At 70.9% G+C, this 55,807-nt stretch carries 51 protein-coding genes and 3 pseudogenes (1 of these 54 cut by a window edge); 16 read left to right on the forward strand and 38 right to left on the reverse strand.

Annotated elements, in window-relative coordinates; translation table 11 throughout:
- Positions 1 to 96: 96 nt before the first annotated feature.
- The 5 genes from V9U70_RS18565 to V9U70_RS18585 all read right to left on the reverse strand — a co-directional run bounded on the left by V9U70_RS18565 (position 97) and on the right by V9U70_RS18585 (position 4,459).
- Positions 97 to 1,326 (reverse strand): damage-control phosphatase ARMT1 family protein, encoded by a 1,230-nt coding sequence (locus V9U70_RS18565; protein WP_336676634.1) that lies wholly within the window; start codon positions 1,324 to 1,326, stop codon positions 97 to 99.
- Positions 1,327 to 1,668: 342 nt separating this feature from the next.
- Positions 1,669 to 2,409: an SDR family oxidoreductase gene (locus V9U70_RS18570; RefSeq protein ID WP_336676635.1), complete on the reverse strand. Its 741-nt coding sequence runs from the start codon at positions 2,407 to 2,409 to the stop codon at positions 1,669 to 1,671.
- 314 nt (positions 2,410 to 2,723) lie between these two features.
- Positions 2,724 to 3,014: an Atu4866 domain-containing protein gene (locus V9U70_RS18575; protein WP_336676637.1), complete on the reverse strand. Its 291-nt coding sequence runs from the start codon at positions 3,012 to 3,014 to the stop codon at positions 2,724 to 2,726.
- 137 nt (positions 3,015 to 3,151) lie between these two features.
- Entirely contained in the window at positions 3,152 to 4,009 is an 858-nt protein-coding gene (locus V9U70_RS18580) for a helix-turn-helix transcriptional regulator (RefSeq protein WP_336676639.1), read from the reverse strand.
- Between the two features lie 9 nt (positions 4,010 to 4,018).
- Entirely contained in the window at positions 4,019 to 4,459 is a 441-nt protein-coding gene (locus V9U70_RS18585) for a peptidase dimerization domain-containing protein (RefSeq protein WP_336676862.1), read from the reverse strand.
- Positions 4,460 to 4,717: 258 nt separating this feature from the next.
- Between V9U70_RS18585 and V9U70_RS18590 the strand changes: the two genes are divergently transcribed.
- A complete protein-coding gene (locus V9U70_RS18590; protein WP_336676640.1) occupies positions 4,718 to 5,602 on the forward strand; it encodes a glycosyl hydrolase in 885 nt (294 codons plus the stop codon).
- Positions 5,603 to 5,708: 106 nt separating this feature from the next.
- On the opposite strand, the gene V9U70_RS18595 is transcribed toward V9U70_RS18590, so the two are convergent.
- From V9U70_RS18595 to V9U70_RS18625, 7 genes are all read right to left on the reverse strand, one after another.
- Entirely contained in the window at positions 5,709 to 6,386 is a 678-nt protein-coding gene (locus tag V9U70_RS18595) for an alpha/beta fold hydrolase (RefSeq protein WP_336676641.1), read from the reverse strand.
- Entirely contained in the window at positions 6,383 to 7,579 is a 1,197-nt protein-coding gene (gene manA, locus V9U70_RS18600) for a mannose-6-phosphate isomerase, class I (protein ID WP_336676643.1), read from the reverse strand. The genes V9U70_RS18595 and manA overlap by 4 nt, the downstream gene beginning before the upstream one ends.
- Before the next feature lie 107 nt (positions 7,580 to 7,686).
- Entirely contained in the window at positions 7,687 to 8,745 is a 1,059-nt protein-coding gene (locus V9U70_RS18605) for a LacI family DNA-binding transcriptional regulator (protein WP_336676645.1), read from the reverse strand.
- The gene (locus tag V9U70_RS18610; protein ID WP_336676647.1) at positions 8,738 to 11,209 is read right to left on the reverse strand and encodes a glycoside hydrolase family 2 protein; all 2,472 of its coding nucleotides are present in this window, start codon (positions 11,207 to 11,209) and stop codon (positions 8,738 to 8,740) included. Before V9U70_RS18610 ends, V9U70_RS18605 begins: the two co-directional genes overlap by 8 nt.
- Before the next feature lie 44 nt (positions 11,210 to 11,253).
- Positions 11,254 to 12,132 (reverse strand): carbohydrate ABC transporter permease, encoded by an 879-nt coding sequence (locus V9U70_RS18615; RefSeq protein ID WP_419723996.1) that lies wholly within the window; start codon positions 12,130 to 12,132, stop codon positions 11,254 to 11,256.
- Positions 12,129 to 13,091 (reverse strand): carbohydrate ABC transporter permease, encoded by a 963-nt coding sequence (locus tag V9U70_RS18620; RefSeq protein ID WP_336676648.1) that lies wholly within the window; start codon positions 13,089 to 13,091, stop codon positions 12,129 to 12,131. The genes V9U70_RS18615 and V9U70_RS18620 overlap by 4 nt, the downstream gene beginning before the upstream one ends.
- A gap of 152 nt (positions 13,092 to 13,243) precedes the next feature.
- A complete protein-coding gene (locus V9U70_RS18625) occupies positions 13,244 to 14,557 on the reverse strand; it encodes an ABC transporter substrate-binding protein (protein ID WP_336676650.1) in 1,314 nt (437 codons plus the stop codon).
- Between the two features lie 356 nt (positions 14,558 to 14,913).
- Here V9U70_RS18625 and V9U70_RS18630 point away from each other — a divergent pair, with 356 nt between their 5' ends.
- Complete coding sequence (locus V9U70_RS18630; RefSeq protein WP_336676652.1) at positions 14,914 to 15,867, forward strand: ROK family protein; 954 nt, start codon at positions 14,914 to 14,916, stop codon at positions 15,865 to 15,867.
- Between the two features lie 174 nt (positions 15,868 to 16,041).
- Here the strand turns inward: V9U70_RS18630 and V9U70_RS18635 are convergent.
- Positions 16,042 to 16,759 (reverse strand): annotated as a pseudogene (locus V9U70_RS18635) (glycogen debranching protein); the annotation flags it as partial.
- 105 nt (positions 16,760 to 16,864) lie between these two features.
- Positions 16,865 to 17,029 (reverse strand): annotated as a pseudogene (locus V9U70_RS18640) (carbohydrate ABC transporter permease); the annotation flags it as partial.
- Here V9U70_RS18640 and V9U70_RS18645 point away from each other — a divergent pair.
- Positions 17,019 to 17,165 carry a hypothetical protein gene (locus V9U70_RS18645; RefSeq protein ID WP_336676654.1) on the forward strand — a complete coding sequence of 49 codons (147 nt, stop codon included), beginning with the start codon at positions 17,019 to 17,021 and terminating at the stop codon, positions 17,163 to 17,165. The pseudogene V9U70_RS18640 and the gene V9U70_RS18645 sit on opposite strands and share 11 nt — an antisense overlap.
- A gap of 12 nt (positions 17,166 to 17,177) precedes the next feature.
- A pseudogene (locus V9U70_RS18650) lies at positions 17,178 to 17,640 on the forward strand (zinc-binding dehydrogenase); the annotation flags it as partial.
- 61 nt (positions 17,641 to 17,701) lie between these two features.
- Here V9U70_RS18650 and V9U70_RS18655 read toward each other — a convergent pair.
- Entirely contained in the window at positions 17,702 to 19,168 is a 1,467-nt protein-coding gene (locus V9U70_RS18655; RefSeq protein ID WP_336676656.1) for a non-reducing end alpha-L-arabinofuranosidase family hydrolase, read from the reverse strand.
- Positions 19,169 to 19,733: 565 nt separating this feature from the next.
- Here V9U70_RS18655 and V9U70_RS18660 point away from each other — a divergent pair.
- Together V9U70_RS18660 and V9U70_RS18665 are read left to right on the forward strand one after the other, a co-directional pair.
- Positions 19,734 to 21,167 carry an endo-1,4-beta-xylanase gene (locus V9U70_RS18660; RefSeq protein WP_336676657.1) on the forward strand — a complete coding sequence of 478 codons (1,434 nt, stop codon included), beginning with the start codon at positions 19,734 to 19,736 and terminating at the stop codon, positions 21,165 to 21,167.
- Positions 21,168 to 21,949: 782 nt separating this feature from the next.
- Complete coding sequence (locus tag V9U70_RS18665; protein WP_336676659.1) at positions 21,950 to 23,719, forward strand: RNase A-like domain-containing protein; 1,770 nt, start codon at positions 21,950 to 21,952, stop codon at positions 23,717 to 23,719.
- 17 nt (positions 23,720 to 23,736) lie between these two features.
- Here V9U70_RS18665 and V9U70_RS18670 read toward each other — a convergent pair.
- A protein-coding gene (locus tag V9U70_RS18670) for an IS5 family transposase (protein ID WP_419723997.1) occupies positions 23,737 to 24,587 on the reverse strand; the annotation gives its coding sequence in 2 pieces (ribosomal slippage) (positions 23,737 to 24,239 and positions 24,239 to 24,587; 852 coding nt in all).
- A gap of 71 nt (positions 24,588 to 24,658) precedes the next feature.
- Here V9U70_RS18670 and V9U70_RS18675 point away from each other — a divergent pair.
- Genes V9U70_RS18675 through V9U70_RS18685 form a run of 3 tightly spaced genes read left to right on the forward strand, consistent with a single transcriptional unit; the run spans position 24,659 to position 26,250 of the window.
- Positions 24,659 to 25,222: a hypothetical protein gene (locus V9U70_RS18675; protein WP_336676661.1), complete on the forward strand. Its 564-nt coding sequence runs from the start codon at positions 24,659 to 24,661 to the stop codon at positions 25,220 to 25,222.
- Positions 25,223 to 25,280: 58 nt separating this feature from the next.
- Complete coding sequence (locus V9U70_RS18680) at positions 25,281 to 25,580, forward strand: RNase A-like domain-containing protein (RefSeq protein ID WP_336676662.1); 300 nt, start codon at positions 25,281 to 25,283, stop codon at positions 25,578 to 25,580.
- 13 nt (positions 25,581 to 25,593) lie between these two features.
- A complete protein-coding gene (locus tag V9U70_RS18685; RefSeq protein ID WP_336676663.1) occupies positions 25,594 to 26,250 on the forward strand; it encodes a contact-dependent growth inhibition system immunity protein in 657 nt (218 codons plus the stop codon).
- A gap of 355 nt (positions 26,251 to 26,605) precedes the next feature.
- Here V9U70_RS18685 and V9U70_RS18690 read toward each other — a convergent pair whose 3' ends face one another.
- From V9U70_RS18690 to V9U70_RS18705, 4 genes are all read right to left on the reverse strand, one after another.
- Positions 26,606 to 26,947 (reverse strand): hypothetical protein, encoded by a 342-nt coding sequence (locus tag V9U70_RS18690; protein WP_336676664.1) that lies wholly within the window; start codon positions 26,945 to 26,947, stop codon positions 26,606 to 26,608.
- Positions 26,944 to 27,096 (reverse strand): hypothetical protein, encoded by a 153-nt coding sequence (locus V9U70_RS18695; protein ID WP_336676666.1) that lies wholly within the window; start codon positions 27,094 to 27,096, stop codon positions 26,944 to 26,946. The genes V9U70_RS18690 and V9U70_RS18695 overlap by 4 nt, the downstream gene beginning before the upstream one ends.
- A 460-nt stretch (positions 27,097 to 27,556) precedes the next feature.
- A complete protein-coding gene (locus tag V9U70_RS18700; RefSeq protein ID WP_336676667.1) occupies positions 27,557 to 28,885 on the reverse strand; it encodes a class I SAM-dependent RNA methyltransferase in 1,329 nt (442 codons plus the stop codon).
- A 229-nt stretch (positions 28,886 to 29,114) separates the two neighbouring features.
- Positions 29,115 to 31,163 carry an APC family permease gene (locus V9U70_RS18705; RefSeq protein WP_336676669.1) on the reverse strand — a complete coding sequence of 683 codons (2,049 nt, stop codon included), beginning with the start codon at positions 31,161 to 31,163 and terminating at the stop codon, positions 29,115 to 29,117.
- Positions 31,164 to 31,722: 559 nt separating this feature from the next.
- On the opposite strand from V9U70_RS18705, the gene V9U70_RS18710 reads away from it, so the two are divergent.
- Together V9U70_RS18710 and V9U70_RS18715 are read left to right on the forward strand one after the other, a co-directional pair.
- On the forward strand, positions 31,723 to 32,391 hold the full coding sequence (locus tag V9U70_RS18710) for a potassium channel family protein (RefSeq protein ID WP_336676670.1): 669 nt from the start codon (positions 31,723 to 31,725) through the stop codon (positions 32,389 to 32,391).
- Entirely contained in the window at positions 32,391 to 33,068 is a 678-nt protein-coding gene (locus tag V9U70_RS18715) for a potassium channel family protein (protein ID WP_336676672.1), read from the forward strand. The genes V9U70_RS18710 and V9U70_RS18715 overlap by 1 nt, the downstream gene beginning before the upstream one ends.
- 137 nt (positions 33,069 to 33,205) lie before the next feature.
- On the opposite strand, the gene V9U70_RS18720 is transcribed toward V9U70_RS18715, so the two are convergent.
- From V9U70_RS18720 to V9U70_RS18755, 8 genes are all read right to left on the reverse strand, one after another.
- Entirely contained in the window at positions 33,206 to 33,973 is a 768-nt protein-coding gene (locus V9U70_RS18720; protein ID WP_336676674.1) for a DUF3159 domain-containing protein, read from the reverse strand.
- 3 nt (positions 33,974 to 33,976) lie between these two features.
- Positions 33,977 to 34,402, reverse strand: coding sequence for an OB-fold nucleic acid binding domain-containing protein (locus tag V9U70_RS18725; RefSeq protein WP_336676676.1), 426 nt, complete (start codon positions 34,400 to 34,402; stop codon positions 33,977 to 33,979).
- Between the two features lie 114 nt (positions 34,403 to 34,516).
- Positions 34,517 to 35,209, reverse strand: coding sequence for a response regulator (locus V9U70_RS18730; RefSeq protein WP_336676678.1), 693 nt, complete (start codon positions 35,207 to 35,209; stop codon positions 34,517 to 34,519).
- A gap of 161 nt (positions 35,210 to 35,370) precedes the next feature.
- Positions 35,371 to 37,914, reverse strand: coding sequence for a sensor histidine kinase KdpD (locus tag V9U70_RS18735; RefSeq protein WP_336676680.1), 2,544 nt, complete (start codon positions 37,912 to 37,914; stop codon positions 35,371 to 35,373).
- Between the two features lie 75 nt (positions 37,915 to 37,989).
- Complete coding sequence (locus tag V9U70_RS18740) at positions 37,990 to 38,751, reverse strand: ABC transporter ATP-binding protein (RefSeq protein ID WP_336676682.1); 762 nt, start codon at positions 38,749 to 38,751, stop codon at positions 37,990 to 37,992.
- Between the two features lie 356 nt (positions 38,752 to 39,107).
- The gene (locus V9U70_RS18745) at positions 39,108 to 39,881 is read right to left on the reverse strand and encodes a DUF3710 domain-containing protein (RefSeq protein ID WP_336676683.1); all 774 of its coding nucleotides are present in this window, start codon (positions 39,879 to 39,881) and stop codon (positions 39,108 to 39,110) included.
- A 1-nt stretch (position 39,882) separates the two neighbouring features.
- Entirely contained in the window at positions 39,883 to 40,413 is a 531-nt protein-coding gene (gene dut, locus V9U70_RS18750; protein ID WP_336676685.1) for a dUTP diphosphatase, read from the reverse strand.
- The gene (locus V9U70_RS18755; RefSeq protein ID WP_336676687.1) at positions 40,410 to 40,994 is read right to left on the reverse strand and encodes a PaaI family thioesterase; all 585 of its coding nucleotides are present in this window, start codon (positions 40,992 to 40,994) and stop codon (positions 40,410 to 40,412) included. Before V9U70_RS18755 ends, dut begins: the two co-directional genes overlap by 4 nt.
- Positions 40,995 to 41,052: 58 nt before the next feature.
- Here V9U70_RS18755 and V9U70_RS18760 point away from each other — a divergent pair, with 58 nt between their 5' ends.
- Positions 41,053 to 41,511 (forward strand): DUF3093 domain-containing protein, encoded by a 459-nt coding sequence (locus tag V9U70_RS18760; RefSeq protein ID WP_336676688.1) that lies wholly within the window; start codon positions 41,053 to 41,055, stop codon positions 41,509 to 41,511.
- A gap of 61 nt (positions 41,512 to 41,572) precedes the next feature.
- On the opposite strand, the gene V9U70_RS18765 is transcribed toward V9U70_RS18760, so the two are convergent.
- The 4 genes from V9U70_RS18765 to V9U70_RS18780 form a co-directional block, all read right to left on the reverse strand.
- Positions 41,573 to 42,532, reverse strand: coding sequence for a hypothetical protein (locus V9U70_RS18765; protein WP_336676690.1), 960 nt, complete (start codon positions 42,530 to 42,532; stop codon positions 41,573 to 41,575).
- A gap of 13 nt (positions 42,533 to 42,545) precedes the next feature.
- Complete coding sequence (locus tag V9U70_RS18770) at positions 42,546 to 42,842, reverse strand: DUF4193 domain-containing protein (protein WP_003965732.1); 297 nt, start codon at positions 42,840 to 42,842, stop codon at positions 42,546 to 42,548.
- A gap of 405 nt (positions 42,843 to 43,247) precedes the next feature.
- Positions 43,248 to 44,480, reverse strand: coding sequence for a sensor histidine kinase (locus V9U70_RS18775; protein ID WP_336676691.1), 1,233 nt, complete (start codon positions 44,478 to 44,480; stop codon positions 43,248 to 43,250).
- A gap of 5 nt (positions 44,481 to 44,485) precedes the next feature.
- Entirely contained in the window at positions 44,486 to 45,139 is a 654-nt protein-coding gene (locus V9U70_RS18780; RefSeq protein WP_228921373.1) for a response regulator transcription factor, read from the reverse strand.
- Between the two features lie 383 nt (positions 45,140 to 45,522).
- Here V9U70_RS18780 and V9U70_RS18785 point away from each other — a divergent pair, with 383 nt between their 5' ends.
- Complete coding sequence (locus tag V9U70_RS18785) at positions 45,523 to 45,696, forward strand: hypothetical protein (protein ID WP_336676692.1); 174 nt, start codon at positions 45,523 to 45,525, stop codon at positions 45,694 to 45,696.
- A gap of 101 nt (positions 45,697 to 45,797) precedes the next feature.
- Here the strand turns inward: V9U70_RS18785 and V9U70_RS18790 are convergent, their stop codons facing one another.
- The 3 genes from V9U70_RS18790 to V9U70_RS18800 all read right to left on the reverse strand — a co-directional run bounded on the left by V9U70_RS18790 (position 45,798) and on the right by V9U70_RS18800 (position 48,269).
- Positions 45,798 to 46,598, reverse strand: coding sequence for an inositol monophosphatase family protein (locus V9U70_RS18790; RefSeq protein WP_336676693.1), 801 nt, complete (start codon positions 46,596 to 46,598; stop codon positions 45,798 to 45,800).
- Positions 46,599 to 46,712: 114 nt separating this feature from the next.
- Positions 46,713 to 47,840: a ferrochelatase gene (locus V9U70_RS18795; RefSeq protein WP_336676694.1), complete on the reverse strand. Its 1,128-nt coding sequence runs from the start codon at positions 47,838 to 47,840 to the stop codon at positions 46,713 to 46,715.
- Between the two features lie 120 nt (positions 47,841 to 47,960).
- Entirely contained in the window at positions 47,961 to 48,269 is a 309-nt protein-coding gene (locus V9U70_RS18800) for a hypothetical protein (protein WP_336676696.1), read from the reverse strand.
- 457 nt (positions 48,270 to 48,726) lie between these two features.
- On the opposite strand from V9U70_RS18800, the gene V9U70_RS18810 reads away from it, so the two are divergent.
- Complete coding sequence (locus tag V9U70_RS18810; RefSeq protein ID WP_336676698.1) at positions 48,727 to 50,049, forward strand: D-arabinono-1,4-lactone oxidase; 1,323 nt, start codon at positions 48,727 to 48,729, stop codon at positions 50,047 to 50,049.
- A 109-nt stretch (positions 50,050 to 50,158) separates the two neighbouring features.
- On the opposite strand, the gene V9U70_RS18815 is transcribed toward V9U70_RS18810, so the two are convergent.
- The gene (locus V9U70_RS18815; protein ID WP_419723998.1) at positions 50,159 to 51,304 is read right to left on the reverse strand and encodes a hypothetical protein; all 1,146 of its coding nucleotides are present in this window, start codon (positions 51,302 to 51,304) and stop codon (positions 50,159 to 50,161) included.
- A gap of 492 nt (positions 51,305 to 51,796) precedes the next feature.
- Here V9U70_RS18815 and sepH point away from each other — a divergent pair, with 492 nt between their 5' ends.
- Positions 51,797 to 52,855 (forward strand): septation protein SepH, encoded by a 1,059-nt coding sequence (gene sepH, locus V9U70_RS18820; protein WP_336676701.1) that lies wholly within the window; start codon positions 51,797 to 51,799, stop codon positions 52,853 to 52,855.
- 75 nt (positions 52,856 to 52,930) lie between these two features.
- On the opposite strand, the gene V9U70_RS18825 is transcribed toward sepH, so the two are convergent.
- Positions 52,931 to 53,761, reverse strand: coding sequence for a sulfurtransferase (locus V9U70_RS18825; RefSeq protein WP_336676703.1), 831 nt, complete (start codon positions 53,759 to 53,761; stop codon positions 52,931 to 52,933).
- A gap of 237 nt (positions 53,762 to 53,998) precedes the next feature.
- On the opposite strand from V9U70_RS18825, the gene V9U70_RS18830 reads away from it, so the two are divergent.
- Positions 53,999 to 54,775, forward strand: coding sequence for a VOC family protein (locus V9U70_RS18830; RefSeq protein WP_336676705.1), 777 nt, complete (start codon positions 53,999 to 54,001; stop codon positions 54,773 to 54,775).
- Positions 54,776 to 54,892: 117 nt separating this feature from the next.
- Here the strand turns inward: V9U70_RS18830 and V9U70_RS18835 are convergent, their stop codons facing one another.
- Positions 54,893 to 55,807 carry the 3' portion of a DUF4073 domain-containing protein gene (locus V9U70_RS18835; protein WP_336676707.1) on the reverse strand. 138 nt of this gene lie beyond the right edge of the window, so only the last 915 of its 1,053 coding nucleotides appear in the window; its start codon lies beyond the right edge, outside the window; its stop codon occupies positions 54,893 to 54,895.

Raw genomic sequence — 55,807 nt, forward strand, 5'->3', positions numbered from 1 at the left:
CGTCCCGCGGACCGCGTCGGCGGCGCGCCGCCGGGGAACGCGTCGCCTGCCGTCAGGCGGCGCGGTCCCGGGCAGCGCGCCCTCGGCGACGGCCGGTCATCCGCGCACCTGGATCAGCGCGTGCGTGCCGCTGGTACGCCAGGCGGCACCGGAGCTCTCCAGGGCTGCCGAGGTGCTCTGGTCGAGGCCGACGATCACGTCGGACTTCAGGGTGCGCAGCGCGGCGACGGAACCCGGGAAGTACGCGGTGCGGTCGGCGAAGGAGGCCGTGGCGTCCCACAGCCGGTCGCCCACCAGACGACGGTAGTTGAGGTCGCCCTTCAGGAGAGTGAGCGTGGCGCTCTCGAACGCGGCGCGAAGGTCCGCGGGCATCTCGCCGTACGGCAGCGGAGCGCAGAAGAACGGGTGGGTGCGGACCTCCAGGTCGTCTGCCGTCATGGCCTTCCACAGCCGGCCGCCGATCCTGCCGGCTTCGCCGGGCGCCTTGACGAGGCGACGGAGGCAGTCGACGACGTCAGCGGTCATCGCGTCGGAGACGTAATAGGGGGAGGGCTTGACGTGGAGCACCACGCGTTCGGCGTGCCGTTGTTCGAGGAGGTGGTCGATGAGGATCAGGTCGGGGACCAGTTCTCGTCCCGCGTTGTCCGCGACCACGGCGACGGTGGAGGGCGCTCCGGCGGGGAGGGCCTGCCACAGCGAGACGCTGTCGTCCGCGACCAGCATGGACGCGGCGGCGTCGCCGGTCTCCGGCTCCCCGGCCGAGGCGCGGAAGCCGAGGTCCGCGCGGTTGCCCCAGAGCGAGGCGTGGAGCAGGGCCGTGGCCCGCTCCTCGGCCGGCACGTTCGCGAGCGCGTCCAGGGCTCGCAGCTCCTGGGCCACCGCGTCGCCTTCCAGTTCGGCCTGCTTGAACGGGGCGAACGGATCGACTCCCTGCCAGGGGCCGGCGTCGAAGTAACCGACCGCGCCGAGGAGCCTGCGGTAGAAGTAGCTCTCCGCCCACAGGAACGGAACGTCATACCACGAGCGGCCGAAGTGCTCCCGCCCCCAGCCCGCCCAGTGGTCGTGGTCACGCTCCGTGGAGGCCAGCGGTTCGACGACACCGGTGGTGATCTCGTCCAGCAGGTCGTCGAGGGCCTCGTGCTGTCGCCGGCCGTACGGAAAAGCGTCCCGCACCTGCTGGATGAGGGCAGGATGGCGCTCGGCCAGAACTCCCCGGGCGAACGAACCGGGCTCGTTGCTCAGAATGACCGGAGCGTCCGACGCGGCGGCCGCCCCTGTGGCGCGCGCCGCCTCTTCACCCGGGTCGCCGGAGATCTTCTCTGTCATGGTGTACAAGCCCTTCGTGTCTCGCTCAGGCGTCCGTGGTCCACGGGGCGGCGACGCCGGCCGCACTCCCCACCGGCACGTCGTCCGTCCCGGGTGCGCGTGCCGCGCAACGAAGTGAGGCGTCCACCCTGACGGCGCCGATCTGGCACCGTTCACCGGACCTCCCCCAGCGTACGAACCCCGGCACCGCGACCGGGACCGCGACGCTCGTCGCTCCTGCGCCTCCCGGCCGGGGCCCGCCCCGTTCGCCGTCCTGCTCCGCGGGTGGGCCGTCGTGCCGGCCACAGGGCGGACGACGCCGCCCCTCCCCCGCCGTGGGCGGTGACGGGGCGGCTGACCGGCTCAGGCGTGGCTGGCGGTGGGGCGGACGATGATCTCGCTGACGTCGACATCGGCGGGCTGGTCGATGGCGAACGCGATGGCCGCGCCGATGGACGAGGCCGGGATGGCGACGCTGCGGAACGTACGCATCTCCTCACGGCCCACCGGGTCCGCGATGGACTCGGCCAGTTCGGATTCGGTGACGCCAGGGCAGACGGTGGTGACGCGGATGTCGCCGCCGACCTCCTGCCGCAGCCCCTCCGAGACGGCCCACACGGCGTACTTGGTGGCGCAGTAGACGGCCGCGGTCGGGGAGACCTGATGGGCGCCGATGGAGGCGACGTTGACGAACTGGCCGTGGCCCTGGGCCCGCATGACCGGCAGGGCGGCCGCGATGCCGTGCAGCACACCGCGGAGGTTCACGTCGATCATGCGGTTCCACTCGTTGATCCGGAGCGCCTCCAGCTTGGAGAGGGGCATCACACCGGCGTTGTTGACCAGGACGTCGACGCGGCCGTGCCTGCGGTGAGAGGCCTCGACGAACGTCCTTGCCTGTTCGGCTTCGGTCACGTCCAGAGGGTGGTGCTCGGCGCTGCCGCCGGCTGCCCGGATGGCCTCGGCGATCTCTTCGAGCCGTTCGGTGCGGCGGGCTCCCAGAACGACGTGGTGGCCTCGTTCGGCGAGCAGCTTGGCGGTCGCCTCTCCGATGCCGCTGCTGGCTCCGGTGATGAGGACGACTTTGGGGGTGGTGGCAGGGGTCATGGGCGGAGCTCTCCTTCAAAGGGGTGGCGGCCGATGGGGCGCGTCGTCTCTCGGACCGCGTCGGCCGGACGGAGCGGTGCGACGTCGTGTTGTCGCCCGCTGGGCTGTGCGAGGCGGCCGCGTCCGGTGGCCGGCTCCCGTCGGGGGGCAGGGCACCGGTGGGGCGGCGGGCATGCGCGGCGGGGCGGTGAAGGCTCAGCGGCCCGGGGCGGGGGGCGGCCTCGGCGGCCCGGCCGTCCGGCGGACCACCTCGTCCCGTACGCGCTCGCGGGCTGGACGGGCGGCTGCTCGCGTCGCCTGCGGCCGCGGCGCGGTCAGGGCCGGCGCCTCTGCCGGGCGCGCACCTCGTCCTCCCGGTGGAGCACGAGGTGCTCGTGGAAGAGAACGCCGTCGCGGACGTCGCCGGTGGCGGTGAAGCCGGTGTCGTCGACGTAGTCGAGGTGACTTCCGGTGACGGAGTAGCGGCCGGTGTAGGCGCTCCGGCGGTCGCCCCGGGCCTCGTCGTAGCGGCCGTCCGGCAGCAGTTCCTGGCGGATGAAGCCGTCCGCGGTCACCCACGTGCCGACGTACGGGTGGGGGTCGCGGGGCGTGTCGTCGCTGGTCATGGCTCCACCCTCGGCGGCGCCGGGGACCGGGGCCAGGCCGCGGTCCTCCTGGGTGCAGCGCACCCACGGTGCGCCGTCGGCTCTGGGGCCATGCCCTCGCAGGGCCCCGTCGCCGGCCGCGCCCGGGGAGCGGGCTCCTACGTGGTCCGCCTCCCCGGGGCGTCTTGGCGCCCGGTGCGGGTGGTCGCCTCCAGCGAGCCGAGGAGGCGGAGCGCGTCCGCGGTCCGGGTGCCCTCCTGTGCGTGGTAGACGACCAGCTGCTGCCCCGGGGCGGAGCGTACGTCGAAGGTCTGCATGCGCAGGGTGAGCTCACCCGCAGCGGGGTGCAGCAGGACCTTGGCGGCGTCGCTCTTGCCCCGTGCGTCCCGCCTCTGCCAGAGGTCGGCGAACTCCCGGCTGTTCTCCGAGGCCGTCCGCAGCACCTCGTGGATGCGCGGGTCGTTGGGCCGCGCGCCTTCCAGGAAGCGGAACCCCGCGACCGCGTTGGCCGCGGCCTTCTCCCAGTCCGCGTGGAACGAGCGGAGGGACGGGTCGAGGAACAGGGCGAGCAGGACGTTCGCGCCGGGTGGGTAGTGGGGGAAGACGGCCCGCCCCAGCGTGTTCGCCGCGAGAACGTCGTACGCCCGCCCCAGGAGCAGGGCCGGTGTGCGGTCCCACAGTTCGGTCAGGGCCAGCAGCTGGGGGTCCGCTCGCTCGACGGCGCCCTCCGGACGCGGAAGCGGGAGCAGGCCCCCGACCCGGTACAGGTGCAGCCGGCCGTCGTCGTCCAGCAGCAACGCGTCGCTCAGCGCGTCCAGGACCTGCGGCGACGGGTGCCTCTCACGGCCCTGTTCCAGCCTCAGGTAGTAGTCGACGCTGATACGGGCCAGCATCGCGACCTCCTCACGCCGCAGACCGGGGACGCGCCGCCGCCCGTCCTGCGGCAGACCGACATCGGGTGGCGTCACCCGCGCGCGCCGGCTCCGCAGATACTCTCCCAGCTTCGAAGTCGCCATTCGGCCAGGCTAAGGGCTGTCCCGTACCCCCAGGACGGGCTGCGGCCCCCCGGTGGGGAACTCCGGGGGGCCGGGCCGGTTCCGGCCCCGCGCCGTCCGCCGCCCGCAGCACGAGGCCGCGACCTCCGGCGGGGCCGGGCAGCCGGCGGTCCGGCACTCGCCCGCGACGATGCGGCGTACGGCTTCGAGGACGCGGTCCCGCACCTGCGTGTCCTGCGTGCGCAGGTTCAGGGAGAGCCGGGCCTCTGCGGGGATGATGTTGTGTTTCGTGCCTGCGGCCGCGCGCCTCACCCCGTACGCGGTGAACTGGACCTTCGCCGGACCCAGCGGGGAGTGACACCGTCCTGGCGGGGCCCAGCCGAGCGCGGCGCAAGGGGGGGCGGGCGTGCGGGTACGCGGTCCGGACCATGAGGCGGAGTGCGCATTGAGGACAAGCGGCGAAAAATGCATCACGTTTAGAAAAGGTTAAGTAAATAATGTCGCCCGTCGGCAACGGGGGGCGGTGCGGACCGTTGACGAGAACCGGGAATTCCGCCACCTTCATGGCGTGAAGCATTTCCGTTCCTTCGCGAAAGCAGGGATGCCGTGAGAAGAACACGACGCTTTGCGTCTTCCGCTCTGACTGCCGCAGCCGTTTTCACAGCGGCATTCGCCTGGCCGGCGACAGAATCCGCGCAAGCGTTCCCCGCGATCCCCCAGCAGAATGTGGTGAACTACCTGCGCTCCATCTCCGGGACCAGCATCGTTTCCGGGCAGCACAACAAGGAGCCCGCTTCGGCTCCCGGGCAGTACACGCAACAGGTCAAGGACGTCACCGGGCAGTATCCGGGCCTGTGGGGCGGCGACCTGATGTTCAACGCCGCGGACGTGGCCCATCGCCAGCGCGTGGTGGACCAGGCGAAGATCGAGTGGGCCAACGGGTCATTGGTGTCTTTGACCTGGCATGTCTGCCCGCCGACCGGTGGAAGCACCTGTGCGTTCGAGGGCGGCGTGAAGTCGAACATATCGAACACGCAGTTCTCGCAGATCCTCACCGACGGCAGCGCCCTGAACACCGCGTGGAAGCGGCGTCTCGACGAGGTCGTCCCCTACCTGCAGCAGCTGAAGAACGCGGGGGTCCCCGTTCTCTTCCGGCCGTTCCACGAGATGAACGAATCATGGAACTGGTGGGGCAACCGGCCGGGAGCCAACGGTAGTTCTCGGCTCTTCCAGATCACGCGCGACTACCTCGCAGGAACCAAGGGGCTCGACAACCTGATCTGGGTATGGAACGTGCAGGACAACCCGGCCGGCGGGTGGAGCAATTACTACCCCGGAAATCAGTACGCGGATATCGTGTCACTCGATGTCTGGTACAAGAGCCACCCCAGTTCCGCTGACTACCAGCAGATGAGGGAAATCGCCGGGACGAAGCCCATGGCCATCGGGGAGATCGGCAAGATGCCGACCGCGGCGATGCTGCAGAACCAGACGCGTTGGACCTGGTTCATGATGTGGTCCGAGCATCTGCGGGGGAACAACACCAACGCCGAGATCCAGGCTTCGTACTTCCACCCCCGCGTTCTCAACCAGGGCGAGGTCAACCTCCCCTGAGGCCCGCTGGAGCCGCCGCGGCCACAGACTCGCGGCTCCCTGGTCCGCGTCGGGCGGAGGACCGGCGGCTGGCCGGCCTCACCTGACGGCAGGAGGTCGGATGTGGTCACAGCCATCCGGAGAGCCCGAGGAGAAAGCCGGCCGGATCGTCGCGGTGGACGGTGTGCCCCGCGCCGTCCACCGTCCGCGTGTGCCAGCCTCGGCGCCGCAGCGTCGCGGCCACGGCCGGGGGAACCCGCTCGCTGGGATCGGCCAGCAGCACCAGAGAGGGGACGGCCGGGGCGGCGGGCAGGCCGGGCAGGTGCGCCAGGGCGGCGACCGAACCCGGGTCCCAGGCTGCCAGAGCGTCATGCTCTGCGGTGATGTCGTCGTCGTGCCAGCGCGGGTGCGCGGCCCGCAGCTCCTGCCGGGTGGCGTGCTTGACGGCGCGCAGGGCGGCCAGGTCCCGGGGGCGGCTGAGCCACGCGGGATCGCAGTGGACCGCACGTGCACAGCGCAATCGGGGCAGAGAGAGCAGCAGTGCGGCTGAGCCCAGGGAGTGGCCGATGGCGAGGTCCGGCGCCGGAGGCAGCGTGTCGAGCAGGTCGACGGCCAGGGCCGCGGGTGTGTAGGTCTCGCCGCGACCGCTCGCGCCGTGACCGCGCAGGTCGACGGCGATGACCCGGTAGCCGCGGTCGGCGACAGCCGGTGCGACACGATTCCACGTACGTGAGTCCGTCATGATGCCGTGTACCAGCACCGCCGTGCGGGGGCCGTCCCCCCAGACACGGGTCGCGAGTCTCATGAGGCGGTGTCCAGGGGGACCCGAGCGCGGTAGAGCACCGCTCCTGCGCCCTTCACCTCGCACGGGCTTCCGGCGGGCACGAACACGGCCCTGCCCCGGGAGAGGACCGGGCCGGGCGTCAGGCGCACAGGGCCGGCGAGGCAGAGCAGCACCTGTGGCCCGGGGTCGGTCACGTTCACGGCGTCGGCGCCTGTCTCCAGCCGCGAGAGAACGAACTCCTTCGCGGGAGAGCGGTATCGGGTCTCGCCGACGAGCCCGGTGTCCGTCGGTCGTACGACGGCCGGTCGCACGGGCGTGCAGTCCACGATGTCGGCCAGCAGCGCGCTGTCGACGTGCTTGTCGGTCAGACCGCACCGCAGCACGTTGTCCGAGTTGGCCATGACCTCCACGCCCAGTCCCCGTAGATAGGCGTGCGGTACTCCCGCTCCGAGGTAGAGGGCCTCCCCGGCGTCGAGACGGACATGGTTGAGCAGCAGTGCCGCGAGGAGCCCTGGGTCGCGGGGGTAGTCCGCCGCGACGGCGGCGTACGCGGTGCCGGTGCTGTCCCAGGGGCTCGGGGGCGCGGTCAGGCGGGGCAGGGCGGCGGACACGGCGCGCACGAGGTGCTCGGGGGCACAGAGGGCCGCACGGAGTGTGCGGCTGAGGGCCTCGTGCGCCGGCCGGGAGCGGAGGAGCGCCGACCAGTGGCGGAGCTCGGGCACCGCCAGGGCATCGAGCAGATCGGCCGTGCGGGCCGGCTCCCGGAAGCCGCAGAGCGCCTGGAAGGGGCCCAGCGCACAGAGCAGTTCCGGCTTGTGGTTGCGGTCCTTGAACGTGCGGTGCGGGGCGTCGAGCGGTACTCCGGCCGCCTCCTCCCGGTCGTGGCCGTCCCGCGCCTGCCGGCGCGTGGGGTGCACCTGCACCGACAGCGCCCGGTCTGCCGCCAACAGCTTGAGCAGGAAGGGCAGCTCGGGGCCGTGGACGGCCAGGCTCGCCTCCCCCAGCTCTCCGACCGGGTCGGCGGTGATGGCAGCCGCCAGGTCAGGGCTGCCGGGCCGGTCGGCGAGGATCGATGGCGCGGCGTGGTGCGCGCCGAACCACCACTCGGCCTGCGGTTCGCCGTCGGGGCGCTGCCCGAGAAGAGCGGGGATCGCGGTGCGGGAGCCCCAGGGGTAGGTGCGTACGACGGGGCTGAGGGAGGAGAGGGCGGCCATGGGCTGCTCCGAGAGGAGGGGCGGGAGGGGCGGCGGAGGGGGGCGGCAGCGGGCGGGCCCGGCCCCGGGCGCCTGTGCGGCCGGGCCCGCCGCTGCGGTCGTCGGCTTCAGTCGGCGGCCTCCCGCGGGGGTGCGCTGCTGCCGCGGGGCAGCAGTACGGGGGGCGCCGCCGGGCCGGACGACAGGTCACGGCGGTGGACGACATCGAACAGGCGGCGGGTCACCTCGGCGCCGAAGCCGAACACGTCATGACTCATGGCGGAGAGCGTCGGGTGCGTGAGCTGGCACAACTGGGAGTCGTCCCAGGCGATCAGGCTCACGTCCCTCGGGACGCTCAAGCCCATCTCCGCGGCGACGGAGAGGCCCGCGACGGCCATGACGTCGTTGTCGTAGACGATGGCCGTGGGGCGGTGCGGGGAGGCCAGCAGCGTCCGGGTCGCCCGGGCGCCCTGCTCCCCGGAGTAGTCGGTCGTGACGCTGCGGGCCGGCTCCAGCCCGAGTTCGGCCACGATGGTGTTCAGCGCGGCGGTCCGGATGATGGTGTGGCCGAGTGACGGGTGGCCGCCCACCCGTGCGATCCGTCGGTGCCCGAGGGCAGCGAGATAGCGCACCGCCTCGTGTACGGCAGCCTCGTCATCGGTCCACACCGAGGTGAACCCGCCGGTCAGTGAGGGGTGGCCGACGGCGACGGCCGGCAGCCCGATCGCGGCCAGCTCCGTGACCCGGGGGTCGTTCTGCTGGATGTCGACCAGGATGGACCCGGCGATCCGGCGCGACTGCCACCACGCGCGGTGGACGGCTATCTCCTGCGTGGCGTCGCGCACCAAGTGCAGGAGCAGGGAGCACCGGTGTTCTTCCAGGACGGACTCGACGCCGGAGATGAACTCCATGTAGAACGGTTCGAGCCCGAGCTGCCGTGCGGGCCGGGCGATGACCAGGCCGACGGTGTCCGCGGCTCCGGTCGCGGAGCCGGACAGCTTGATGGCGGTCTGGCTCGGCACCCAGCCCAGCTCGGCGACGGCCGCCATGATGCGTGCACGGGTGGCTTCCGAGACCCCGGGCCGGTTGTTGAACGCCAGGGACACAGCCCCTCGGGACACCCCGGCCCGGGCGGCCACATCGTTGATGGTGACGCGCCCGGACCGGCGTGCGGGGGCCTCACTCACGGACGGGCGCCCCGTTGACGCAGAAGAGAGCGGCTTCCGCGGCGTGCGCGGTGGGACGAGCCCAGCCGGTCACCCGCCAGGTGCAGCTCTCGCCGGGCAGCAACGTGACCCGCCCGCGGTCGGCGCGGGCGTCCGGAGCCAGCCGGTCGGCCTGCAACAGGAGGTCCCGCACGAGACCGGAGGCGGTGACCGTGACCGCCGCGCCGCCCTCGCCGTCCTCCCTCACCCGGACCTCGTAGGAAGCGGCCGGGTAGGCGAACTCGCGGTCCGGGCAGCCGAAGTGCACCGCACGCAAGCCGTCCGCGTCGGCTACCAGGAACTCCCCGCGTACGTCGCCGAACTCGGTGACCGAACGCGGCAGCGCCGCCAAGGCCACACTGCGGCCCGCGGCCTCGAACGGCACCTCGGCGCCGGCCCGTACCGTTCCGTCCGCGCCCATGCGCCGGACCGTCACCGTGGCCCCCCAGGCGGCGGCGCTCTGGTTGCAGCCCGCGAGAACCAGGGCGCCGTCCCGCTCCTGGACCGTCAGCAGCCGGTCGGCGTACAGACGGCGCATCTCGAAATACAGCGGCTTGAGCCGGGCGTCCCCGTCGATCGCGGCCCAGGAGGTCACCGGCCAGCAGTCGTTGAGCTGCCACAGCACCGTACCGGCGCAGCGGGGCCAGTGGGAGCGCCAGTGCTCCACCCCGGCGGCGACGGCGCGTGCCTGGTTCAGCTGGGTCAGGTAGTGCCAGGTGTCGAAGTCGGCGGGCGGGGCGAAGTGGCGGGCGAGCCCTCGGTTGAGCTTGCCGTTGCCGTCCTCTGCCTTCTGGTGGTGCAGCATGCCGGGGGACTGGGCGGTCAGCGGACGCTCGGACAGGGCGCGTTCCAGGGTGGCACAGGCCGGCGGGGCCTGCCAGCCGAACTCCGCGACGAAGCGGGGCACCGTGGTGAGGTAGTCGCTGTAGTCACGGCGGTTCCACACCTCCCAGGAGTGCGCGGTGCCGTGGTCGGGGTCGTTCGGGGTGTGGTCCCACGACCCGGACCAGGGGCTTCCCGCCCAGTAGGGCCGCGTCGGGTCCGTCTGCGCCACGATGCGGGGCAGCAGACCGAGGTAGTAGCCCTCGCCCCAGGACTCTCCACCGAGTGCCTGCTCCCACTCCCAGTCGGCGAATCCCCAGAGGTTCTCGTTGTTGCCGTTCCACAGCACCAGCGAGGGGTGGGGCATCAGCCGGACCACATTCTCCCGGGCCTCTGCCTCGATCTCGGAGCGCAGCGGCTGCTCCTCCGGGTAGGCGGCGCAGGCGAAGAGGAAGTCCTGCCAGACCATCAGGCCCAGTTCATCGCAGATGTCGTAGAAGGCCCGGTCCTCGTAGATCCCGCCGCCCCACACGCGTACCAGGTCCACACCCGCTTCGGCCGCCTGGGTGAGACGGGCCCGGTAGCGGTCGGCGGTGACGCGGGTGGGGAAGACGTCGTCGGGAATCCAGTTCACCCCCCGGGCGAACACCGGAGTGCCGTTGACGACCAGGGTGAAGGCGCTTCCGTGCTCGTCCTGCGAGGTGTCGAGTTCGATCGTGCGGAACCCTACGCGTCGCTCCCAGGCGTCGAGGGCGTGGCCGCCGGCGTCCTCGAGCACGACGGTGCACGCGTACAGCGGCTGTTCGCCATAGCCGCGCGGCCACCACAACGCCACGTCCGGGGTGTGCACGGACACCGTGGCGGTCATGGCTCCGGGCGCGACGGTGACCTCGGAAGAGGTATCGCCGACGCCGGCCACCAGACGCAGGGGCCGGTCCTGACCGGTTGTCGTGCGGTCCAGGTCGACGGTCACCTCGACGGTGCCGCTCCCGTCGCCCGCGACGGTGACCTGCGGACGGACCTCGGCCAGCCGGGCTGTGGACCACTGCTCGACGCGCGCCTCGCGCCACACTCCGGCCGTCACCAGGGTGGGGCCCCAGTCCCAACCGAACGAGCAGGCCATCTTGCGTAGGTAGTTGAACGGCTCTGAGTAGGAGTTGGGCCGCTGCCCCAGCGCCTCCCGGAGCGCCTCCGCCTCGGTGTACGCGGAGGTGAAGGCGACTTCGAGCGGGGCCGGGCCGTCCGCCAGCAGGTCGGTGACGTCGAACCGGTAGGAGCGGTGCATGTTCCGCGTACGCCCCAGCAGCCGTCCGGCGACCCGGACCGCGGCGACCGTGTCCAGCCCCTCGAAGACCAGATCGGCCCGCTCGAAGGCCCCCTCGCGCCGGGGAAGTTCACTCGCGTAGGTCCAGTCGGCACGGCCCACCCAGGCGGCCTTCGACTCGTTGCGGTCCAGATACGGGTCGGCCAGCAGGCCCGCGGCCATCAGATCGGTGTGGACGCAGCCGGGCACCTGTGCCGGCACGGTGGTTCCGGCCAGCCGCGGGGGCGTGCCCTCGGGGGTGTCGCGGTCGGTGTTCAGGCGCAGCGTCCAGCCCTGGGACAGCGGCGTGCGGACCTTCATGCGTACTCCTTGAGATGTAGTGCGAGGCGCGGTGGGCGGGCAGGTCATTTGGTGGAACCGGCCGCGAATCCGCTGTAGATGAAGCGCTGCAGCGCCAGGAAGACGATCAGAGTGGGCACGATCACGACGATCGTGCCGGCGGAGATGGTCTCCCAGTGGGCGCCGAACGGGCCTTTGAACCGGAACAGGGCGGTGGAGATGGTGCCGAGTTCGGGGTCCGGCATGTAGAGGAAGGGCACGTAGAAGTCGTTGTAGATCGCAATGCCCTTGACGATGACGACGGTGGCGATGGCCGGTCGCAGCATCGGGAGGATGATTCTCCGGTAGATCGTCCAGGAGTTGGCGCCGTCGATGCGTGCGGCCTCGTCCAGGGAGACGGGGATGGACCGGATGAACTGCAGGAAGATGTAGATCGAGACGATGTCGGTTCCGGTGTACAACAAGATCGGCGCCCAGCGGGTGTTGAACGCGCCGAGCTCGTCGATCACCTGGAAGGTCGCGACCTGCGTGGTGACGCTGGGCACGAGCGTGGCCAGGAGGAAGAGGGCCATCACCGGTCTCTTGAGGCGGAACTGGAAGCGGTCGATGGCGTAGGCGGTCATCGAGCCGATCAGTACCGTGCCCGCGGTGGAGACCACGAGGATCAGCGTCGTGTTGCCGAACGCCCTCAGCATCGCTCCCTGTTCGATGGCGGTCGCGTAGTTGGCGAAGTTGAACCAGTCGCCGGGCAGCGACAGCGGCCCGTTGTTCGCCACCTCCGTCTCCGTCTTGAGCGACGTCAGCAGAACGACGACGAGAGGGACGAGGACCACTGCCGAAGCCAGGAGCAGCGACAGGTACTTGAGGGCGACGGGAATCCTGGCTGTCGCTCCACGGCCTGCGCGGGCCGCACGCCGGGAGGGGGCGGACAGGTCGGTGGTCACGAGAGCTCCACCCTCTCCTCGGGGAACAGCCGGCGCTGGGCCCACGTGATCAGCAGGATCAGGACCAGCAGGACGACCGCGGACGCAGAGGCCAGGCCGACCTTGTCGAACTGGAAAGCGAGCTTGACCGTCTGGATGACGAAGGTCTCCGTGCCGTTGGCGCCGCCGGTCATGATGTAGGGGATCTCGAAGACGGCCAGGGAGCCGGAGACGGCGAGGATGAAACTGAGGCTGATGATCGGTTTGATGCTGGGCGCGATGATGTGCCGGAACTGCTGCCAGCGGTTCGCCCCGTCCAGCTCCGCCGCCTCGTACAGGTGCGGCGGAATGGACTGGATCGCGCCGAGGAACAGCACCATGTTCAGGCCCATGAAGCGCCAGACCGACACCCCCGCGAGCGAGGGGTTGGCCAGGTCCGGGTCGCCGAGCCACAGGCCGCCTTCCGCCCCGACCAGGCGCAGCAGCGTGTCGAGGGTGCCGTCGGGCTGGAAGAAGTACAGGAACACGAAGCCGACCGCCACCCCGTTGACCAGGTAGGGAAAGAACAGCAGCCCCTTGAACAGGTTGCGGCACCGGGTGTTGAAGCTGAGGACCGTGGCGAAGTACAGGGCGAGCCCGATCTGGAGGAACGACGCCGCCAGGTAGAACCCGCTGACGAGGAACACCTCGAACCGCGCGGGCCGAGTCACCAGGTCGGTGTAGTTCTCCCCGCCCACGTAGGAGCGCACGGGGCTGATGCCGTCCCAGTCGGTGAAGCTGTAACCGATCATGTCGGCCACCGGCAGGTACGTGAACATCAGCAGCAGCGCCAGGGGCGCGGCCAGGAAGAGCCAGGGGGTCAGGGCCGCGGTACGGCGCCGCCTGGCGGCGCGTGGCCCGCCGGGGGCGGACGTCGGCGGCGGTGCGCTTCGCCGGCCGGCGGCCGGCCCCCCGCCACGGGTGTTGTGGGCAACGGTCATCTCATGGTTCCTCGCGATGGGTTCCCTGTCGGGCGGACTTCGGGGCTGCGGCGCGGCGAGCGGTCCACGGGGAACTCCGCCCGGTCGGGAAGCGGAGCCCTGCCAGGACGGGCAGGTCCACGCAGGCCGGGCCGCGCCGTGCCGTGTCGCGGTCAGCCGCCGAGGGCCTGCTGGGCCTCGGCCCACCGGGCGTTCAACTCGTCGAAGTAGCTGTCCATGTCCCCGTCGGCCGCGCCCCGGGCGACGTCGACCAGCTTCTGCCGGTAGCCCTGCGCGGTGATGCCGATCTCGGACGCCTTGTCGATCTCGTTGACCTCGACGATGTTCTCCTGGCGTTGCGGGATCAGGGTGACATCGTTGTCGGAGAAGGCTTTGAGGGTGTCCGGCAGCGGAGCGCCCTTGACCGAGGAGATGGAGCCTTCACTGGCGGCCTGACCCGATGCCGTGATGTACCAGTCGAGCCACGCCCGGGCCGCCGTCTTGTCGTCGGAGTGCGCGTTGACCGCGTACTGGTAGTCGGGGCGCAGCACGGAACAGAAGGCCCCGTCGCGCTGCGCCGGGAACGGCATGAACGCGATGTCGTCGGGGTCCTTCCCTGCGGCCTCCGCACCGGCCCGCATCTGGGAGATCGCCCAGGACCCCAGCCACATCGACGCGACCTCGCCGGACCCGATCTGCGCCTTGGAGTCCTCCCAGTTGGTCGTGGTCGGGTCGGGCTCGGACAGCTTCTTCTCGACGATCGTGTAAAGAAGCCTGTCGATCGCGTACAGGTCCGATCCGCTGCTCCAGGGTTGCTCGGCCGCGGCCAGGGAGTCGTAGGCCCCGGAGTCGCAGGAGGGCGAGCCGATGGCGTTCGTCCAGTTGGTGAGGGGCCAGCCGTCCTTGTAGTTCGTGTAGTACGGGACGGCGTCGGTCTTCGCCTTGATCGTCGCCAGGTCCGCGATGAACTCCTCGGGCGTCGCGGGCCAGTCGCTGATGCCGGCCTTCTCCCAGACCGCCTTGTTGTAGACGAATCCGTTCGCCACTCCGATGTTGGCGAGACCGTAGACCTTGCCGTCCACCGTGGCGTGGTCGGTGTAGTCGAACGTCGCCGACAGCTTGACGGAGTTGCCGAGCGGAGCGAAGAAGTCGGGGTACTGCTCGACGGAGAGGGAGTTGGGGATCAGGAGGACGTCACCGTAGTTCTCGGTGTTCATCCGGATCTTGGTCTCGCCCTCGTAGTCGGTCAGCCCCTCGAACTTGACCTTCACCCCCGGGTAGATCTTGTTGAACTCCGCCGCGTACTTCTTCAACGAGCCGTCGGCTATCTGGTCCGTCCTGTTCGTCAGGACCGTGATGGCGCCCGACACCTTCGCGGGGTCGCTCGGGGGCGCCGCGACCTCGCCGCTCCGGACGTCCCCCTGGCCGCTACATGCTGTGACAGCCACCATGATCGCGGCCACCAGAACCACACTCGCTCTGCGCATTTCCTCCACCCTCACTGCACGATTCTCGGGATCACACCCAGGGGGATGCCGCGCCGACTCCCGCCGCCCCGGCCTGATGAGCGCTCAACGTAGACGGAGGGCGGCGGCCGTGTCCATAGACCGGTCCATACGGATCTGACGCACCCACACCGCGCTGAACAGCGACTTTACTAAACGATGACTAAATCCGACGAGCCTTGAACGCGCACGCACGGGTGGGTCGCCGCCTGACTGGACAACGTTGTCAGACGGTGGTCGGATGTGGTGTCCTCAACGGGTCCGCTCCCACCACTCCTCTTCGAAGGACCGTCACTTTGCGTAGTCATCGATCGGCGGTCTCACCTCCACGGGGTGACTTGATCGCCGCCCTTGATATCGGCGGAACGAAAATCGCGGGCGCTCTGGTCGATCAGCACGGGGCGCTGGTTCACCGGGCGCGCCGCGCGACCCCGGCGCGGGAACCCGCCGACGCGCTCCTCGACTCGGTGTACGAGGTGGTGAGCACCCTGGCCGCCGGCCCCCTGTGGGCAAGGGTCCGCTCAGTGGGCATCGGCAGTGCCGGCCCCGTCGACCTGGCGCGCGGAACCGTGAGCCCGGTGAACATCCCCGCTTGGAGAAATTTCCCGCTCGTGGAGTCGGTCCGGAGGCATCCGGCTCTCGGCCATCGACAGGTGACGCTGGCCGGCGACGCGGTGGCGATGACCGCCGCCGAACACCGCCACGGGGCAGCACGCGGACACGGGAGCGCCCTGTGTCTCGTGGTGTCCACGGGCGTCGGCGCGGGCCTCGTGCTCAACGGCAGCGTTCACCACGGGCTGACGGGCAATGCCGGCCACCTCGGGCACATCAGCGTCGACTTCGAAGGCGACCCCTGCCCGTGCGGCGCGAGAGGCTGCCTCGAAGCCATCGCCAGTGGCCCGGCCATCACCCGGCACGCGCTGGCCCTTGGCTGGCAGGCGCCTGCCACGGCGGACGCGGCGGGGGTCGCGGCAGCGGCTCGCGCCGGAGACCCGGCCGCCCTCGCCGCCTTCGACCGGGCAACCCGCGCCCTGGCGGCCGGCATCGCCGCCACAGCGGCGCTGACCGAGATCGACATCGCCGTGGTCGGAGGGGGCGTCGCTCAGTCCGGGGCGGTCTTCTTCGACCCCCTCGCCCGCCACCTGCGGTGCTACGCGGCGATGCCCTTCCTCAAGGAACTGCGCGCCGTGCCAGCCGAACTGGGGCCCGACGCAGGCCTCGTCGGCGCCGCGGTGCTGGCGTCAGCCGGAGCACCGCCCGTGGGAGCCGTGCTCGCCGAGGGCGCCCGGTAGGCCTCGCCCACGCGGGCCCCTCAGGACCAGCGCGAAGCGGCTTCCGTTCTCGCCGGGGGCCCGCTCCCGTTGCGCCGGACGGTGAGATCCCCGAAAGCGCCGTCGTGGAGCACGCCGACGTCCCGGCGCCGGACTCGTCACCGGTCCGAGGGGGCCGGAGAAGGTCAGGTCAGGGCCGGCCTCTCCCTCGGTCGCGGACCACAGCACGTAGGCGGCGAGCTCTGCGGCCGGGGTGGCGGACGAGCGCCACGGTGCGACGGAGTCGCAGAAGGTCGTGAAGGCGGCACGAGCGACGTCCACGACCTGGTCGAAGGTCGTCGGGGAGGCGAAGGGGAGGCGCGCGGTCTCGTACTCCTCGGTCGCGGTCTCCCAGCTCCCGCCGTCGGCGGCGCCGATCGTGCCCCGCGATCCGCGCCGCCCAGGGCCTGCTGCCCGGCCGTCTCGGCCACGGCCCCCGCCAGCAGGGTGATCCGGTAGCGGCGGCCGGTCTCGTAGGAGGTGAAGACGTACGCGTCGGCGTGCGGTTCCCGGTAGAAGTAGGTGCCGCTGAACGGGGTCAGGGCCTGCGCTGCCGAGAGGATGCGCAGGTTCAGGCCGCTGCCCCGCAGCCGTAAGGTGTCGGGCGACGCGAAGGCGAGGTCCACGCACCCCGCGGGGCCGGCCCACCTGAGCCGGTCGGGGGTCGCCTCGACGCGGGGCTCGGCACGCCCGCCCGTCCCGTCCAGGGGGGCAGGCACAGGACGGCGTGCATGCCGGTGTGGTGGGAGACGAGGTGAAGGTCTTCGGCGTAGGTGTTCTCCGCCACCACGGGCGAGACGCCGAACCAGGAGCCGTAGGCACTGAACGGGATGTCGTGGACGGAGAAGGCCGGGCCGGATCGGGCGGCGGTCATGGAGGGGGGGGCTCGTTTCTCGAGCAGGAGGTGACAGCCGTCCGGCAGGGGGCGGCGGTGGGACGGCTGTCCCACAGGGGGCGAGCGAGGGATCTGCCTGCGGGGTCAGTCCTCGACCGCGCCCGCGGTGACGCCGGCGGCGACGTACCGCTGGGCCAGGGCGAGGATGACGGCGGCCGGCACCGAGGCGACGACGGCGGTGGCCGTGATGGCGTTCCACTCCTGGTTGTTGTTGCCGATGTAGTGGTAGATGCCGAGAGTGATCGACTCCCGCGGCAAGGACGTCTACAACGAGATGTCGGCGTACCAGGTCATCCTCCCCCGGAGAGGGCGGCGGCGTGCCGACCGCGGCGTGATCGACCAGGTCGCCGTCACGCACACGGTAGCCACGACGAAGAGTCGCTGAGACGAGGCAGCCGAGGCCGCCTCCCTTCCCCTGTTCGCGCTCACCGCATGGCAGGCATTGGTGGAGCGGGTCCGCGTGCAGCCGGGCCAGAAGATCCTCATGCAGGCCGGCGCCGGCGGCCTCGGCTCCATCGCCGTCCAGCTGGCCAGGACACCGGGCGCACGTGGCCACTGCTGAGAGCGCCCCCGGGCTCGACTTCGCCAAGGAGCTCGGTGCGGACGTCGTGTCGACTACCGCGCCCAGGACTTCGAAGAGGTCCTCGACAGCTACGACGTCGTCCTCGCCAGCCTCGGGGCGAGCACCTCACCAAGTTTCTGCCCGTGCTCGAGCCCGGCGGCCGGGGCATCAGCGTCGTGGGCTCGGCCGACCCGGCCTTCGCCCGCGCACTGGGCGCGAACCCGGCCCTCCGCCTGACCATGGCCGCCCTCTGCTTCGAACCCGGCGTAACGCCAAGCGCCACGGGGTGACGTACTCGGTGGACCCGGCGGGCNCCCGCCGCGACGGCCCCCTACCGTAGCCGGACGCGTGCCACGTCGTCAGCGCTGCAGTGTCAGCAGACCAGGACGGTAGGGCAGGAGGCCGTAATCGCCACCGGAGTTGGGGCTGCGTCCCTGGTAGAGCAACTGCAGACTGCAGGGATCGACGGTCATGGTCTGGTCGGGGCTTGAGCGGATCAGTTCACCGTGGCTGATGTCGTTGGTCCAGGCGGCGCCACTGTTGGCCTTGCCGGCGAAGGGGTTGCTCTCGGTCGCGGCCTGGGGTGTCCACGCGCCGTTCAGACTGGTTGCCGTGAACGAGCGGAAGTAGCGACCCTGCGAGCCGATCGCCTCGACGATCATGAGGTAGCGGTTCTGACCCTGCAACTTGTAGACCTGCGGGGCTTCGAACAGGTTGTTCGTCGTATCGCTCATGACCACTGTCGAGGTCGCGCCGAAGCTGGCCGGGAAGTTACCGATCGGCATACTGGCCCGGTAGATCTTGCCGTTGTCGCCGGCGAAGAACAGGTACATGTTCGTCCCGTCACCGATGAGCGTCTGGTCGATGGGTCCTGTTCCGGAGTCGGGGATGCTTCCGGAGAAGAGCACCTGCGGGGATGACCAGCCGTTCGGGTTGGTGGGATCGTTCGACGTCCGGTAGGAGAAGGTCGACCCGCCCCACTGGTAGGCGAGCACCCAGACGTCCTTCGGCGCGAAGTAGAAAAGCGTGGGCGCGACAGTGGAAGCCGACATCGCGTTCTGGCCGACCGAGGCCATCTCCGACCAATCGGAGAACAGGCCGAAGTTCATCGAACCCCAACGCGTTCCCGTGTCATGCGTCGTCGCGTAGACGAGCTGTCTGCCCTCGTAGGGGACGACGGTGAAGTCCTTCAACGAGACCCACCCCGGCTTGGGCTGCGCCAACGGGCCCGTTGATGCCCAACGGTATGTCCCCGGAAGATCGCAGGGGCGGGTGTCGCCGCCGCCGACCTTGACGAGCTGCCACTGCTGGTTGGCGCCGCCCCAGTCGTCGTACTGGACGGTGTTCGCGTTGTCGGCGGTGGAGGCGCCTTGCACCTCGAGGGCCTTGCCGCTGTGGCGCGAGATGAACCTCACGTGGCCGTCCGAGCTGTCGGCCAGTCGCCATTGCTGGTTGGCGGCGTTCAGGTCGGCCCACTGGACGATCGATCCGCCGTTCGCGGTGGACCAGTTGTAGACGTCCAGCACCTTGCCCGAGTGGCGGGACTTGATGCGGTAGAAGCCGCCTCCGGAATCGACGAACTGCCACTGCTGCTGGCTCTGATCGTTCCTGGTCCACTGGGTGATGCGGGCACCGTCGGCGGTCGCCATGTTGTAGACGTCCAGGGCCTTGCCGCTATTGCGATTGACCAGCACGTAGGAGGCGTTGGGGTCCACGGTCGCCGCCTCGGCGGGCTGGGCGCCGAGAGAGGTGGCCACAAGCAACACGGGGGCGAGGATTGCGAGCAGGCGTCTTGGCCAGGCCGGGATCGAGTGGCGATACCACATGAATTGCGCCTCCTTGGGGGCTGGGTTGAGGTGACCCTGATGAACAGCCGAGCGGAAGTGCCGTTGGCCCGGGACAGCTTCGAAAGTTTCGAAAATTCCCGGAAACCTTGACGCCACAAGCTAGGGATGTGGGGTCCCCCGGTCAAGGCTTGCCACTGATCTGCCCGTGAACGGCACCTCCCCTTCCGGCCGGACACGCGATCGCGCCGACCGGATCTCCTCTGAGTGCGTGAAGACAGTGCGCCAGTTCAAGGCGCACGCGTGGAAGGGGAATGCCAAGCAGACAACCATCCGTGCCCTCGCCCGGACCGCGGCCCACGACGTTCGCCGTCGGTGACGTCAGGGCTGCATTCCGACTCGCCGGAGTATCGGAAAGTTTCGGATGGACAATCGAAACTTCTCCTGTGCGGAGTATTGACGGCCCATCACCGATGCCTCAATCATCCCTGTCTGAGGAACTGGCCGTGGTCCGAGGTACCGGACGTCGGCCTCGGCCTTCTGTGCTGCACGGCAGATCCGCGCACCGCACCAGTCCTCTCGTGATTTCCACCTTGGAGGCACAGTCATGGGCTCCCGCACTCTTCCCAGACCCGTTGTCCGCCGGAAAACTCGCAGCCTGCTGTTGGCGCTGGTCGTCGGCGCCCTCGGTGCGTCCGCCGCGCTGGTCGCCCCACCGGAAGCACACGCCGCCGAGAGCACGCTGGGCGCCGCGGCGGCGCAGAGCGGCCGCTATTTCGGCACGGCCATCGCCTCGGGCAAACTGGGCGACTCGACGTACACGTCGATCGCCAACCGCGAGTTCAACATGGTGACGGCCGAGAACGAAATGAAGATCGACGCCACCGAGCCGCAGCGGGGTCAGTTCAACTTCAGCTCCGCCGACCGCGTCTACAACTGGGCTGTGCAGAACGGAAAGGAGGTGCGTGGCCACACCCTGGCCTGGCACTCCCAGCAGCCCGGGTGGATGCAGAACCTCAGCGGCAATGATCTGCGCCAGGCGATGATCGGCCACATCAACGGCGTGATGGGCCACTACAAGGGCAAGATCGTCCAGTGGGACGTCGTGAACGAGGCGTTCGCCGACGGAAGTTCGGGTGCACGACGCGACTCCAACCTGCAGCGCAGCGGCAACGACTGGATCGAGCTCGCCTTCCGCACCGCGCGTGCCGCCGATCCGTCCGCCAAGCTCTGCTACAACGACTACAACGTCGAGAACTGGACGTGGGCCAAGACGCAGGCCATGTACTCCATGGTCCGGGACTTCAAGCAGCGCGGCGTGCCGATCGACTGCGTCGGCTTCCAGGCGCACTTCAACAGCGGCAGCCCCTACAACAGCAACTTCCGTACCACGCTGCGGAACTTCGCCGCCCTCGGCGTCGACGTGGCCGTCACCGAGCTGGACATCCAGGGCGCCTCCCCCACGACCTACGCCAACGTGACCAACGACTGCCTGGCCGTCGAGCGCTGCCTCGGCGTCACCGTCTGGGGCGTGCGCGACAGCGACTCCTGGCGAGCGGAGCACACACCGCTGCTGTTCAACAACGACGGCAGCAAGAAAGCCGCCTATTCCGCCGTCCTCAACGCCCTCAATGCCGGCGAGACAACTGACCCCCCGGTCGGCTCCGGACAGATCAAGGGCGTCGGTTCGAACCGCTGTCTGGACGTGCCCAACGCCAGCACCAACGACGGCACCCAGCTCCAGCTCTGGGACTGCGGCAACAACGCCAACCAGCAGTGGGTGGCGACCGAATCGGGTGAGTTCCGGGTCTACGGCGACAAATGTCTGGACGCCGCCGGCACAAGCAACGGCAGCAAGGTCCAGATCTACAGCTGCTGGGGCGGGGACAACCAGAAGTGGCGCGTCAACTCCGACGGGTCCATCGTGGGCGTCCAGTCCGGCCTCTGCCTCGACGCCGTCGGCACCGGTACCGCCAACGGCACGCAGATCCAGCTCTACTCCTGCTCGAACGGCAGCAACCAGCGCTGGACCCTCACCTGACGGGACCGGCCACAGAGAAGGGGCGAACTGATGACGGCCCGCGGCGCGGTTTCTCCCGCCCTCAGGCGGACCTCGTCGACGTACCCGGGTCGCCGCAGTGAACCCGCGGTCCGCCGAGGTGGCGGCGGTAGGTAGGACGTTCTGCCTACGCCCCGATAGGCGTCCCCACTTCAGCCCGATGCTCCCGAGGGGGGCCTCGGAGCCGGGGAGCGGATGGAAACCCCGCTCACGATCGCCGCACAAAGGCGCCTTCGCCCCTGTCCTGCTTGGACAGGGGCGAAGGTGTCCTCGGCATCCCCGCCGGATGAGGCGGGCGGCGAAGCCGCGGGCGCCTGGTTCCAGTCGCTGGCAGCCACGCTCTCCGGCGTCCGATCCGGCTGAGCGGTCGGGGGACGGGCGCTCCACAGGCACAGGAGGGCCCGAACGTGGACAGCGTCGCAGGGCCGAGCCCTCGCGAGAACCAACCTGAAGGTCCGTCCGGCCGGTGACCGCAGTCCTTTGAGCACATCGCCAGCACCTCAACAGCGCAACCCGGAGCAGACGCAGGCGATCCGCAGCCCGAAGGCGGATGCATCTCAGCGCCCTGACCGCACCGACCGGGGCCAGAGCGGCTACACCGACCTGGCCGCCCGGGCGGCCAGATGGCTCGCGGCGGCCAAAAAACCTCTCCTCCATGATAAAGCGACGACCCAGGCTTGGCTCCACGAGGTCGTGGTGAAGGGGCACCTGAACTACGCCGCGGCCAACAGGTCCGTACTCGAAGGCTGGGGAGGCGGTGCCTGATGGCCGGTCCTTCCTCGCCCGCCCAGCCGCCGGGTGGTAGCGGCACCATCGACGTCAAGCCGAGCGACCTCTGGTCGGTCTCCGGACGGGTCGCCGCGCAGCAGGACTTCCTGGTACGGGGTGCAAAGACGCTTCTCGAGGAGCTGGGCAAGTACCCCGACGCAGGCGGTGCCGGCACGGAGGCCGAAAAGTTCGCCCGGGCGTACAAGAAGATCGGCAATCGCTGGCTGGAGGTCTGGGGCCGGTCCGTGCTCAGCGTCGGCGGTGTCGCAGTCGGGTTCACCGAGACGGCCAACGCCTACACCAGAGCAGACGTGGCGGCCCATCCCAAGCCGGGGAGGACGGCCGAGCAGCGCCCGCGGCCTGCGGTCATCGACAAGGCCCCGAACTTCGACTCGGTACCCGATATCAAGTGGGGCGACGACGACGGCGGCGACGACATCCTCCGCGGCCTGATGGAGGGCATACCCGAAATCGTCCGGGACGTCCTCCAGCCACTGTGCAAGAACGTGTTCCGGATCGGAAGGGTGGCGGACGTCCACCCCTTCCCGCAACAGCACTACCTCAACTCGCTCTGTCACAGCTGGATGAACGTATCCATCACCGCGACGTTGGGGGCGGACCAGCTGACCCAGGCGGTGGGTGCTATCACCAACCACCAGCAGGCGGACTGGGAAGCCGCGATGCGGACCTTCTGCAGCGCCCTGTGGGGAGGGACGGCGTGGGGGCAGCAACGGCACGGCTACCAGTGGGGGCAGACCGCCAACTCAGGTCCGGGCACGCCGCGGGTTCCCACGGGCAGTGAGCCGGTTCTGGCCGTGCTGAAGGACACTGCGGACAAGATCGCCACAATCCTGCGCGAGTACGCCGAGGCCGCCGTCGACCTCAACCGCGATGTCGCGGACGAGCTCCACCGCGCCATGTGGAAAGCCGCCAAGGAGATCATCGAAGATCTCGCCAAGCCCAAGGACCCCAAGAGCATCCTCGGCACCGTCACCTCCGTGATCGGCAAGGGCGCGGGCCTGATCCTGTCGTTCGACGTCAAGACGGTCCTGAACATCGACACGAGCAGGCTGAACGGGATCGTCGACAAGTACACGGGCATCCTGGAGGGCCTCACCATGCGCATGGAGGCGCTGAGGGAGCCGCTGGACGAGGCATTCCGGAGCGCACCCAACTTCGAGGCCGGCGTCGCCCGTTCGCACGGCTTCGGTGCCCGGGCCCTGGAGGAGTTCCAGGACTCGAAGGTCTGGCTGAAGGTCAATTCGAACGGCGTCTACGATCTGAACCTCGCCGCCAACGAGTACATGGCGGACGGCCACACTCTGGACAAGCACGTCGGCAAGACGGACGAGCAGTTGGCGCAGCGCCTGCGTGATCAGCAGGGGAACGGCCCTACCGCCGCCTGGCCGCACGGCAAGCCAAAGCCCAGCGCCTCCTCGGCCTTCCCGAACTATCGGCGGGCGGAGGAGCTGACCGAGTACAACCTCAACAAAAACACGTCCGCTATCGAGGTTTGGATCAAGGGCCCTCCCCCGCCGAGGGAGGGCGAAGTCAGAGACTTCCACTCGACCGCGCCGAACGGCGAGACCAGCGGCCGCAGTGTGAGCAAACAGCCGGTGGACCTCAACGACCCGCTGTCCGGCTACAAACAGGGCGGCATGAATGCCAGGTCGTACGACGTCACCGGTATTGACACACGGCTCCGGTACGACAGCAGCCGCACTCCTCCGTTCACCGTCATGACGTCGATGCCCTCCAAGTCCTAGGGCCTGTCTTCAAAGGGTTATATCCACATCAGGAGTGACGCGATGGTGAGTGCCGCTTCGTAGGATTCGCGTGTTTTGTCGTAGCGGGTTGCGATGGCCCGGTACTGCTTTAACGCGTTGAAGCAGCGCTCGACGACGTTGCGCTGTTTGTAGCGCTCCTTGTCGAAAGCGGGCGGCCTGCCGCCGTTGCTGCCGCGACGGCGGCGGTTTGCCTGCTGGTCCGAGCGTTCCGGGATGGTGTGCGGGATACCGCGCTTCCGCAGGTAGTTGCGTATGCCTCGACTGCTGTATCCCTTGTCGCCCAGGAGGTGATCGGGCCGGTTGCGCGGTCGGCCTGGGCCTGGGCGGCGAACCCTGATCTGCGCGAGGACCTGCTCGAACTGCGTGCAGTCGTTGACGTTGCCGCCGGTGACGACGAAGCCGAGCGGACGGCCGCGGCCGTCGCAGGCGAGGTGGATCTTGGTCGTCAGTCCGCCACGGGATCGTCCGAGGGCGTGAGCGTGTGCCGTTTCTGCAGGGCCTGCCCCTTTTTACGGGCACCGGCCGCGTGCTGATGAGCGCGGGTGATCGTGGAGTCCACGGAAACCAGCCAGTCGACGTCTCCAGCCGCATCCTTCTGTGCCTGGACGGCCTCAAGCATCCGCGTGAACGTGCCATCGAGCGCCCACCTGCGGAAACGCGTGTACAACGTCCGCCAGGACCCGTATCTTTCCGGCACATCACGCCAGGCCGAACCGGTCCGCAGCTTCCACACGATTCCGTTCAGCACCACCCGGTCGTCCCGCCGGGGCCGCCCCGTTTCCGTCCGCGGAAGCAGCCCCGACAAAACGTCCCACTCTTCATCCGAGAGCTCATGTCGCCGCACCATGCGTCATATGGTGCCTCACCATCAGACTTTGAAGACACCCCCTAGCGCACGCCGAGAAAGGCCAGCACCACATGTCCCTCGAACAGAACTCTTGGGAAGCCGCGGTACGCCACCTGTTCGAGGACGCGTACCCGTACGACGCCACAGGCCCACGCCGCCACGAGGACTGGGTCCTCGACGTCCTCAAGCTAATGGCCCGGGCCGTCCCGGACCCCCGGGGCTGGACGGGTCTCGACGATTCGGCGCAGGACCCGGAGCGCGAGGGGTTTGCCACGTTTCCGTTCGCTGTGCACCCCCCGGAGTACATCGCGCAGCGTCTCCGCGAGATCGATCGGGCCAGCGCCGAGAACCTGCTGCTGGCCCTCACCGACGACTGCTGCACCCTGTCCAACCTGAAGCGCTTCACGGAGAGCGAAGGAGAATTGCGGGCGATGGCGAGGACGATCCTCGCACGTTACGGCGACGAGGCCACTTATCACACCAACGTCAGCCGGCCCGGCCCTGTGCCCGGAGCACTCGACTTTACGACGTCGCACTGGGGGTACAACCCCCTGAGCGTGTACTCGGAGGACTGCGGCCTGATCGTCGTCTCGGACACTGAGGTCGGCATGTTCTGGAACTTCTCCGACTACTGAACCATTTGCCGCTCGTACGAGCGCAGGATCCGACCAGGTGATTTGAAAGGATGCCCCCGTGCTGACCCGTTCCGCTTCCTATCCCGACCGGGAGACCGCCCAGTGGGCCACCCAGCAGGTGGTGACCGCCAACGAACAGGCCGTCCACCGCTGGCTCGCCCAGAACACCCGGGTCCGCCTCACCCTCGAGGCGGCCTGGCCGTCCCGTGAGGAGCCCGTGGGCCGGGTTCAGTTGGAGGGCGATCTGCTGGCCGGGCGCGGTCCCGTCGACGTGCGCGCGGCGCGCGTGGTGCTGCGCCGCGATCCGATGAGTCCGCTCGGCTTCGTCGTCCACACGACCGTCCCGTTCTACTTGTAGGGGTCACACGCACATGTCCATGAAACCCCTCGAACACGATCGGCGGTACGGCGAGCTGGACCAGGTGATGCGCGCGTATCTGGGGCAGCCGGCCGACGACACCCCGGAACGGCGCAGTCGCGCCCTGGACGCGTATCTCCGTCACACCTGGCATACCCGCCCCGCGGCCGTCGCGGAGGCGGAGCGACAACTGCGCGAGTACAGCCGCAATCCTCCAGGCCGCATCCGGCAGGAGCTGGGTGAGTTCTACTCGATCCCGGACACCGGAAAGCCCCAGTCGGACATCGGTGACTGGCTGACAGTGCTGGCCGACCACCTGAAGAGGAGCATCGAGGAGGGCGACGTCCCGGAACCATCGTCCCCGCAGACGCACTGGGAGTGGCACGCGCGTTTCCCGGAGACCGCGCAACTGCTGGGGGGCTGGTTCTCTCAGGACATCGTTGACGAGTTCCCCGGCCACGACGCCGCAGTCGCCGACTACGCCGGCACCACAAACCCGCAGTTGGTCGCCCGCCTCGCGGGCGAACTGCACGAGTTGCTCGCCCTCCACCTGGACGAGGGGGACTACGCCCTGGCTGCCGCCGAACTCGGCATGGAGGTCGGCCCGCCGGAACCGTTCTCCCACGGCACCTGGTTCCAGTCGCTGGCGGCGACGCTCTCCGGCGTCTGATCCGGCTGCTCGGTCGCGGGGCGGGCTCTCCACAGCCGCAGGATGGCACGGACGTGGACAGCGTCGCAGGGCCGAGCCCTATCCTCGGGACCCGGAGCTGAGCGTCGGTCCAGGCCGCCTCTCAGCAAGCCAGGTCAGGTGTCACCTATCCATGCAGCAGTCCCCCGGGCCTCGTGGAGGCATACCGCCACCAACATCATGGGTTCTGTGTCTTGTCCCGGGTCGCCCGTCGCGGTCAGGAACGTTTCCGGATCGTGTTGACCACCGCCCCTACGCGGCCGGTCAGGCAGGTCAGGACCGCGGTGCCGACGGCAAGGGGTTCGGCCAGCCTCGGGTAGGCGACCCTGCGGCTCACTCACTTCGGCACCTCCGGCAGCGCTGGCACCGTCGAGATGGACTGGATGGTGGACTCCCACTCCCCGGTCCGCGTGTTCTTGAACCGAAGATGCAGCACCTCGAACTCGTCCGGCACCCAGTCGAACTCGCCGACCTCATCCTGGTCGGAGATCTGGTGCTCCGCGAACAGCTTGGCGAGCTCGATGTCCGTGGACGCCTGCATGATGAACTTGCCAACCTTAACGACATGCATCACTGGACGACCCTGTGCCTCCGCCACCCGGACGCTTTCCCAAAACGGCTCGTACCTCTTGGCGGACTTGGTCATCCCAACCCACTCGTCGCGCCTGATCTCGCTCACTTCGACCCCTCCAGCTTGCTCGTCGTCACTGGCGTCCAGCTCTGCACATACTCCACCTTCGGCGCCTTCACGACCGCCAGGCGGTTGGCCTCCTGCACGGACTCCGCTTTCGCCTCCCCGCGCAGCGCCGCGTGACCGTGCAGAGCCACCGTGTGTCTCGCGAAGTCTTCTGCGGCCCGTCGTCGCCTCTCGAAGCAGTGCCGAAGCCGTCATCGTCGCAAAAGCGCAACATGCGAGCAGCACCCATCACCACGAACCTTCGAACCAAGGTCTGGACAATGCCCGGAACAGCCTTCCGCAGCCTGTGACGATCGGAGCTGTTTTCGCTGGTCAAACTGCTTCTGAGCCGCGCACCACCAGCAAACCAAGAACCTGCTGGGCGCTCTGCTGATGTGGCTGAGCATGACTGTTTGACACCAGAAAACTCCGGCACCCCCGCCTCGCGGAGTTCCCCATCAGGCCAGCCGACCAGCGACGCGACACACCTGACACCCCATCAGAGCGAGCGCCAAATGAGCGTCAAGATGCCTCGTAGAGCGTCATTTCAGCGTCAAGATATCGTCTGTAATGCCCACGTCGCAGTAAACGTACACCACCCAAACCCGCAGCTCAGGCAGCCTTTGCGATGGGTTCAAGGATCGCCACGCACTCCACATGGTGCGTCATCGGAAACAGGTCGAACGCCCGCAGCGTCCGCACCCGGTACCCCCCGTCCCGGAAGTACGCGAGGTCTCGGGCCAGTGCCGCCGGGTCGCAGGCCACGTAGGCGATGCGGCGCGCGCCGAGGCTCGACAGGTGCTTGACGACCTGGTTGCCCGCGCCGGCCCGCGGCGGGTCCAGGACGATCAGGTCGCACTCCGTGATGCCGGTGCGGGGCAGGACCTGGTCGACCTTGCCGTGCTCGATGCGGACGCGGTCGAGGTCCTTGAGGTTGTGGCGGGCGTCCTCGACCGCGCGCTTGCCGGACTCGATGCCGAGGACCGCACCCTTCTCGCCGATGCGCTGGCCGATGGCGCCGGCGAACAGGCCGACGCCGCAGTACAGGTCCAGGGCCGTGTCGTTCTTGCGGGGCAGCAGGCCCTGCATGACCGCGCGGACCAGGGTGTCGGCGGCCTGCGGGTGGACCTGCCAGAAGCCGCCGGAGCCGACGCGGTAGGTGCGGTCGTCGGCGCGCTCGCGGACGAAGGCGCGGCCGTGGACGCGGTGGACACCGCCGTCCTTCTCGTCGACGCGGAGCACGGAGACCGGCCTGTCCAGCTCGACCAGGGGGAGCCGGCCGCCGGGCTTCGGGGTGAGGATGACCTGGCGGTCGTTGGAGCCGGTGGCGGCGATCGCCTCCACCGCGGCCATCTGGGGCCACTCGCGCTTCTCGACGCCGAGTTCCGAGACGCCGGGCGCGGCGATCAAGCAGCGGTCGATCGGCTGGACGTCGTGCGAGCGGTGCTTGCGCAGGCCCGCCCTGCCCTCCTCGTCGACGGTGTACTGGACGCGGGTCCGCCAGGCAGGCACCTCCCCCGCGGGGAGCTTGTCGCCCTCTGCGGGCATGACCGTGCCGTCCCAGCCGGCCTCTTCAGGGGTGAGGCCGGCGAGGCGCTGGAGCTGCTCGGCGATGACCTCGCCCTTGAGACGGCGCTGGGCGCCCGGCTTGGCGTGCTGCCAGTCGCAGCCTCCGCACTTGCCGGGGCCGGCGTACGGGCACGGCGCCTCGACGCGGTCCTTGGACGGCTCGATGACGCGTACGGCGTCGGCGCGCAGGAAGCGGGAGCCGGTGTCGCCGTCGGTGACCCGGGCGACGACCTTCTCGCCGGGGAGGGTGTGCCGGACGAAGAGGACCTGGTTCTCGGCGGTACGGGCGATGCAGTGACCGCCGTGCGCGACGGGCCCGACCTCGACCTCGTACTCCTCCCCGACCAGTGACGACGTGGGTGCGTTCTGCATGAGAGGAGGCTCCAGGGGGAGGGAGGGGCGGACGAGCGGTCGGGCGTGCGGCCGGACAGCAGCCCACCAGTCTACGCGGCGGCGGCCGGAGTGCTTACCACATGAGTCCCCCGGGTGTCAGTCCCCGCCGGTCGGTTCCTCAGGTCGAAGCAGCCTCCCGTCGGCCGTCGCCCCGTGCCCTCCGGCCGGTGCTTCTCCGGTCAGCCCCGTCGGCCCCTTTTGTCTGCCCTCAGCCTTTCCGGCCCGGCTCCTTGGGCCTGCGTTCCACCAGCCCTCGACGGACCGAGCCCGGGGCGTTCCACTCCGCACGCTTGCGGGCGCGCCTCTTCGCGGCCTCGGAGGACTGGAGCTGGTAGGGGACCGAGGTCACCATGACGCCCGGGGTGAACAGCAGCCGGCCCTTGAGGCGCAGGGCGCTCTGGTTGTGCAGCAGGTGCTCGTACCAGTGGCCGACCACGTACTCGGGGATGTAGACGCTGACCACGTCGCGCGGCCGCTCGTGGCGCAGGCTCTTGACGTACTCGACGACCGGGCGGGTCACCTCGCGGTAGGGCGAGTCGAGGATCTTGAGCGGTACGTCGACGCCCCGCCGCTCCCAGTCCTCGCGCAGCGCCTTCGTCTCGTGCGGGTCGACGCTGATGGAGAGCGCCTCCAGGTGGTCCGCGCGGATCAGTTTCGCGTAGGCGAGGGCGCGCAGTGTGGGGCGGTGGAGCTTGGAGACGAGCACGATCGCGTGGACGCGGGCGGGGCGCAGCCCCTCGTCCGCGGACGACTCGTCGGCTGCGATCTCGGCGGCGACCCGGTCGTAGTGCTTCCGGATCGCGGTCATCGTCCCGTAGAAGATCACCATGCCGAGCAGTGCGACCCAGGCGCCGTGGGTGAACTTGGTGGCGAGGACGACGACGAGGACCAGGCCGGTGAAGGTGGCGCCGAAGGCGTTGATCGTACGGGAGCGGACCATGTGACGGCGTCGGCCCGGGTCGTTCTCGGTGGTGAGGTGGCGGTTCCAGTGCCGCACCATGCCGATCTGGCTGAGGGTGAAGGAGACGAACACCCCGACGATGTACAGCTGGATCAGATGGGTGGAATCGGCGTCGTAGATCCAGACGAGCAGGATCGCGGCCCCGGCCAGCAGGACGATGCCGTTGGAGAACGCGAGGCGGTCGCCACGGGTGTGCAGCTGGCGCGGCAGGTAGCGGTCCTGGGCGAGGATCGAGCCGAGGAGCGGGAAACCGTTGTACGCGGTGTTGGCGGCCAGGAAGAGGACCAGCGCGGTGGCCGTGGCGAGGATCATGAAGAGGAACGACCCGTGGCCGAAGACCGCTTCGGCGACCTGGGAGATCACCGGGTCCTGGGTGAAGCCCGCGCCGACCGGGGAGCCGTCACGGATCAGGTCCGTGGCCGGGTTCTCGGCCATCTTGACGTCGGTGGCCAGGGCCAGACCGATGATGCCGCAGAACATGGTGACGGCCAGCAGGCCCATCGCGGCGAGCGTCGTCGCGGCGTTCCTGCTCTTCGGCTTGCGGAAGGCGGGGACGCCGTTGCTGATCGCCTCGACCCCGGTGAGGGCGGCGCAGCCCGACGAGAACGCGCGCAGCAGCAGGAAGACCAGGGCGAACCCGGCAAGCCCCTCGTGTTCGGCGTCGATCTCGAAGTCGGAGGTGGGGGCGTGCATCGTGTCGCCGAGGACCAGGCCCCGGAACGCACCCCACAGGATCATGAGGAAGACGCCGGCTACGAAGAGGTAGGTGGGGACGGCGAAAAGCCTCCCGGACTCCTTGACGCCGCGCAGGTTCATCAGCGTGAGCACAACGATGGCGCCGATGGCGAAGAACGTCTTGTGCTCGACGACGAACGGGATCGCGGAGCCCAGGTTCTCCACGCCGGAGGAGATCGACACGGCGACGGTCAGCACGTAGTCGACCAGCAGCGCGCTGGCGACGGTCAGTCCCGCCTTGGGGCCGAGGTTGGTGTTCGCGACCTCGTAGTCACCGCCGCCGCTCGGGTACGCGCGCACGTTCTGCCGGTACGAGGCAACGACGGTGAACATCAGGACCACGACGGCGGCCGCGATCCACGGGCTGAAGTGGTACGCCGACACGCCCGCGACGGACAGCACCAGGAGGACTTCTCCCGGCGCGTACGCCACCGAGGACAGCGGGTCGGACGCGAAGACGGGGAGCGCGATGCGTTTGGGGAGGAGCGTTTCTCCCAGCTTGTCGCTGCGCAGCGCCCGGCCGATCAGAATCCGTTTGGGCACGTCGGTCAGTTTGGACACGCAGAGGATCGTAAGCGCTGGACAGCGAGGTCTCGGCCGCCTGAACGCCATGGCCCCGCATTCTCCCGCGATCAGCGGAGACGCCCGCGCATTCCTTAACGCAATCCTTGCGGCGCGAACGCGATCCTCGCGGCGTGCCCGGGGCAGCCAGGTGTCCCTCGGGAGAGCGCAGCGACCCTCAGGGGCACGCGGGCCCCCTCTCCAGCTCCACGTCGTCCTCTGTGAGCTCACGCCACCCCCGATGAGGGAGGCGGTGGCGCGGGCGCCTCCTGGCGATCTGGTCCCGGACGCGATCCTGCGCTCGTCGCGGCACCAGCACCCGCCCAGACCTCCCGCTCGTCGCGCACCCCGCTCGTCCTCGCCCCTTTGCCTCCCCTTTGCCCACGTGCCCCGTCGAAGCCGTACGCGGATGAGGCAAAGGACGCAAGGCCGCATAAGCTCGTCCTCTGGCCGCACCGCAGGTGCGTGCCCGTTGTTTGCCCGGCAAGCTGAGAGAGAAGTATGAGCAGCGTGTTTTCGCAGGTCAGCCGGATGACCAGGACGGCGGGGTAAGCGCACAGTGCACATCGTCATCATGGGCTGCGGGCGGGTCGGAGCCGCGCTCGCGCAGACCCTCGAACAGCAGGGGCACACGGTCGCGGTGGTCGACCAGGACCCCACGGCGTTCCGCCGCCTCGGTTCCGGATTCGGCGGCCGCCGGGTCACCGGAGTCGGCTTCGATCAGGACACCCTCCGCGAGGCGGGGATCGAGGAGGCCGGAGCGTTCGCCGCGGTCAGCAGCGGCGACAACTCGAACATCATCGCGGCCCGGGTGGCCCGCGAGATGTTCTCCATCGAGAACGTCGCGGCCCGCATCTACGACCCCCGTCGCGCCGAGGTCTATCAGCGGCTCGGCATCCCCACCGTGGCGACGGTGCGCTGGACGGCGGACCAGATGCTGCGCCGGTTGCTGCCCTCGGGCGCGGAGCCGCTGTGGCGCGACCCGAGCGGGGGTGTGCAGCTCGCCGAGGTGCACACGACACCGTCCTGGATCGGCCACAAGATCAGCACGCTCCAGGAGGAGACGGGGGTCCGCGTGGCCTTCCTCACCCGTCTGGGCGAGGCCATACTGCCGACGTCCCAGACCGTCCTCCAGGAGGGCGACCTGGTCCACGTGATGATGCGGACGGACGAGATCGCCGCGGTCGAGGCGGCCTTCGCCGAGGGGCCCGAGGGGGGCGGTCACTGATGCGTGTGTCGATTGCCGGAGCGGGGGCGGTGGGCCGCTCCATCGCCGCCGAGCTGCTGGAGAACGGGCACGAGGTACTGCTCATCGACAAGGCGCCGAGCGCCATCTCGGTGGAGCGGGTGCCGATGGCCGAATGGCTGCTCGCGGACGCGTGTGAGATCACGTCGCTGGACGAGGCAGCGTTGCAACGGTGCAACGTGGTGATCGCCGCGACCGGGGACGACAAGGTGAACCTGGTCGTCTCGCTGCTCGCCAAGACCGAGTACGGGGTGCCGCGGGTGGTGGCCCGCGTGAACAACCCGAAGAACGAGTGGCTCTTCAACGAGTCCTGGGGTGTGGACGTCGCCGTCTCGACGCCGCGCCTGATGTCGGCCCTGGTCGAGGAGGCGGTGAGCGTCGGCGACCTGGTCCGGCTGCTGCGCTTCAGCCACGGCGACGCCAACCTGGTGGAGCTGACGCTGCCGCCTGAGTCGGCGCTGGCCGGCACACGCGTCGGGGACGTGGCCTGGCCGGAGGACACCTCGCTGGTCACCATCATCCGCGGGACGCGGGTGCTGACGCCGAGCCCCGAGGAGTCGCTCGAGGCCGGCGACGAGCTGCTGTTCGTCGCCGCCCAGGCGCGTGAGGAGCAGCTGGAGGACCTGTTGTCGGTCCGCCACGACCCTTCGGGCGGTTGATCACGCGACCACCGCGAGAGGCCCGGGACCACTGAGTGGTCCCGGGCCTCTTCCGTTCAGTCCCCCGTGGCCCTACCGCCCGACGCGCGATGGGGGTCCCGCGCCGGCGCGGGGCCGCCGCCCCGCCGGCGTACGGATCAGGCCTCCGGGTTGTGCAGAGCCGCTGCCGCTGCCGCCGCGGCCTTGCGGTCCTTCTCCGCCTGCTCCTCGGCCTCCATCTCGGCGAAGACGTCGATCGGCGCCGGGGCCTTCGCCAGGAAGACCCAGGTGAGGTAGACCGCGAGGAGGAACGGCGGGATCTTCAGCGCGACCAGCACCCAGCCGAACTGGGTGGTGTCGGCCCACCAGTAGAGCGGGAAGAGGATGGCGCACTTGGCCAGCAGGATGAGTCCCCAGGCGTAGCTGGCCTTCGTGTAGGCCTTCTTCCGGCCGGGGTTGCGGGTCCGCCAGGACAGGTTCTCCTTGAAGACCGGGCCGAGGATGAGGCCGATCAGCGGCACCCCGGCGGCGGCGGTGCCGAGGTAGGCGACCGCGAGACCCAGCGTGTAGAGCATGCCCGGCAGGTAGAAGTCCTTGGCGTTGCCGGTCATCATCGCGAAGACGACGCCGAAGGCCACGCCGAAGACGCCGCTGAAGGCGTGCTTGACGGTGTCGCGGCGGATCAGCCGGACGGCGACCAGGGCCACGGACACGGCCAGGGCCGCGATGGCCGAGACGTGCAGGTCCTTGTTGATGGTGAAGATCGTGACGAAGAGCAGCCCGGGGAGGACTGTCTCCACCAGGCCGCGCACACCGCCGAAGGCCTCGAAGAGGGCGGCCTCGGTGACGGCCTTGGCGTCGGCGTCCTGCTGTTCGGTGCGGTAGGGCTGGTCCGTGTCGGACGTCGGCTTGTCGAGAGACGTCACCGGCTACTCCTTGCCGAGCGGTCGGAGTTCGTATGTGGGGTTGAACAGCACCCGGCGCCCGTGGCTCATGGCGACCCGCCCGGAGGCGATGATCCTGCGGCCGGGCTCTATGCCGACGATGGAGCGCCGGCCGAGCCAGACCACGTCCAGCGGCTCGGTGCCGTCGAAGAGCTCCGCCTCCAGGGCGGGCACTCCGGCCCGGGGGCGCAGGGTGACGGTCCGCAACGTACCAGCCACCTTCACGATCTGCCGGTCCGAGCACTCGGAGATCCGGGTGCATCCCGTGGACTGGGCATCCTCCCGCAGCTCCTCGGACTCCAGATCCTCCTGGGAGCTGGACAGCCGGTCGAGCATACGGCGGAAGCGCCCGGAAGGCCTCGCCGCCTTCCCGGCCTTCCCGGCTTTGCCCGATCGGGGAACAGCACTCATACCCGAAGCGTACCGGTCCTGCACCGGTCCTCGGCAGTGCGGCCGAGGGGGTGCGCGAACCACTCGAAAGGATGACCAGCGGGAGGGCCGCCGCCGCGCCTCCCCCGCCGGGCCTCAGCTGCGTTCGAAGCGGTATCCCATGCCCGGCTCGGTGACGAAGTGCCGGGGGTGCGAGGGGTCCGCCTCCAGCTTGCGGCGCAGCTGGGCCATGTAGACCCGCAGGTAGTTGGTCTCGGTGCCGTAGGAAGGGCCCCAGACCTCCTGGAGGAGCTGCTTCTGGCTGACGAGCCGGCCGGCGTTGCGGACGAGAACCTCCAGGAGGTGCCACTCGGTGGGGGTGAGCCGTACGTCGCGGCCCGCCCGGTGCACCTTCTTCGCCGCCAGGTCGACGGTGAAACCGGACGTCTCGACGAGGGCGACGGCCTCGGCCCCGTCCTGGCCGACCGGTTCCGCGCGGCGTACGGAGGCCCGCAGCCTGGCCAGCAGCTCGTCCATGCCGAACGGCTTGGTGACGTAGTCGTCGGCCCCTGCGTCCAGGGCCTCGACCTTCTCGTCCGAGCTGTGGCGCGCCGAGAGCACGAGGATGGGGACCCGGGTCCAGCCGCGCAGTCCCTTGATGACCTCGACCCCGTCCATGTCGGGCAGCCCGAGGTCCAGGACGACCACGTCGGGGTGGCGGGCGGCGGCGAGCTGGAGCGCGGTCGCGCCGTCGGCCGCGGCGTCGACCTCGTAGTGGCGGGCCTTCAGGTTGATCACGAGGGCGCGGACGATCTGCGGCTCGTCGTCGACCACAAGCACCCGGGTCATCGCGGACCTGCCTTTCTGCTGCACGGAAGAACGGTGGGGACGGAAGAGGACGGCGGAAACGGGACAGGGCGGTGAGAATGGGACAGGGCGGTGGGAACGGAGAGGAGGGCGGCGGCGGAGCCGGGGCGGGCGGCGGCCGGCTCCGAAGCGGAGGGCGCTCCTCACGAGGTGATCCGGGCGGGCAGGCCGGCCGCGAGGCGGGCACCGCCCGGCGCCGCGGCGAGCGTGAGGACCATGGTCAGCCCGCCCCCTGGGGTGTCCTCTGCGTCGAGCGTGCCGCCCATGACCTCGGCGAAACCCCGGGACACCGCGAGGCCGAGGCCCACTCCGGCTCCGCGCGGGGCGTCCCCGTACCGCTGGAAGGGCTCGAAGATCCGCTCCTTGGCCTCGTCGGGGACGCCCCGGCCGCGGTCCACGACCCGCAGCTCCACCCGGTCGCCGAGCGCGCTGGCGGCCACGGCGACGGGCTCCCCGCCGGGGTGGTACTTGACGGCGTTCTCCACGACGTTGGCGACGACCCGCTCCAGGAGCCCCGCGTCGACGGCGACCATGGGCAGCGTCTCGGGGATGTCGAGGTCGACACTGCCCTCCGGTACGCCGCCGAGCGCCATGGGGACGACCTCGTCGAGGTCGATCTCGCGGATAAGCGGGGTCACGGTGCCGGTCTGGAGGCGCGACATGTCCAGCAGGTTGCCGACCAGGTGGTCGAGCCGGTCGGCGCCGTCCTCGATGCCTTCCAGCAGTTCGGCCTCGTCCTCGTCGGACCAGGCGACGTCGTCGGAGCGCAGGGAGCTGACGGCGGCCTTGATGGCGGCGAGGGGGGTGCGCAGGTCGTGGCTGACGGCGGCGAGCAGGGCGGTCCTGATGCGATTGCCCTCGGCGAGCCTGCGAGCCTGCTCGGCCTCCCAGACCAGGCGGCGGCGGTCCAGGACGACGGCGGCCTGGGCGGCGAACGCGCCGAGCACCCTGCGGTCCTCCGCGGGCAGCACCCGGCCGGACAGGGCGAGGCTCAGGTTGTCGGCGACCGGCATGTCCACGTCGGCGTCGTCGGGGCGGGCGGCCGGGGCAGGTCCGACGGACCCGGCGCAGGTCCACGGGCCGGCGTCGCCCTCGCGTTCCAGCAGGGCGACGGACTCCATGGCGAAGGTCTCGCGGACCCGCTCCAGCAGGGCGTCCAGCGCGGTCTCGCCGCGCAGCACACTGCCCGCGAGGAAGGAGAGGATCTCCGACTCGGCGCGCAGCCGGGCCGCCTGATGGGTGCGGCGGGCCGCCAGGTCCACCACGGAGGAGACCGCCACCGCCACCGCGAAGAAGATCACGATGGCGACGAAGTTCTCCGGGTCCTGGACGGTCAGGGTGTGGGTCGGCGGTGTGAACCAGTAGTTCAGGAGCATGCAGCCGACGGCGGCGGAGGCGAGGGCGGGCCACACGCCGCCGAGCAGGGCGGCGGCGACGGTGAGGGAGAGGAAGAGCAGGACGTCGTTGGTGAGGCCGGGGCCGTTCTCCAGGCTGCGCAGCAGCACCGTGAGCAGCACGGAGCCGACGACGCCGACGAGCCATCCCCAGACGATCCGGGCGCGGCCGAGCCGGGCCCCGCGGGCGATCGGCAGCCCTCGCCCGGTGGCGGCCTCCTCATGGGTGACGATGTGGACGTCCAGGTCGGGCCCCGACTCCCGGGCGACGGTCGCGCCGACCCCGGGGCCGTAGATGTACTGCCAGGTCTTGCGGCGGCTGGAGCCGAGCACGATCTGCGTGGCGTTCACGCCGCGGGCGAACTCCAGCAGAGCCCCGGGCACGTCGTCGCCGAGGACGTGGTGGAAGCTGCCGCCGAGGTCCTCGACCAGGGTGCGCTGGACGGCCAGCTCCTTGGGGGACGCGGAGGTCAGACCGTCGTTGCGGGCGATGTAGACGGCGAGGATCTCGCTGCCGGAGCCCTTCGCCGCCATGCGGGAGGCGCGGCGGATCAGGGTGCGGCCCTCGGGCCCGCCGGTCAGTCCGACGACGATGCGCTCGCGGGCCTGCCAGGTGGTGCGGATGTTGTGCTCGCCCCGGTACTGCTGGAGGTACTCGTCGACCCGGTCGGCGACCCAGAGCAGCGCCAGCTCGCGCAGGGCGGTCAGGTTGCCGGGGCGGAAGTAGTTGGAGAGGGCGGCGTCCAGTTTGTCCGGCTGGTAGATGTTGCCGTGCGCGAGCCGGCGGCGCAGCGCCTGGGGCGACATGTCGACCAGCTCGATCTGGTCGGCCCGGCGGACCAGATCGTCGGGGACGGTCTCGGTCTGCCGGACGCCGGTGATCGACTCGACGACGTCGCCGAGGGACTCCAGGTGCTGGATGTTGACCGTCGAGATGACGTCGATCCCGGCGCCGAGGAGTTCCTCGACGTCCTGCCACCGCTTGGCGTTGCGGGAGCCGGGCACGTTGCCGTGGGCCAGCTCGTCCACCAGGGCCACGGCCGGGGCGCGCTTCAGAACCGCGTCGACGTCCATTTCGGTGCGGACGGCCGAGCGGTACGCGATCTCGCCGCGCCGGACCTGCTCCAGTCCGTCCAGGAGCGCCTCGGTGCGCGGTCGGCCGTGGTGCTCGACGAAGGCCACCACGCAGTCGGTGCCGCGCTCGACTCTGCGGTGCGCCTCGGAGAGCATCGCGTACGTCTTGCCGACGCCCGGTGCCGCGCCCAGATAGATCCGGAGTGTGCCGCGTGCCATGGCCCCATAGTCTTCTTCCGTCCGGCTAAGTCCTGACGACGGCCGGTGGCGCCGGTGCGGCTGCCGGCTTCGACGCTACTCCGCTCCGGCCGGTGATCCCTGGCCAGGAGCGTGGGCGGAGGGCGTCTTGACGTAATTCTGATACCGGCCGGCACCGGAGAAGGGGGTGTCAGGCCGGTTCGACGAGGTGGCCGTCGCTGAGCTCCAGGACCCGGTCGGCGAGCCCCAGCAGCTGGGGGTCGTGGTGGCGACCAGGGCGGTGACGTTCTCGCTGCGCACGACCGCGCGGAGCAGTTCCATCACGGCGAGCCCGGTCTCGGCGTCCAGCTGTCCGACGGGCTCGTCGGCGATCAGGACTGCGGGACGGTTGGCGAGGGCGCGGGCGATGGCGACGCGCTGCTGCCGGCCGCCGGAGAGTTCGCGGGGGCGCGTTCTGCGTGGTCGGCGAGCCCTACGAGGGACAGCAGCCGCGACCCGCTCCTCGCGTTCCGCCGGGTCGGCCCTGCGCAGCCGCAGCGGTACGCCGACGTTCTCCGCGGCCGTCAGGGCCGGGGTCAGGCCGAAGGACTGGAAGACGAAGCCGACCCGGTCGCGGCGCAGCTCCAGGAGGCCCTTCTCGCCGAGGCCGCCCAGCTCGGCGCCGTCCACGGTGATCCGGCCCTCGTCCGGAGCGTCCAGAACGCCCGCGAGGTTGAGCAGGGTGGTCTTGCCGGAGCCGGAGCGGCCCTCGATCGCGACCAGCTCGCCGCGGGGAATCTCGAAGGACACCTCGCGCAGGGCGTGCACCGCCCCTGTCCCGCTGCCGTACGAGCGGTGCAGGTCCTCCACCCGGGCCATGGGCGCGGGCCTGCGCCCCGGCGAGGGCCGTGCCGGACTGCCGGTCGGCGCCTTCGGTCATGCTGCTCCCCCGCTGCGTACGTGGTCTGCGTCGCCGCCAGTATGTGCGTGGCGCAGGCGGCAACGGCCGGTGAGCTCCGTCCACGCTCCTCTCCGCCTCGGCCCTGAGGGTCCGCCGTGGGATCGAAGCCGGGTGCTCTCGCCTGGTGCGCGGGCAGCGGGCGGGGAACGACGGCCGGTGGGCCGCACCCACGAAGGGGTGCGGCCCACCGGAGGACGCTGTGAGACGCCGGGGCCGTCCGTCGTCCGGACCGGGCGCGCGTGCGCACTGACCCGGTCCGGGCGGCACGAAGGATTCAGCGGACCTCGGTGATCTCGGGTCCGCGCTGGAGCTGGCCCATGCCGCCGGAGAACTTCGAGCCCTCCTGGTCTTCCTGCTGGACGCCCTCGGGCACCATCTGGGCGTCGTTGGGGAGCTTGAGGACGATCGGGTCGCGCGGGGCCATCGGGCCGTCGCCGCGGACGACCACGGTGTCCCGGAAGATCGTCTCCAGCAGGCCGGCGGTCTCCGGCTGGACGGCGCCCTGGCCGGAGATCACCCCGCGCAGGAACCAACGCGGGCCGTCGACGCCGACGAAGCGCACCAGCTGCACGCCGCCCGTCCCGTCCGGAAGCTGTACGGGGACCTGGGCGCGCAGCTCCCAGCCCAGCGGGCCTTCGACCTCGTCGATGACGCCGCCCTGCTGGGTGATGCCCGAGGCGATCTCGTCGCGGACCTCGCCCCAGATGCCCTCCTTCTTGGGGGCGGCGAAAGCCTGCAGCTGGACCGCGCTGTCGCGCAGCACCACGGTGGCGGCGACGATCGCGTCACCGGCCACCTCGACACGCAGCTCCATGCCCTCGACGCCGGGGACGAAGATCCCGCCCAGGTCGACCCGGCCCTCGCCGGGCTGGGAGACCTCGGAGAGGTCCCAGGGCCCGTCCGGCCGGGGGGCCGGCGGGAGGTTCATCCGGCGGGCGCCGATCGCGGCCCCGTCGACAGCCTCGGGCTCGTCGGCGACCTGCTCGGCCTCGCGCACCTCGTCCGCCGCGTCCTCGGCGGAACCACTCTTCTTGCGACGTCCGAACACGTCACTGTCCTTCCCGGTCGGATACGACCGATGCGTAGCTGTTCCCACCGTGGGTGATCCCGCCCTCGGCGACGTCCGCCGACGCATGGCCGCCGGTGGACCCGAAGCCCCCTTCGGCCCGCGCCGAGCCGGGAAGTTCCGCCACCTCGTGGAAGCGCACCTTCTCGACCTGCTGGACGACCAATTGGGCAATCCGGTCGAACCGTTCGAACCGCACGCTCTCGCGCGGATCGAGGTTGACCACGATCACCTTGATCTCCCCACGGTACCCGGCATCCACCGTCCCGGGGGCATTCACGAGGGCCACCCCGCAGCGGGCCGCGAGCCCGGAGCGGGGGTGTACGAACGCGGCGTACCCGTCCGGCAGGGCGATCGAAACGCCGGTGGGCAGAACAGCGCGTTCGCCGGGGGCGAGTTCGGCGGCCTCGGTGGTCACCAGGTCGGCGCCGGCGTCCCCCGGATGGCCGTAGGCCGGGACCGGTACGTCCGGGTCGATGAGGCGGATCAGTACGTCGACGGGGCGGCGGGTCACGGGTTCACCTCGAAGGCGCGTGCGCGCCGGGCCTGGTTCGGGTCGGACATGGCGGCCCGGATCTCGGCGGGCCGGCCGTTCTCGATGAAGTGGTCGACCTTGACCTCGATGAACAGGGCGTCGGCCCGGACCGCGACCGGGCCTTCTGGTCCACCGATCCGGCCGGTGGCCGTGGAGTAGATCTTCCGGCCGTGGACCGCGGTGATCCGGGCGTCGAGGTGCAGCACGGTGTCCACCGGGACGGGCCGCAAGAAGTCGGTCTCCAGCCGTCCGGTCACCGCGATCGTGCGCAGCAGCCAGTTCAGCGAGCCGAGCGTCTCGTCCAGGGCCGTGGCGAGCACACCGCCGTGGGCCAGCCCGGGAGCACCCTGGTGGGCGGGCTGGACGGTGAACTCGGCGGTGACGCTCACGTCCTCGCCGGCCCGCGCCTGGAGGTGCAGTCCGTGCGACTGCCCCCCGCCGCAGCCGAAACAGTGTTCGTAGTGCGCCCCGAGGAGCTCCCCGGGGGCGGGCGCGTCGGGGTGCCGGACCGGTGCCACGGCGCCGGCCGGGGGTCTCAGAGCTGCTGATGTTCCACTCACAGGCGCAGACCTTACCCGCGCGGCAGTCCGCCGGTCGCGCCGTGCCAAGCTTGGTTCCATGCAGCCTTCCGCACCGGTCTTCGACGAACGTCTCACCGCCCCCCGGTCCTGGTGGTTCATCGCCTTCGGGGTCGGCGTCGCCTGCGCGCTCATGCTTCTGCCGCTCGGCACCCTGCCGCTGCTCGTCGGGCTGGTCGGCGGCGCGGCCGCCGCGGCGGTCCTGGTGAGCGGTTACGGCTCCGCCCGGATTCGGGTGGTGGCGGGGGCGCTGGTGGCGGGGGACGCCCGGATTCCGCTGTCGGCGCTGGGGGAGCCCGAGGTGCTGGACGCCGAGGAGGCGCGGGCCTGGCGGACGCACAAGGCGGACGCCCGTGCCTTCATGCTGCTGCGGGGTTATGTGGAGACGGCGGTGCGGGTGGAGGTCACGGACCCGCAGGACCCGACTCCGTACGTCTACCTCTCCACGCGGGACCCGCAGGGCCTGGCGGCGGCGCTCAGCACCGTGCCGTCGGTCTGACCGCGGCGGCAAGCCGTGCTCCGGGGCCTGTCGGCGGCGAGGTCACGCGGCTCGCCGGGGCTCAGGGACCCTCGGTCTCCTTGGGCAGCCCGGCCGGGCGGGCGGGCTGTTCCAGCGGGGGCAGCTCCGTGAGCCGGTCCCAGGGGACCTGGCGCTTGCGCAGGTCGTCCCTGATCCGTTCGGCGAGCTTGTGGGTGTCGCGGCGGTTCATCGTCGCGCCGACGGCGGCGCCGATCATGAACGGAATCAGGTTGGGCAGATTGCGCGCCATGCGCTTCGTGATCTGCTGGCGCAGCTCGCGCTTCATCTGCCCGCCCAGGGCCGCGTTGAGCGAGGCCGGCCGGACGAAGTCGATGCCGCGCTCCTCCGTCCACGACGTCAGATAGGCGGTGCTGCGCTGGACGAGCTGCCCGGGCGGGCGGCGGCCGTACACCTCGTGGAGCTCGGCGACGAGCTTCATCTCGATGGCGGCGACGCCGGTCACCTCAGCCGCCAGCTCGGCGAGCATGGCCGGTGGCACGGGCATCATGGCGGCCGCTCCGACGCCTGCGCCGACGGTCGCGGTGGCCCGGCTCGCGCCTGCGACGAGCTTGTCGGCGAGCTCCTCGGGTCCCAGCCCGGGGAATTGTCTGCGCAGGGTGGCGAGATCGCGCACCGGGACGCGGGGAGCCGTCTCGATGATCCGGTCGGCCAGGCGGCCGGCCATGGCCCTCGCGCTCTCCCCGCTCTTGCGTGCACCCCGTTTCACTGCGTGCAGGCGGCCGGCCCCGGTCATGGGCTCCGCCCGGTCCTTCTGGTTCCTCTCTTCGGTCCTGTCCGCCCCTGCCGCGGCCACTTCGAGCGAGGCCGGCCGGCCTCGCTCGTCGTCGTAGCTGCCGGAGGGGTCAGGCAGCGCGGCGGACCGCTCGGCGGACGCGTCAGCGTCCTTCGCCGGGCTTGTGCCGCCGGGACCGCCCTGGCCGGCCTCCGGGCCGTGCCGACGCCAGGGGCGCCGCTTCCACAACGGTGTGTCGCCTGCCACGGCCGACCCGGCCTCAGTCGCAGTCGCGGCAGATGGGCTGACCGTTCTTCTCTCGGGCCAGCTGGCTGCGGTGGTGCACCAGGAAGCAGCTCATGCAGGTGAACTCATCGGCCTGCTTGGGCAGCACCCGGACGGCCAGCTCCTCGTTGGAGAGGTCCGCGCCGGGCAGCTCCAGACCCTCGGCCGCGTCGAACTCGTCGACGTCGACGGCGGACGCCGTCTTGTCGCTCCGACGCGCCTTGAGCTCTTCGAGGCTGTCCTGGTCCACGTCATCGTCGGTCTTGCGTGGGGTGTCGTAGTCCGTTGCCATGTCGCTCTCCCCCTCTTGGGTGTCTACGGTGTCTCAGCGCACGTAACGCGTGAGAGGCCGGACTTGTGCCCGACCTGAGGCGGAGATTTTGCCTCACATCAAGGTCTGTTACTCAATCGACACCCAACCGCACGCCTCGGGGAGACCTTTGCTTGGGTGGCGATGGGGACCGTACACGGTCCTGTCTCTGCGGTTCACAGGAGCTACCCCGTGCACTTCCCGTGATAATGATCCCCGAAAACCCGGACGTTTACCGGCTTTCCGAAGGAGTCGCCATCACGGAGAGTGGATGGCTCGAAAATCGACCCTGTGATCGATCACACATGAATCGCCGGGGAGCGGGTCCCGAAAATTCCGCCCAAAGCGAACATGGAGATGTCGTGCGGTGTCACATCTCGCAGCCTCTCAGACCGGCAGAGTGACGCGCATCACGAGGCCGCCGCCCTCGCGGGGCTCCGCGATGATACGGCCTCCGTGGGCCCGCGCGACGGACCGCGCGATCGACAGGCCGAGCCCGACCCCCTTGTCACTGCCCGTGCGCTCCGTACGCAGCCGCCTGAAGGGCTCGAAGAGGTTGTCGATCTCATACGCCGGAACCACCGGGCCGGTGTTCGAGACGACGAGCAGGGCCTGTCCGTGCTGAAGCTCGGTGGTGACCTTGACCCAGCCGCTCTCGGGCAGGTTGTAGCGCACGGCGTTCTGCACGAGGTTCAGGGCGATCCGCTCCAGCAGGACCCCGTTGCCCTGGACCACGGCCGCGGCCCGTCCGCCCCGGATCTCGACCTTCTTCGCCACCGCCTCCGTGCGGGCCTGGTCGATGGCCCGCTCGGCGACCTCGGCGAGATCGACCGGTTTGCGCTCGATGATCTGGTTGTCGCTGCGGGCCAGCAGCAGCAGCCCCTCCACCAGCTGCTCGCTGCGCTCGTTGGTGGCCAGCAGGGTCTTGCCGAGCTGCTGCAGCTCTGGCGGGGCGTCGGGGTCGGAGAGGTGGACCTCCAGCAGCGTGCGGTTGATCGCCAGCGGGGTGCGCAACTCGTGCGAGGCGTTGCCCACGAACCGCTGCTGCGCGGTGAAGGCGCGCTCCAGCCGGTCCAGCATGTCGTCGAAGGTGTCCGACAGCTCCTTGAGCTCGTCGTCGGGGCCGTCCAGCTCGATGCGCCGGGTGAGATCCGTCCCGGCCACTCTGCGGGCGGTCCGGGTGATCCGGCCGAGCGGGGACAGCACACGCCCGGCCATGGCGTAGCCGAACGCGAACGCGATGATGCTGAGCCCGACGAGGGCGAGCAGCGACCGGTTGAGCAGCGTGTCCAACGCCTGCTCGCGCTGGTTGTTGACGCAGTCGTTGATCGCCGCGTTGAAGGCCTCCGGGGTGGGATTCAGGGGGAGGTCGCAGATGTCACTGGCGATCTTGCCGCTGACGATCTCGAAGGGCAGCCTGCTGCCCACCTGGAGGGCCTGCGCGGCCAGCATGTAGATGATCGAGAGCAGCAGGATGCCCGCGATCAGGAACATCCCGCCGTACAGCAGCGTGAGCCGTATGCGGATGGTCGGGCGCAGCCAGGGGTAGGGGGGCTCGGGCTGCTTGGGCTCCCAGGTGGGTTTCGGGGGCGCCGCGGGGGGCACCGGACCGGTGGCCACGGCCGTCAGATCCGGTATCCGGAGCCGGGAACGGTGACGATGACGGGCGGCTCGCCGAGCTTCCGGCGGAGCGTCATGACCGTGACCCGCACCACGTTGGTGAAGGGGTCGGTGTTCTCGTCCCACGCCTTCTCCAGCAACTGCTCGGCCGAGACGACCGCGCCCTCGCTGCGCATCAGGACCTCCAGCACCGCGAACTCCTTCGGAGCGAGCTGGATCTCCACCTCGTCGCGGAAGACCTCCCGGCGGTTCGGGTCGAGCTTGATGCCGGCCCGCTCCAGGACGGGCGGCAGCGCGACCGTCGTACGCCGCCCGAGCGCGCGCACCCGGGCGATCAGCTCGCTGAACGCGAAGGGCTTGGGCAGGTAGTCGTCCGCGCCCAGCTCCAGGCCCTCGACCCGGTCGCTGACGTCCCCCGAAGCGGTGAGCATGAGCACCCGGGTGGGCATGCCCAGCTCGACGACCCGGCGGCAGACGTCGTCCCCGTGCACGACGGGGAGGTCGCGGTCCAGCACGACGACGTCGTAGTCGTTGACCCCGATGCGCTCCAGGGCCGCGGCGCCGTCGTAGACGACGTCGACGGCCATGGCCTCCCGGCGCAGTCCGGTGGCCACCGCATCGGCGAGCAGCTGCTCGTCCTCGACGACGAGTACGCGCACGGCGCAGTCCTTCCTTCGGTCCTTCTCTGGGTGAACACGGCGAGCGGCCCACGCGGGGGCCGCTCGAACACGGTCGACAGCACCGACTGTGCGCTCCCATCCTGCCCGCAACGCGTATAAACCGGCGGTAAGGCGGCGCTGGGCGGCCGGGCAGGGGCTCGACGCCGCTGGGAAAGCGGCGGAATTCCGGGCCAGTTGAGGTTTCTCGGAGGTGCGGTTCGGGGAAGAGGGCTTCACACCCGCGATCACGCCTGTCACGTGGCATGCCACGGCCCGCTCTTCTTTCCCCGGAGCAGCGGCGCGATCATCCCTCCTCCGGCTCCCCGGCCGGAGGGCATCCGGGCACACCCCCGTGCCACCGACCCACGATGAGGGGGCGCATCATGGACGCTTTCACCGCAGGTCTGCTGCACCGCATCAAGACGACCGAGTCCGGCCTCACGCGGGCGCGCGAGGAGGGCGACGACTTCCTCGCGGATGTCGAACAGGGCGAGCTGGAGGACCTGCGCCGTCTCGCCGCCGAGCATGGCGTGGAGATCGGCGCCACCAGCGTCTGAGCCACGGCCCAGGGCCCCGGGATGCCGTCATGGCACCCCGGGGCCCTGGGCTGTGCCCGGCGGCTCCCACGTCCGCCTCAGGGCCTTCGCCGGGCCCCTCCTCAGTCGTGCCAGGCGCCCAGTTCGTCGAGCGCGGCCTGCAACGGTTCGAAGACGCCCGGCGCGGCGGCCACCGTGAGGTCCCCGTCGGCGGGCAGGCCGGGCCGGCCGCCGGTCAGCGCGCCCGCCTCGCGGGCGATGAGGTCACCCGCGGCCAGGTCCCAGGGGTGCAGTCCGCGTTCGTAGTAGCCGTCCAGCCGGCCCGCCGCCACGTCGCAGAGGTCGACGGCCGCCGAACCGCTGCGCCGGATGTCCCGGAGCCGCGGGATGAGCTGCTGCGCGACGTCCGCCTGGTGGCTGCGGACGGGGCCGACGTAGTTGAAACCGGTCGAGACCAGGGCCTGGTCCAGGGGCGGCGCGGGCCGGCAGCGCAGGGCGTCGCCGTTCGCGTACGCCCCGCCGCCCAGGACCGCCCGGTAGGTCTCGCGGCGCATCGGGGCCTCGACGACGCCCACGACGCGCTCGCCGTCGCGTTCGGCGGCGATGGACACCGCCCAGGTGGGCAGGTTGTAGAGATAGTTCACCGTGCCGTCCAGCGGGTCGATGACCCAGCGGATGCCGGTGCTTCCCGGCACGCTCGCCCCCTCCTCGCCGAGGAAGCCGTCGTTCGGGCGGCGCTCGGAGAGGTAGCCGGTGATCAGCTTCTCGGCCGCGACGTCCATCTCGGTGACCACGTCGATGGGGCTCGACTTGGTCGCGGCCACCCCCAGGTCGGCCGGGCGGCCGTCGCGCAACAGGGCTCCGGCGCGGCGGGCGGCCTCCAGGGCGAGGTCGAGCAGTTCGGACAGGGTGGGGTCGCTCACGGTGCTCCCAGGGGTGTCGGTGGTGAGGTCTCACGGCTGCGGCGGGCCGGCCCGCCGCAGGGTGCGCGGGCTCGTTCCTTCCTACCGCGCCCGGGGCATCCGAAGGCGCCCGGGTCAGGTGTACGGGCTGTCGGCGCCCGCGGCGGCCGGCTTCGGGGCCCTGGCGGGGCAGCAGCCGACCGGGCAGAGGTCGTGGGAGGGTCCGAGAGCCCCCAGCGCGCAGCGGTCCGCCGGCCGGCCCCGCTCGACCCCGGCACGCTCCAGGAGCAGGTCCCGCACGGCGGCGGCGAAGCGCGGGTCGTCACCCACCGTCGCGGACCTGCGGACGGGCAGGCCCAGCTCGGCCGCCTTCGCGGTGGCCTCGGTGTCGAGGTCGTACAGGACCTCCATGTGGTCGGAGACGAATCCGATGGGGGCCATCACGACCGCCGGGACGCCCTCGCCGTGCAGGGCCTCCAGGTGGTCGCAGATGTCCGGCTCCAGCCACGGGATGTGCGGCGCCCCGCTGCGGGACTGGTAGACGAGCTGCCAGGGGTACTCCACGCCGGTCTCCTCGCGCACCGCCTCGACGATCAGCCGGGCCACGTCGAGGTGCTCGGCGACATACGCGCCACCGTCGCCGTGCGCCTCCGGGGGGCCGGAGGCGTCCGCGGCGGAAGTCGGGATGGAGTGCGTGGTGAACGCGATGCGGGCGCCCGCGCGGACGTCCTCGGGGAGGTCGGCGAGCGAGGCCAGCACGCCGTCCACCATGGGCGTCACGAAGCCCGGGTGGTTGAAGTAGTGCCGCAGCTTGTCGACCCGGGGCGCCGGCAGCCCCTCGGCCTCCAGGGCCGCCAGCGATTCGGCGAGGTTCTCGCGGTACTGGCGGCAGCCGGAATAGGAGGCGTAGGCGCTGGTGGCGAGGACGGCGATCCGGCGGCGCCCGTCGGCGACCATCGCTCGGAGGGTGTCGGTGAGATACGGCGCCCAGTTGCGGTTGCCCCAATAGACCGGGAGGTCCACGCCGTGCTCGGCGAAGTCCTTGCGCAGCGCGTCGAGCAGTGCGCGGTTCTGCGCGTTGATCGGGCTCACCCCGCCGAACAGGAAATAGTGCTGTCCGACCTCCTTGAGGCGTTCTTCGGGGATGCCCCGGCCGCGGGTCACGTTCGCCAGGAACGGAACCACGTCGTCCGGGCCCTCTGGACCACCGAAGGAGAGCAGCAGCAGGGCGTCGTAGGGTGCGGGATCGCGCAGATCGGACATGACGTCGATCCTGCCACCCGCCACTGACAGTGCGGCAACCGACATCCGGCGCGGCGGGCGGTACGGGCTCCGCGGGCCGCCCGGCCTCCGCCGTGCCGCCCCTCCTGTCCTCCGCGTCCGTCAGCGCCAGTCGCCGGTCGCCCAGGCCACCAGGCGGGGGCGGGGCGTGTACGGGTCGCACGGAACGATTGCCTCGGTGGAGACGATGTCGTAGGTGACGAGCTGTCCGACGTCCCGGGCCACCCTGTCGAAGTCGCCGGTGACGTCGCCGGGCTCCCCGGGCGTCGCCCTGCCCCCGGACGCGGTCACCGGTTCGTGGGTGGGGCAACCGACGTGCGGGAGGGGCTGGCCGAGGTGCCAGCCGCCCACGAAGACGGCGTACAGGACGGCGGCGGCGCCCAGGCGGCGCGGAGTTATCCAGGTAGGCACCCGCGGAGTGTTCCACGGCGCGCGTCCCGGGGAGCGAGAGCGGCAGTCGTACGAGCGCGCCTACGCCGCCCCGCCGGAGTGGGCGGGGACGAGCCCCACGACCGGTTGAGCCGCTCCACCTTCCCACCTCTGCCGGCGCGCCTCAAGGGGGAGGCACGACCGGGTGACTGCCAGGTGTCCACGCGGCGGCCGTGAGTATGATCCCCCTCCAACTGGCCGGGAACCTCCCGTTGTCGGCCGTGGCGCTCATCGCCGCGGGCCACGCCGTCGCACTGATGACGGCGATCGCCATGGCCTCGTCGAAGCGCGTGCACCCAGCACCGAGCCGACCGAGGACGCGGCCCGGACCGCTGCCGGGGTGCGCGAGCCCGCCGTGGCGGGAGCGCCGCGGCGACATTGGCGTTCCCGGAGTATCGCCGGCCGGCGAGGCCGGTCTCGACGGGAGGGCGCGGGGAAGATGACCGACACCTACGCACGGACGACGACGCACCCATGGCGCAACTGGGCGGGCAACGTCACCGTCCGGCCGGCCCGCTCCGAGTCCCCCGCGTCCGTGGACGAACTGGCGGAGGTGCTGCGCCGGGCGAGCGCCGACGGCCTGCGGGCCAAGCCGGTCGGCACGGGCCACTCGTTCACGGCGGCTGCCGCCACCGACGGGGTGCTCATACGGCCGGACCTGCTCACCGGCATCCGGGACATCGACCGCACGGCGATGACCGTGACGGTGGAGGCCGGCACTCCGCTCAAGCGGCTCAACACCGCGCTCGCCCGCGAGGGTCTGTCGCTCACGAACATGGGCGACATCATGGAGCAGACGATCGCCGGGGCGACCTCCACCGGGACGCACGGCACCGGCCGGGACTCGGCGTCGGTGTCGGCACAGATCCGCGCCCTGGAACTGGTCACCGCGGACGGCACGGTGCTGCGCTGCTCGGCCGCGGAGAACCCGGAGGTGTTCGCGGCGGCCCGGACCGGGCTGGGCGCCCTCGGGGTGATCACCGCCGTCACCCTCGCCGTGGAGCCGCTCTTCCTGCTGACGGCCCGGGAGGAGCCGATGGCCTTCGACCGGGTCACCGCGGAGTTCGACCAGCTGGTCGCCGAGAACGAGCACTTCGAGTTCTACTGGTTCCCGCACACCGGCAACTGCAACACCAAGCGCAACAACCGCAGCGCCGGCCCGGCGGCCCCGCCGAGGAGGATGAGCAGCTGGATCGACGACGAGCTGCTGTCCAACGGGGTCTTCCGGGCAGCGTGCGCGCTGGGCCGCGCGGTCCCGGCCGCGATCCCCTCGATCGCCAGGCTCTCCAGTCGGGCGCTGTCGGCGCGCACCTACACCGACATCCCGTACAAGGTGTTCACCAGCCCGCGCCGGGTGCGGTTCGTGGAGATGGAGTACGCCGTTCCGCGCGAGCAGGCCGTGGCGGCGCTGCGGGAGCTGAGGGCGATGATCGAGCGCTCACCGCTGAAGATCAGCTTCCCGGTCGAGGTGCGTACCGCGCCCGCCGACGACATGACCCTGTCCACGGCCTCCGGCCGCGACAGCGCGTACATCGCCGTCCACCTCTACCGGGGAACGCCCCACCGCTCGTACTTCACCGCGGTCGAGCGGATCATGACGGGGCACGCCGGCCGGCCGCACTGGGGCAAGCTCCACACTCGTGACGCCGGATATCTGGCGGGGGTCTACCCCCGCTTCGGGGAGTTCACCGCGCTCCGCGACCGGCTGGACCCGGACCGGCTGTTCGGCAACGACTACCTGCGGCGCGTCCTCGGCGACTGAGCCGGCCGGCCCCGGGCAGCCGATCGGCCCCGCCCCCGCAGGAGGGGGGCGGGGCCGGTCGCACACTCCGCCGGCCCGCGGCCACGGCGGTCCAAACGCGCCGACGGGGTCACCGGGCTCCGCTGTCGAGGGGGGCCTGGTCGCCGGGCCCGGGGGCGCCGCCGGGCGCGGCGGTGTCGTCGGGAGCCGCGCTCGCGCCGTCGTCCGGCGTCGGCGCGTCCGTCGGGTCGGGGGTGGCCTGCGCGCTCTCACCGCCGCCGGAGTGCGAGGGCGTCGGTGCGGGGCCGACGCCCGGGGTCTCGCCGTCGGCGTCCGGGGCGGGGTCGCGGGTGGCGGCGCCGTCCGGGTCCGTGGCGGGCGCGGAACCGGGCCCGCCCTCGGGGGTCTGCTCCAGCTCCCCGCTGCCGCCGTCCTGTCCGGCGTCCTGGGAGGGGGCCGGGTCCGGGGTCGCCGGCGCGGGGTCCGCGTCGCCGCCGCGTACGACGGAGCTGAGCGTGGTGCCCTGGCCGCCTCCGAGCTGGGTGTCCGAGACCGCCTCGAACGCCGTGATCGAGGCCATGGCGACGGCGAAGACCGCGCCCGCCGCGAGCGCGGGACGCTTCCAGCCGCGCAGCCGGGTGCCGTGCGTGACGCCGCCGGTGAAGGCGGTGTGGGTGACCACCTGACCGGGGCCCGCACCGGCGCCGGGCAGCGGGCGCGTGCGGTCGGCGTCGGCTCCGGGGCCCGCGGCCTTCGGAATGCGGAGCATCCGGGTCCGCACGTCGCGGAGGTCCAGCGCCTGCGTGCGGTCGGTCGCGGGGGCCGTCAGCCCCGAGTGCGCGGGGTCCGGGCCGGGGGTCGCGTAGGCGTCTGCCACCGAGCGGATCAGCCGTGTGCGCTCCGCGTCCGCCGCCGGGAGCATTGTGGTGGCGTCGTCGGCCTGCCCGGGCTCCGGCCGCGGCGCCCCGCCCGTCCGCCGCGCGGGCCCCGTCTCCTTGGTGTGCACCGTCACCCGGCGGCCCTCCGGGTGGGTCACCTGGACCGTCACCTCGCGGATCTGTTCCCCGGTGCGGCGGAAGAAGTGCTGGAAGACCGAGCCTCCGCAGGTGGCGACGATGCTCATCACGCCCGCCCCGGCGATCGTGCCGTAGACGCCCAGCTGCGAGGCCAGCACGGCTGCCGCGACGGCCGCCACGGCGCTCCCCGCTACCTGCGGCAGGCTCAGATCTATGCGCCTTTCCTTCGGTTCTGCATCACTTTCCGGCTTCCGAACCATTACCAGCCTCTGCTTGACATCTGCCCCGCCCTGCACAGAGAAGGGACAAATGAGCGAAGGGGATAGTTCCATTTCTGGCGATTGTGTGAAGTACGCCACCCATCAAGGGCATTTCGCAGGTAAACGGGTAAGCCGATCCCCGCGCCTCGCGAGAAGTCCGGCGGCGCGCCGGTCCACCCCGCTGGCCCGAATGGAGTACTGTGACGAGCCCTGGGGCAAACTCCCACGTGGGAGTTTGCGGCTACGGAAGGGGGCCGGCGGCGGCACTCGAACCGGCGGCACGGTAGGGCGCGGATGCTCGCTACACAGAGCGGCCAAATCGGTCACTTTGGGTCGCAAAGGGCAACCGTGTCACGGCGGCGCTCCAGGGCGAGCGCCCGACACGCCGGGCAACTTGGCAAGGTTGTGGCAGGCTGCACCCGGGCAGGTCACACTCGACTAGCGGAAGCAGCGACGCACGTGACGTCGGCAGGCACCACCCGGGAGGTTCCCATGCCCGAACTGCGTGTCGTGGCCGTCTCCAACGACGGCACACGGCTGGTGCTCAAGGCTGCCGACAGCACGGAGTACACGCTTCCGATCGACGAGCGGCTGCGCGCCGCGGTGCGCAACGACCGCGCCCGGCTCGGCCAGATCGAGATCGAGGTCGAGAGTCACCTCCGGCCCCGCGACATCCAGGCCCGTATAAGGGCCGGCGCCTCCGCGGAGGAGGTCGCCCAGTTCGCGGGCATCCCCGTCGACCGCGTACGCCGCTTCGAGGGGCCCGTGCTGGCCGAGCGCGCCTTCATGGCCGAGCGGGCCCGGAAGACCCCGGTGCGCCGTCCCGGCGAGAACACCGGCCCCCAGCTCGGCGAGGCGGTGCAGGAGCGTCTCCTGCTGCGGGGAGCCGACAAGGAAACCGTCCAGTGGGACTCGTGGCGCCGTGACGACGGCACCTGGGAAGTGCTGCTCGTCTACCGGGTCGCGGGCGAACCGCACGCCGCGAGCTGGACGTACGACCCGCCGCGCCGGCTGGTCCAGGCCGTGGACGACGAGGCCCGCTCGCTGATCGGCGAGACCGACGACGTCGCCGCGCCCGAGCCCAGCTTCCCGTTCGTCCCCCGGATCGCACGGCTCCCGCGCGACCGGCCGCTGGACCGTGCCCTCGACCGGCAGATCGAGCGGCCCGCGCCGTCCCCGATCGAGCCCGAGGAGTACGTGAGCGCCTCGGCCGGTGAGCGGGACTCGCTGACCAGCCTGCTGGAGGCGGTACCGAGCTTCCGCGGGGACATGGTGGTCCCCGAGCGGCCGACCCAGCCGGAGCCGCCCGCGCTGGAACCGGCGGTGGAGGAGGCCGAGGCGGACGAGCCGCCCGCTGCCGCGGCGTCGGCCGGTGCGGGGTCCGCCTACGCGGACGTGTTGATGCCCCGGGCCGTGGCCGGTCACCGCGACCGGCTGACCGGGACGACGGACCGGCAGGCCGAGGCGGACGGCGTCCGGCCGGGCCGCCGGGCCGCCGTGCCGAGCTGGGACGAGATCGTTTTCGGCACCCGCCGGAAGAAGCAGGACTGACCGGACGATGTGGACCGGCGGGAGAGGGGTNCGCGTACGGACCCCTCTCCGTCGTCGTGCCCCGGCTCGGCGGGGCTACTGAGGTTCCGGCCCGGTGGCGACGGGCCGGCCCTCGTCCGCGGACCACTCGGACCAGGACCCGGGGTACAGGACGCCGCGGAAGCCCGCGACCTCCAGGGCCAGCACCTCGTGAGCGCCGGAGACCCCGGAGCCGCAGTAGACGCCCACGCCGTCGGCGCTCTCCTCGGCCCCCAGCGCGGTGAACCGGGCGGCGAGCCGTTCGGCCGGGAGGAAGCGTCCGTCCTCGTCGACGTTCTGCGCGGTCGGCGCGGAGACGGCCCCGGGGATGTGGCCGCCGACGCGGTCGATCGGTTCCACATCGCCCCGGTAGCGCTCCGCCGCCCGTGCGTCGAGCAGGAGACCCGACCGGGCGAAGTCGGCGGCGCCGTCCGCGTCCAGGGTGGGCAGGGCACCAGGCTTCGGCCGGAAATCGCCCTCGGGGGGACGCGGGATCTCGGTGGAGAGCTCCCCCACCCACGCGGCGAGGCCGCCGTCCAGGACCCGTACGTCGCGGTGCCCCGTCCAGCGCAGCAGCCACCAGGCGCGCGCGGCGGCCCAGCCCTGCCCCCCGTCGTACACCACCACGGGGGTGTCCTGACCGACTCCGGCGCGGCGCATCACGGCTCCGAAGTCCTCCGGGTCCGGAAGCGGGTGGCGGCCGCCGCTGCCCGCCGGGCCTGCCAGCTCCGTGTCGAGGTCGACGAAGACCGCGCCGGGCAGATGGCCCGCCTCGTAGTCCGGGCGGCCGTGCGGCCCCCCGAGCTGCCAACGAACGTCCAGGAGCACCGGCGGCCGTGGCCCCGCCGACTCGCTCGCACATGCGGATGCGGTGATGATGGGCTTCATGGAGGCCATCCTCGCGCAGAGGCCGTGGCACCCGTGACGGCACGGAGAGAAAACGCCCCGTGCCGAAACGGCCCTCCTCCGTCGAGAACCCGGTGGGCCCGGCGCGGCCGGAGCATCTCCCGCGCCGGGTGGTGCGAGCATCTGCACAGGGCCCGCGCGCCGCTTCCCGACCCGGGACGGCGCGCCTGCCCCGTTCCCCCGTACGGCCACCACAACGGTCCGAGGAGAGAGACGACGATGACCGAGGCTGCCGCTCGGCGCACGCCCGGAACACCTTGCTGGGTGAGTCTGATCGTGCACGGCCTGAGTACCACCCAGCAGTTCTACGGAGCCCTGTTCGGCTGGGAGTTCCAGCCGGGCCCCGACCAGCTCGGCCCCTACGTCCGTGGGCTGCTCCACGGGAAGGAGGTCGCGGGCATCGGGCAGCTGCCGCCCGACCGGCACCTCCCCATCGCCTGGACCACCTATCTGGCGACGGACGACGCCGATGCGACGGCGGAGGCGATCCGTGCCTGTGGCGGAACGGTCGCGGTCGGTCCGCTGGACGCGGGTGAGGCCGGGCGGCTCGCCATCGCCTCGGACCCCGGCGGGGCCGTCTTCGGCGTCTGGCAGGGCACGGAGCACATCGGCACCATGACGGCGGGCGTCCCCGGCACGCCCGTCTGGAACGAGCTGGTGACCCAGGAGACGTCGACGGTCGGGAAGTTCTACCAGACGGTCTTCGGCTACGAGACGGAGGCCGTGGTCTCGGCCGACTTCGACTACCAGACCCTGCGGCTGGAGGGCAGGCCGGTGGCGGCTCTCCACGGGGTGGGCCACGCCCTGCCGCGCGACCGGGGGCCGCACTGGATGACGTACTTCGAGGTCGCCGACACCGACGCGGCCGCGGTGCGGGCGGTGGAGCTGGGCGGGCGGGTTCTGCAGCCGCCGCGCGAGGGGGCGAACGGCCGGCTGGCGACGCTCGCTGACCCGGAGGGAGCTGTGTTCACGGTCATCCGGTCATCCGGCGGCTGAGGGCTTTCCGGGCGGGCGCCCGTCCGCCCGCACGGCGGCCGCCGCCGGACCGGGGAGGGAGGGCTTGCCCTCCCCCCCGGTCCGTGACCGGCCCGGCCCCGGACCCCGCCCGCCCCCTCAGGCCGCCGAGTGCAGCGGAACCGTGAGCTGCTTGAGCCAGGTGCCCGCGGTGAAGTCGCGGGCCTTGATGACGACCGTGCGAGGGCCCACTTCGACCTGGAGGCCCTGGTTGAAGGCGCCGCCCACCGCGACCTCGCCGCCCTTTCCGTCGTCCGTCCAACCGGTCTGGATCGCCGCGGTGTTCACGACGGTGAAGCCTTCGAGGTTCCCGGTCCCGGGGACGACCCTGCGGACCGCCCAGTCGGACAGGTGGAGATCCCAGTGGGTGTGGCCGGAGAAGAGGAAGACGTCCTTGTGACGGCCGAGGATCGACAGGAGCCGGTCGGGCTGAAGATAGTCGCCCCGATAGAGCTTGTTGCGGGTCCCCGACACGGTGTCGGGCAAGGGATGGTGGGTCATCACCATGACGGGCTTGCGGCGTCGCGCCCAGTGTGCCAGCCGGTCGTCCAGCCAGCTGAACTGCGCGTCGCTGATCCACACCTCGTCCCACAACGTCGCGTCGTGGTAGTGCGCGTAGCGTTCGGTCCCGAGGGTCAGTACCGGAACACCGCCGAACGACGTCTCGGAGTAGACCTTGTTGCGCCCCGCGAAGTCGTAGAAGCTGCGGAAGAGCGAGTCCTCGGTGGCGCCGTTGGGCCAGGTGTCCTGGGCGAGGGTGTCCGGGTCGCTGTACTTGGGGACGTAGAACTCGTGGTTGCCGATGGCCCACGCGAGGTTGCGGGGGTGCGGATGCCGCCTGAGGGTGCGACGGACGGCCGCGTACTCGGCATCGTAGCCGCGGGGCGTGATGTCGCCGGCGATCCCCAGCCCCGCGCTGCCGGGGTTGATCCGGTGCAGGTCGTCGAGGGCCCTGCCGAAGTCCGTCAGGTCGCCCTGGATGTCGCTGACGATGTTGAACCGCACCGTGCTGCC

Source organism: Streptomyces pratensis, from assembly GCF_037137275.1.
GTDB classification, from domain to species: Bacteria; Actinomycetota; Actinomycetes; order Streptomycetales; family Streptomycetaceae; genus Streptomyces; species Streptomyces pratensis_B.

What these genes read in the sequence shown, in the direction of transcription:
- V9U70_RS18815 (WP_419723998.1), bottom strand. Translation starts at nt 51,304, where the DNA reads ATGGTTCGGAAGCCGGAAAGTGATGCAGAACCGAAGGAAAGGCGCATA.
- V9U70_RS18740 (WP_336676682.1), bottom strand. Translation starts at nt 38,751, where the DNA reads ATGGCCCGGGTGGAGGACCTGCACCGCTCGTACGGCAGCGGGACAGGG.
- V9U70_RS18565 (WP_336676634.1), bottom strand. Translation starts at nt 1,326, where the DNA reads ATGACAGAGAAGATCTCCGGCGACCCGGGTGAAGAGGCGGCGCGCGCC.
- V9U70_RS18730 (WP_336676678.1), bottom strand. Translation starts at nt 35,209, where the DNA reads ATGACCCGGGTGCTTGTGGTCGACGACGAGCCGCAGATCGTCCGCGCC.
- V9U70_RS18700 (WP_336676667.1), bottom strand. Translation starts at nt 28,885, where the DNA reads ATGCAGAACGCACCCACGTCGTCACTGGTCGGGGAGGAGTACGAGGTC.
- V9U70_RS18785 (WP_336676692.1), top strand. Translation starts at nt 45,523, where the DNA reads ATGGACGCTTTCACCGCAGGTCTGCTGCACCGCATCAAGACGACCGAG.
- V9U70_RS18595 (WP_336676641.1), bottom strand. Translation starts at nt 6,386, where the DNA reads ATGAGACTCGCGACCCGTGTCTGGGGGGACGGCCCCCGCACGGCGGTG.
- V9U70_RS18825 (WP_336676703.1), bottom strand. Translation starts at nt 53,761, where the DNA reads ATGAAGCCCATCATCACCGCATCCGCATGTGCGAGCGAGTCGGCGGGG.
- V9U70_RS18675 (WP_336676661.1), top strand. Translation starts at nt 24,659, where the DNA reads ATGTCCCTCGAACAGAACTCTTGGGAAGCCGCGGTACGCCACCTGTTC.
- V9U70_RS18770 (WP_003965732.1), bottom strand. Translation starts at nt 42,842, where the DNA reads ATGGCAACGGACTACGACACCCCACGCAAGACCGACGATGACGTGGAC.
- V9U70_RS18610 (WP_336676647.1), bottom strand. Translation starts at nt 11,209, where the DNA reads ATGAAGGTCCGCACGCCGCTGTCCCAGGGCTGGACGCTGCGCCTGAAC.
- V9U70_RS18580 (WP_336676639.1), bottom strand. Translation starts at nt 4,009, where the DNA reads ATGGCGACTTCGAAGCTGGGAGAGTATCTGCGGAGCCGGCGCGCGCGG.
- V9U70_RS18585 (WP_336676862.1), bottom strand. Translation starts at nt 4,459, where the DNA reads ATGCATTTTTCGCCGCTTGTCCTCAATGCGCACTCCGCCTCATGGTCC.
- V9U70_RS18620 (WP_336676648.1), bottom strand. Translation starts at nt 13,091, where the DNA reads ATGACCGTTGCCCACAACACCCGTGGCGGGGGGCCGGCCGCCGGCCGG.
- V9U70_RS18660 (WP_336676657.1), top strand. Translation starts at nt 19,734, where the DNA reads ATGGGCTCCCGCACTCTTCCCAGACCCGTTGTCCGCCGGAAAACTCGC.
- V9U70_RS18575 (WP_336676637.1), bottom strand. Translation starts at nt 3,014, where the DNA reads ATGACCAGCGACGACACGCCCCGCGACCCCCACCCGTACGTCGGCACG.
- V9U70_RS18655 (WP_336676656.1), bottom strand. Translation starts at nt 19,168, where the DNA reads ATGTGGTATCGCCACTCGATCCCGGCCTGGCCAAGACGCCTGCTCGCA.
- V9U70_RS18685 (WP_336676663.1), top strand. Translation starts at nt 25,594, where the DNA reads ATGTCCATGAAACCCCTCGAACACGATCGGCGGTACGGCGAGCTGGAC.
- V9U70_RS18795 (WP_336676694.1), bottom strand. Translation starts at nt 47,840, where the DNA reads ATGTCCGATCTGCGCGATCCCGCACCCTACGACGCCCTGCTGCTGCTC.
- V9U70_RS18665 (WP_336676659.1), top strand. Translation starts at nt 21,950, where the DNA reads ATGGCCGGTCCTTCCTCGCCCGCCCAGCCGCCGGGTGGTAGCGGCACC.
- V9U70_RS18715 (WP_336676672.1), top strand. Translation starts at nt 32,391, where the DNA reads ATGCGTGTGTCGATTGCCGGAGCGGGGGCGGTGGGCCGCTCCATCGCC.
- V9U70_RS18810 (WP_336676698.1), top strand. Translation starts at nt 48,727, where the DNA reads ATGACCGACACCTACGCACGGACGACGACGCACCCATGGCGCAACTGG.
- V9U70_RS18625 (WP_336676650.1), bottom strand. Translation starts at nt 14,557, where the DNA reads ATGCGCAGAGCGAGTGTGGTTCTGGTGGCCGCGATCATGGTGGCTGTC.
- V9U70_RS18570 (WP_336676635.1), bottom strand. Translation starts at nt 2,409, where the DNA reads ATGACCCCTGCCACCACCCCCAAAGTCGTCCTCATCACCGGAGCCAGC.
- V9U70_RS18830 (WP_336676705.1), top strand. Translation starts at nt 53,999, where the DNA reads ATGACCGAGGCTGCCGCTCGGCGCACGCCCGGAACACCTTGCTGGGTG.
- sepH (WP_336676701.1), top strand. Translation starts at nt 51,797, where the DNA reads ATGCCCGAACTGCGTGTCGTGGCCGTCTCCAACGACGGCACACGGCTG.
- V9U70_RS18725 (WP_336676676.1), bottom strand. Translation starts at nt 34,402, where the DNA reads ATGAGTGCTGTTCCCCGATCGGGCAAAGCCGGGAAGGCCGGGAAGGCG.
- manA (WP_336676643.1), bottom strand. Translation starts at nt 7,579, where the DNA reads ATGGCCGCCCTCTCCTCCCTCAGCCCCGTCGTACGCACCTACCCCTGG.
- V9U70_RS18735 (WP_336676680.1), bottom strand. Translation starts at nt 37,914, where the DNA reads ATGGCACGCGGCACACTCCGGATCTATCTGGGCGCGGCACCGGGCGTC.
- V9U70_RS18760 (WP_336676688.1), top strand. Translation starts at nt 41,053, where the DNA reads ATGCAGCCTTCCGCACCGGTCTTCGACGAACGTCTCACCGCCCCCCGG.